This is a genomic window from Prevotella sp. (assembly GCF_036570325.1).
GTDB lineage: Bacteria > Bacteroidota > Bacteroidia > Bacteroidales > Bacteroidaceae > Prevotella.
Genome location: NZ_DATCYK010000014.1, coordinates 1 through 57,671, shown reverse-complemented (window position 1 = coordinate 57,671; position 57,671 = coordinate 1). Strand labels below are relative to the sequence as shown.

The 57,671-nt window shown below is 46.2% G+C and carries 42 protein-coding genes, 1 tRNA gene and 1 pseudogene (1 of these 44 running past the window's edge); 17 read left to right on the top strand and 27 right to left on the bottom strand.

Annotation, left to right across the window (positions count from 1 at the left end; translation table 11 throughout):
• The 3 genes in view from VIR50_RS01135 to VIR50_RS01125 are tightly spaced (at most 52 nt apart) and all read left to right on the top strand, a layout consistent with a single transcriptional unit that may run on beyond the window.
• On the top strand, nt 1-832 hold the 3' portion of the coding sequence (locus VIR50_RS01135; protein ID WP_331933310.1) for a site-specific integrase. The gene continues 398 nt to the left of window position 1, outside the view; 832 of the gene's 1,230 nt are visible here — the last part of the coding sequence; its start codon lies beyond the left edge, outside the window; the stop codon is at nt 830-832.
• Nucleotides 833-884: 52 nt separating this feature from the next.
• A complete protein-coding gene (locus VIR50_RS01130) occupies nt 885-2,180 on the top strand; it encodes a site-specific integrase (RefSeq protein WP_331933309.1) in 1,296 nt (431 codons plus the stop codon).
• Nucleotides 2,177-2,593, top strand: a complete 417-nt coding sequence (locus VIR50_RS01125; RefSeq protein ID WP_331933308.1) for a hypothetical protein — start codon at nt 2,177-2,179, stop codon at nt 2,591-2,593. Before VIR50_RS01130 ends, VIR50_RS01125 begins: the two co-directional genes overlap by 4 nt.
• Nucleotides 2,594-2,773: 180 nt before the next feature.
• On the opposite strand, the gene VIR50_RS01120 is transcribed toward VIR50_RS01125, so the two are convergent.
• The 6 genes from VIR50_RS01120 to VIR50_RS01095 all read right to left on the bottom strand — a co-directional run bounded on the left by VIR50_RS01120 (nt 2,774) and on the right by VIR50_RS01095 (nt 11,474).
• Nucleotides 2,774-4,087 carry a DUF1302 family protein gene (locus VIR50_RS01120; protein ID WP_331933307.1) on the bottom strand — a complete coding sequence of 438 codons (1,314 nt, stop codon included), beginning with the start codon at nt 4,085-4,087 and terminating at the stop codon, nt 2,774-2,776.
• Between the two features lies 1 nt (nt 4,088).
• Nucleotides 4,089-4,868, bottom strand: coding sequence for an outer membrane lipoprotein-sorting protein (locus tag VIR50_RS01115; protein WP_331933306.1), 780 nt, complete (start codon nt 4,866-4,868; stop codon nt 4,089-4,091).
• Between the two features lie 95 nt (nt 4,869-4,963).
• Nucleotides 4,964-7,315 carry an efflux RND transporter permease subunit gene (locus VIR50_RS01110; protein ID WP_331933305.1) on the bottom strand — a complete coding sequence of 784 codons (2,352 nt, stop codon included), beginning with the start codon at nt 7,313-7,315 and terminating at the stop codon, nt 4,964-4,966.
• Complete coding sequence (locus VIR50_RS01105; protein ID WP_331933304.1) at nt 7,312-9,057, bottom strand: ABC transporter ATP-binding protein; 1,746 nt, start codon at nt 9,055-9,057, stop codon at nt 7,312-7,314. Before VIR50_RS01105 ends, VIR50_RS01110 begins: the two co-directional genes overlap by 4 nt.
• 22 nt (nt 9,058-9,079) lie before the next feature.
• Nucleotides 9,080-10,834, bottom strand: coding sequence for an ABC transporter ATP-binding protein (locus tag VIR50_RS01100; protein ID WP_331933303.1), 1,755 nt, complete (start codon nt 10,832-10,834; stop codon nt 9,080-9,082).
• A 25-nt stretch (nt 10,835-10,859) separates the two neighbouring features.
• Nucleotides 10,860-11,474 carry a TetR/AcrR family transcriptional regulator gene (locus tag VIR50_RS01095; protein WP_331933302.1) on the bottom strand — a complete coding sequence of 205 codons (615 nt, stop codon included), beginning with the start codon at nt 11,472-11,474 and terminating at the stop codon, nt 10,860-10,862.
• 576 nt (nt 11,475-12,050) lie between these two features.
• Between VIR50_RS01095 and VIR50_RS01090 the strand changes: the two genes are divergently transcribed.
• Nucleotides 12,051-14,705, top strand: a complete 2,655-nt coding sequence (locus VIR50_RS01090) for a P-loop NTPase fold protein (protein ID WP_331933301.1) — start codon at nt 12,051-12,053, stop codon at nt 14,703-14,705.
• Between the two features lie 173 nt (nt 14,706-14,878).
• Here VIR50_RS01090 and VIR50_RS01085 read toward each other — a convergent pair whose 3' ends face one another.
• The 3 genes from VIR50_RS01085 to VIR50_RS01075 form a co-directional block, all read right to left on the bottom strand.
• The gene (locus tag VIR50_RS01085; protein WP_331933300.1) at nt 14,879-15,247 is read right to left on the bottom strand and encodes an ASCH domain-containing protein; all 369 of its coding nucleotides are present in this window, start codon (nt 15,245-15,247) and stop codon (nt 14,879-14,881) included.
• Nucleotides 15,225-16,277: an N-acetyltransferase gene (locus VIR50_RS01080; protein WP_331933299.1), complete on the bottom strand. Its 1,053-nt coding sequence runs from the start codon at nt 16,275-16,277 to the stop codon at nt 15,225-15,227. Before VIR50_RS01080 ends, VIR50_RS01085 begins: the two co-directional genes overlap by 23 nt.
• Nucleotides 16,278-16,406: 129 nt before the next feature.
• Nucleotides 16,407-16,694 (bottom strand): helix-turn-helix domain-containing protein, encoded by a 288-nt coding sequence (locus VIR50_RS01075; RefSeq protein WP_331933298.1) that lies wholly within the window; start codon nt 16,692-16,694, stop codon nt 16,407-16,409.
• A gap of 435 nt (nt 16,695-17,129) precedes the next feature.
• Here VIR50_RS01075 and VIR50_RS01070 point away from each other — a divergent pair.
• The 6 genes and pseudogenes from VIR50_RS01070 to VIR50_RS01045 all read left to right on the top strand — a co-directional run bounded on the left by VIR50_RS01070 (nt 17,130) and on the right by VIR50_RS01045 (nt 23,230).
• Nucleotides 17,130-18,417, top strand: a pseudogene (locus tag VIR50_RS01070) (VapE domain-containing protein).
• Nucleotides 18,418-18,620: 203 nt separating this feature from the next.
• Complete coding sequence (locus VIR50_RS01065) at nt 18,621-19,619, top strand: toprim domain-containing protein (RefSeq protein ID WP_331933297.1); 999 nt, start codon at nt 18,621-18,623, stop codon at nt 19,617-19,619.
• A gap of 4 nt (nt 19,620-19,623) precedes the next feature.
• Nucleotides 19,624-20,058: a DUF3408 domain-containing protein gene (locus VIR50_RS01060; protein ID WP_331933296.1), complete on the top strand. Its 435-nt coding sequence runs from the start codon at nt 19,624-19,626 to the stop codon at nt 20,056-20,058.
• A 362-nt stretch (nt 20,059-20,420) separates the two neighbouring features.
• Nucleotides 20,421-20,852, top strand: coding sequence for a plasmid mobilization protein (locus VIR50_RS01055; RefSeq protein WP_331933295.1), 432 nt, complete (start codon nt 20,421-20,423; stop codon nt 20,850-20,852).
• Complete coding sequence (locus VIR50_RS01050; protein ID WP_331933294.1) at nt 20,836-21,897, top strand: relaxase/mobilization nuclease domain-containing protein; 1,062 nt, start codon at nt 20,836-20,838, stop codon at nt 21,895-21,897. The genes VIR50_RS01055 and VIR50_RS01050 overlap by 17 nt, the downstream gene beginning before the upstream one ends.
• Nucleotides 21,898-22,564: 667 nt before the next feature.
• Complete coding sequence (locus VIR50_RS01045) at nt 22,565-23,230, top strand: hypothetical protein (protein WP_331933293.1); 666 nt, start codon at nt 22,565-22,567, stop codon at nt 23,228-23,230.
• A 281-nt stretch (nt 23,231-23,511) separates the two neighbouring features.
• Here VIR50_RS01045 and VIR50_RS01040 read toward each other — a convergent pair whose 3' ends face one another.
• The 6 genes from VIR50_RS01040 to VIR50_RS01015 form a co-directional block, all read right to left on the bottom strand.
• A complete protein-coding gene (locus VIR50_RS01040) occupies nt 23,512-24,114 on the bottom strand; it encodes a LolA-like putative outer membrane lipoprotein chaperone (RefSeq protein WP_331933292.1) in 603 nt (200 codons plus the stop codon).
• Nucleotides 24,115-24,213: 99 nt separating this feature from the next.
• On the bottom strand, nt 24,214-25,599 hold the full coding sequence (gene rmuC, locus VIR50_RS01035; RefSeq protein ID WP_331933291.1) for a DNA recombination protein RmuC: 1,386 nt from the start codon (nt 25,597-25,599) through the stop codon (nt 24,214-24,216).
• A 41-nt stretch (nt 25,600-25,640) separates the two neighbouring features.
• The gene (locus VIR50_RS01030; RefSeq protein WP_331933290.1) at nt 25,641-27,053 is read right to left on the bottom strand and encodes a threonine/serine exporter family protein; all 1,413 of its coding nucleotides are present in this window, start codon (nt 27,051-27,053) and stop codon (nt 25,641-25,643) included.
• Nucleotides 27,054-28,742 (bottom strand): putative transporter, encoded by a 1,689-nt coding sequence (locus tag VIR50_RS01025; RefSeq protein ID WP_331933289.1) that lies wholly within the window; start codon nt 28,740-28,742, stop codon nt 27,054-27,056.
• Between the two features lie 178 nt (nt 28,743-28,920).
• Nucleotides 28,921-30,591, bottom strand: a complete 1,671-nt coding sequence (locus tag VIR50_RS01020; RefSeq protein ID WP_331933288.1) for a formate--tetrahydrofolate ligase — start codon at nt 30,589-30,591, stop codon at nt 28,921-28,923.
• A 434-nt stretch (nt 30,592-31,025) separates the two neighbouring features.
• A complete protein-coding gene (locus tag VIR50_RS01015) occupies nt 31,026-32,246 on the bottom strand; it encodes an SGNH/GDSL hydrolase family protein (RefSeq protein WP_331933287.1) in 1,221 nt (406 codons plus the stop codon).
• Nucleotides 32,247-33,827: 1,581 nt separating this feature from the next.
• Between VIR50_RS01015 and VIR50_RS01010 the strand changes: the two genes are divergently transcribed.
• Nucleotides 33,828-34,550 carry an SDR family NAD(P)-dependent oxidoreductase gene (locus VIR50_RS01010; protein WP_331933286.1) on the top strand — a complete coding sequence of 241 codons (723 nt, stop codon included), beginning with the start codon at nt 33,828-33,830 and terminating at the stop codon, nt 34,548-34,550.
• A gap of 20 nt (nt 34,551-34,570) precedes the next feature.
• Here the strand turns inward: VIR50_RS01010 and VIR50_RS01005 are convergent, their stop codons facing one another.
• The 7 genes from VIR50_RS01005 to VIR50_RS00975 all read right to left on the bottom strand — a co-directional run bounded on the left by VIR50_RS01005 (nt 34,571) and on the right by VIR50_RS00975 (nt 46,585).
• Complete coding sequence (locus VIR50_RS01005; RefSeq protein WP_331933285.1) at nt 34,571-35,632, bottom strand: glycoside hydrolase family 16 protein; 1,062 nt, start codon at nt 35,630-35,632, stop codon at nt 34,571-34,573.
• Nucleotides 35,633-35,648: 16 nt separating this feature from the next.
• The gene (locus VIR50_RS01000) at nt 35,649-37,007 is read right to left on the bottom strand and encodes a glycoside hydrolase family 18 protein (RefSeq protein ID WP_331933284.1); all 1,359 of its coding nucleotides are present in this window, start codon (nt 37,005-37,007) and stop codon (nt 35,649-35,651) included.
• Between the two features lie 32 nt (nt 37,008-37,039).
• Nucleotides 37,040-38,629: a SusD/RagB family nutrient-binding outer membrane lipoprotein gene (locus VIR50_RS00995; RefSeq protein ID WP_331933283.1), complete on the bottom strand. Its 1,590-nt coding sequence runs from the start codon at nt 38,627-38,629 to the stop codon at nt 37,040-37,042.
• Between the two features lie 17 nt (nt 38,630-38,646).
• Nucleotides 38,647-41,871, bottom strand: coding sequence for a SusC/RagA family TonB-linked outer membrane protein (locus VIR50_RS00990; RefSeq protein ID WP_331933282.1), 3,225 nt, complete (start codon nt 41,869-41,871; stop codon nt 38,647-38,649).
• Between the two features lie 67 nt (nt 41,872-41,938).
• Complete coding sequence (locus VIR50_RS00985) at nt 41,939-43,099, bottom strand: AraC family transcriptional regulator (RefSeq protein WP_331933281.1); 1,161 nt, start codon at nt 43,097-43,099, stop codon at nt 41,939-41,941.
• Between the two features lie 31 nt (nt 43,100-43,130).
• Nucleotides 43,131-45,665, bottom strand: coding sequence for a glycoside hydrolase family 2 protein (locus tag VIR50_RS00980; protein ID WP_331933280.1), 2,535 nt, complete (start codon nt 45,663-45,665; stop codon nt 43,131-43,133).
• A 77-nt stretch (nt 45,666-45,742) separates the two neighbouring features.
• On the bottom strand, nt 45,743-46,585 hold the full coding sequence (locus VIR50_RS00975) for an ROK family protein (RefSeq protein ID WP_331933279.1): 843 nt from the start codon (nt 46,583-46,585) through the stop codon (nt 45,743-45,745).
• Between the two features lie 498 nt (nt 46,586-47,083).
• On the opposite strand from VIR50_RS00975, the gene VIR50_RS00970 reads away from it, so the two are divergent.
• Nucleotides 47,084-47,911 carry a GIY-YIG nuclease family protein gene (locus VIR50_RS00970; RefSeq protein WP_331933278.1) on the top strand — a complete coding sequence of 276 codons (828 nt, stop codon included), beginning with the start codon at nt 47,084-47,086 and terminating at the stop codon, nt 47,909-47,911.
• Nucleotides 47,912-48,005: 94 nt separating this feature from the next.
• Nucleotides 48,006-48,599: a hypothetical protein gene (locus VIR50_RS00965; RefSeq protein WP_331933277.1), complete on the top strand. Its 594-nt coding sequence runs from the start codon at nt 48,006-48,008 to the stop codon at nt 48,597-48,599.
• A gap of 105 nt (nt 48,600-48,704) precedes the next feature.
• On the opposite strand, the gene VIR50_RS00960 is transcribed toward VIR50_RS00965, so the two are convergent.
• Nucleotides 48,705-49,211: a hypothetical protein gene (locus VIR50_RS00960; protein WP_331933276.1), complete on the bottom strand. Its 507-nt coding sequence runs from the start codon at nt 49,209-49,211 to the stop codon at nt 48,705-48,707.
• A 646-nt stretch (nt 49,212-49,857) separates the two neighbouring features.
• Between VIR50_RS00960 and VIR50_RS00955 the strand changes: the two genes are divergently transcribed.
• On the top strand, nt 49,858-52,194 hold the full coding sequence (locus VIR50_RS00955; RefSeq protein ID WP_331933275.1) for a TonB-dependent receptor: 2,337 nt from the start codon (nt 49,858-49,860) through the stop codon (nt 52,192-52,194).
• 319 nt (nt 52,195-52,513) lie between these two features.
• Here VIR50_RS00955 and VIR50_RS00950 read toward each other — a convergent pair whose 3' ends face one another.
• The 3 genes from VIR50_RS00950 to ribD all read right to left on the bottom strand — a co-directional run bounded on the left by VIR50_RS00950 (nt 52,514) and on the right by ribD (nt 54,728).
• Nucleotides 52,514-52,945, bottom strand: a complete 432-nt coding sequence (locus VIR50_RS00950) for a contact-dependent growth inhibition system immunity protein (protein ID WP_331933274.1) — start codon at nt 52,943-52,945, stop codon at nt 52,514-52,516.
• Nucleotides 52,946-53,009: 64 nt separating this feature from the next.
• A complete protein-coding gene (locus VIR50_RS00945) occupies nt 53,010-53,699 on the bottom strand; it encodes a hypothetical protein (RefSeq protein ID WP_331933273.1) in 690 nt (229 codons plus the stop codon).
• A 30-nt stretch (nt 53,700-53,729) separates the two neighbouring features.
• Complete coding sequence (ribD, locus tag VIR50_RS00940) at nt 53,730-54,728, bottom strand: bifunctional diaminohydroxyphosphoribosylaminopyrimidine deaminase/5-amino-6-(5-phosphoribosylamino)uracil reductase RibD (protein ID WP_331933272.1); 999 nt, start codon at nt 54,726-54,728, stop codon at nt 53,730-53,732.
• Between the two features lie 384 nt (nt 54,729-55,112).
• Here ribD and greA point away from each other — a divergent pair, with 384 nt between their 5' ends.
• Nucleotides 55,113-55,580, top strand: coding sequence for a transcription elongation factor GreA (greA, locus tag VIR50_RS00935; protein ID WP_331933271.1), 468 nt, complete (start codon nt 55,113-55,115; stop codon nt 55,578-55,580).
• Nucleotides 55,581-55,590: 10 nt separating this feature from the next.
• Nucleotides 55,591-55,992: an HIT family protein gene (locus VIR50_RS00930; RefSeq protein WP_331933270.1), complete on the top strand. Its 402-nt coding sequence runs from the start codon at nt 55,591-55,593 to the stop codon at nt 55,990-55,992.
• Nucleotides 55,993-56,259: 267 nt separating this feature from the next.
• Here VIR50_RS00930 and VIR50_RS00925 read toward each other — a convergent pair whose 3' ends face one another.
• On the bottom strand, nt 56,260-57,354 hold the full coding sequence (locus VIR50_RS00925) for a mannose-1-phosphate guanylyltransferase (RefSeq protein WP_331933269.1): 1,095 nt from the start codon (nt 57,352-57,354) through the stop codon (nt 56,260-56,262).
• Between the two features lie 233 nt (nt 57,355-57,587).
• On the opposite strand from VIR50_RS00925, the gene VIR50_RS00920 reads away from it, so the two are divergent.
• A tRNA-Leu gene (locus VIR50_RS00920) sits at nt 57,588-57,669 on the top strand.
• The last annotated feature ends 2 nt before the right edge of the window (nt 57,670-57,671 follow it).

The window sequence follows — 57,671 nt, the reverse complement described above, 5'->3', positions numbered from 1 at the left end:
AATGGCAGGCTATCACTCCACGAGAATCCGCTTGATGGAGTTCATTCAAAAGAAATATAAGGTTTCAGACTTGGCATTCTCGCAACTGACAGAGAACTTCATCCATGAGTTTCGGCAGTATTTCTTAGGTGAGTGTGGATTTCAGGAAAGCTCTTTCTATAATGTCGCCACCCATTTGAAGACGGTATGCAGACAGGCATACCGTGAGGGATTGGCAGACACGCTCCTTTTTGACAAGGCTAAAATATCAAAGGGCGACAGGAAAGCACCGAAAGCACTTGACAGGGAAGCGCTGGAGAGCTTGAAGTCTCTCCGCTTTGATGATTTGGATGAGGAGATGGAAACGGCAAGAGACATATTTCTCTTTGCCTGTTATGTCGGTGCAGCCTATTGTGACTTGATGGAACTGAGCAAATCCCACCTTGTGCGTGATGATGAAGACAAAATATGGCTGAAGTTCAACCGCCACAAGACAGGTGTGTTATGCCGTATCAAGTTGCTGCCCGAAGCCATCAGGCTGATAGAGAGGTTTCACAGCGATGAAAGGGAAACACTGCTTCCTTTCATCGGGTATAAGACCTATCAGACCTGCCTGAAAGCCCTGCGGCTTCGTGCAGGCATATCGTTTCCCTTTACCACGCATACCGCAAGGCACACTTTTGCCACGCTTATCACGCTCGAACTGGGTGTGCCCATTGAGACGGTAAGCAAGATGCTGGGACATTCCAATGTAAGCATGACCGAACGTTATGCAAAGGTAACACCTCAGAAACTCTTTGAGGAATTCGACCGTTTCCTCTCTTTTACCGAAGATATGCAGTTGGTTATCTAATCCCTATCAGATTATTTTATTTCTTATCCATTTATTCAAAAGCATCAAGACAATGAGAAGTACATTCAAGATACTGTTCTATATTAACAGACAGAAAACAAAGGCTGACGGAAAGACAGGCATTCTCTGCCGTATTACCATAGACGGAAAGAGCACCGCCATTACCACGGGCGAAGAATGTAAGCCCTCCGAGTGGAACGCTAAGCAGGGCTTGACGACTGACAGGAAAACCAATCAAAGACTTCATGAATTCAGGGAACTTGTGGAAAAAATCTATCGGGACATACTGACGAGGGACGGAGTTGTAAGCGTAGAACTTGTCAAGAACCGCTTGCAGGGCATTGCCATCCATCCGACAACGCTTCTTGCCATGAGCAGGGCGGAACTGCAAGTGGTCAAGGAGAGTGTGGGCAAGTCAAGGGCGGAGGGAACTTATCTGAACCTGTCCCATTCTGACAGAAATCTCCGTGAGTTTGTGGAAGATAAAGGAGTGCTGGATATCCCCATTTCCACCATCACGGAGGACTTGTTTGAGGAATACCGTTTCTTTCTCAAAAAACGTGGATTGAAGGGAACTACCATCAACAACTATCTCTGCTGGTTGAGCCGACTGATGTTCCGTGCGGTCAGTAAGAGGATTATCCGATACAATCCCTTTGAGAACGCCAAGTACGAGAAGGAGGAAAAGAAGATACGCTTCCTGCAAAAGAGCGAGGTTGCCAGACTTGCGGCAATGAAGATGAACGACAGGGAAGCAGAACAGGCAAGGCTGATGTTCGTTTTTTCCTGCTTTACTGGACTGGCAATTGCCGATATGGAACACTTGCTATATAAGCATATCCAAACGGCAGCAGACGGGAGGAAGTATATCCGTAAGGAACGCCAAAAGACAAAGGTGGAATTCATTGTGCCGCTGCATCCGATAGCGGAGGCCATTATCTACCATTGTCGGGAAGAACAGGAGGAAAACGGAGAACAGCAGACGGTGAAAGAAAAAGACGGCAGCCTTGTCTTCCTCCGTGAGTGCAGCAGGAGTGTGATAGACGCCAAACTTAGCATAGTAGGCAAGGCTTGCGGCATTAAGGAACGGTTGTCGTTCCACATGGCCCGCCATACCTTCGGAACGATGAGCCTTAGTGCAGGAATACCCATTGAGAGCATAGCCAAGGTGATGGGGCATGCCTCCATATCAAGCACGCAGATTTACGCACAGGTGACGGACAAGAAAATTTCGGAGGATATGGATAGGCTTATTGCCAAGCAATTGGCAAAGGTAAAGGGGACTGAGGAGAGAGAGGCTTGTGAACTTTCGGATATTGTAACCTGTAAAATGGAGGGAACGGCATGAAGACAAACAACAATCCAAAAATAAGAACAAACACTGCCAATCATCGTAGTTATTTTGATTGGGGCAGCAAAATACAAGTCATTCGTAAAGGAAACGGAGAGATAGCCATGACGGAAAGTGAACTTGTGAGGTTCTTCGGGGTAACATGGAGGAAACTCAACCATAGGCTGCAAACAATAATAAAATCCTCCAACCTGCATCCCGATAAGAGGGATGCAGGTGAAGAGCCTGTTTTTATCAGCGGACAGTTGAAAGGCTATGCGCCACTCTACCCACTTCCAACGATTATCGCCCTGTCTTTTCTATTGGACTGCACGGAAGCGCATTTGTTCAGGCAGTGCGTCTGCCGTGAGTTGCAAAGACCGACAGCAACCATAACGCCTATATTTCTGTTTGGTAATACGGATAACTGATTATTTGTATTTATTTCCTTTCTCTTTCACCGATATTACCCTACTACATAACTACAATAAGGGGTAATGTAGTGAAAGAGAAAGGGTTGGCGTGTAGTCAGAGGAAGACGTAAACATTACTACCCTCTGACTACATGCTATTTTGCTATCTCAACTTATTGTTGCTCCGTCCGATTGGGGTTAAAAACTATATTTCATTTTTATCCACGCCTCCGAATTCTTCGCATACATCTGGAACTTGCCCTTGTCGGCATGGAAATAGTCGTAGCCAGCGGTAAGTTCTATCTGGTCATTGAGGGCATAAGAAGTGGAGAAGCGATTGAAGACACCGCCGTTTGTCACGTCGATGTAAGCAAAGGTGGAAAGTTTCAAGGTATTGTGCAGCAAGTCTTTCGAGATTCTTGCCGTGGCAAGTCCGGCATTGCGGTAGACGGAGAGGCCGTCGAGGCTGCCCGAGGTGTGTTGATGGCAATACTGCACGCTGACGTTCCAGTCGCCACCCGGATACCAGTCTGCACCTGCAAGGGCGTTGAGGACGTTTCGGCGTGCTGCCGTCTGTCCTACGCCTGCTCCTTGCGCCTCGCCGATATAATCGGCCACTTCGGCACGGAAGACGAACTGACCGACGGGCAGGGAGCAGTCGGCACCCAGCATGGTCATACGGCGGTACTCACCATTGATGCGAAGCGACTGCCTGTCGGCTGACAATGTGGGGCAAAGGGCAGGCATTTTATTCCACGTGCGCAAGGCACTCAGGGAGAAGTCCACGCCGCTGAGATTGACGGTGAGCCGCCCACCGAACTCCATGTTCCTGATTCGCTTTTCGGGCATTCCGCTTTCCAAGTCGATGGTGTAGGGAAGCGCAGCCGACGGCAACCGCACCGCCCACGGATTACGCTCGTCGGTCGGCAGCACGAAGAAATCGACCACCGGATTGCACACGGCTTCAAGGGTAACCGCCCCCATCGTGTACCTTGCACGCAGGGCATTGACCGGCATGCGGATGTCGTCGTAGTCTTGTGCGAGAAACTCGGTATAATCGAACGGCGACACGCAGTCGGTAACGCGCAGCGCATCTGCCACACCCCAAACTATAATCTGCCGCCCCATGCGCAGGTCGAGGTTTCCCTTGGCATAGGAGAGGTAGGCCTCGCGCAGTTCCAGCCGCGTGCGGTCTTTCAGCACGCCGTTGTAGGTGGCGTTCAGCGACACGAAGAGCGAGGCTGCCCCCTTTTCGAGTTTCACCTCTCCTCGTGCACGGGTTCTTGATGCCATCAAATCGGCCTTTCCCTCCACCCTCACGGCGTGGTAGGTATCGAGAAAACCCTTTACCTGCACTTGCAGGGTGTTGTCGTCGGCTTCTTCCGGCGGCACGGTCTCCGGACTTGTGCCTATCGAGGATTCTACGACGACGGTGTCAGTCTCAACCTGAGCCGATGCCTGTGCCGAGAACATCGGCACAAGCAGCAGCATGAATAGTCTAAACGGTTTCATATCAGAGTCCTTTCTCCAGTTTGGAAACGGTGAAGAGGTTTGGCGACACTTTCACATTGAACCGCTGGTTGCCCATACGAATGACGGTCTTGTGCCCCGTCTGCACATTCTCCATCTGCATGAGGTGCATAGTCCAGAACCCTTGCACCTTTTCTATATTGGAGATGGTGAGCCGGCGATGCAGCTTGTTCAGCTTGTCGTAGTATTCGCCCTTGACAGCCATCAGGCAGTCCTGCCGGATCCACGTGACGCGGCGCGCATAAATCTCGTCTTTGTCGTTGGGTACCGACTGCACCACCCAGCATTTGTGCCCGCCCAATGTTTCCTCGCGCAGCAATTTGTGCTGTTCCTCGTCCACGCTGCGCGTGCTCATGTCGTTGTAGGTAAAGTCGCTGCCCATGAAGTAGTCGGTTTTCGACGACTTTCCGCTGATGCGCCTTGTCTTTTTCATCGCTGGGAGGTAGAGCCACTTGTCGTCCGTCTTCGCGGAGTTGTCGTAGTCCCACGTGAGGAAGCCCGTGCCCTTCACGTCGCCAGGGTAGGTGAAGAACATGATTTTCTTCGTGTCCTTTCCCACGTCCATTGCCCACGACTCCAGCTTCCGCACACGCTTGTGCCCGCTTTTCTGAATGAGCGTCATTTCAATGGTGGCATAGCGTGTGTCGCCGTCGGAGCGGTTCTTTACTTTCTGCATGATGTCTCTGCCCGACAGCCCTGCTGCCTGTGCGCTGCAAACCGCCAGCATGGCGATGAGCAATAATGTAAAATGTCTTGTTTTCATTTCGTTTTGTTATTATTTATCGTTATTGTATTTCGGTTATTATTACCCCTTAGGAAGCCCTTTCATCGTTCCTTAGGAATCGCTTCAGCCGTTCCTTAGGAGGTCTTTTTGTCGTTCCCGAACACACGCAGATACCTGAACAGGATGGGCGTGAGGAAGAGGTCGGCCAGCAATGCCGACACCATGCCTGCCACGGCAAGGATGCCCCAGTTGCGCATCTGCGTGGCATCGGAGAAGATAAAGCCGGCGAAAGTAGCCGAAATAATAAGTGTTGACATGACGATGGCGAGCCCTTCGGTGCGGAACGTCCACTTGATGGCTTCCGGGTAATTGCCGCATCGGTCGTATGCCACATGGCTGTGGTTGATAAAATGGATGGTGTCGTCGACGGCAATACCCAGCACCATCGGGATGAGCGAGGCGGTCATCATGTCGAGCGGATAGTCGAGCCAGCCCATCATGCCGCCCACGATGATGGCAGGGGCGATATTGGGTATCATGCCCACGAGTCCCACCTTCCAGTTGCCGAAGATAAGCACGAGGATAACGCCGATGACCAGCACCGAGAGCAGCATCGACCACATCTGCCCACGCTCCACATACTGCTGCATGACGGTGAACTGGGGAATGTTGCCCACCACCGAGATGTGCGCGCCGGGGAAGAGACGTCGGGCTTCTTCTTGCAGCAGATTCATCTCCTTTTCGGCCTCGTTGGAATTGTAGTCCTTCATTTCTATTTGCAGGCGCAGTCGTTTGTAGTCGTAGTCCATCCAGTATTCCGACTCCGTGCCTCCGGCGTTCTCGTAGAGCAACAGCAGTTGCGCCACCATGTCGGCATCGTCGGGGATGCGGTAGAATTGCCGCTTGTTGCCGTTGAGCGTGCAGTTCATGTCCTTCACGATGTCGGTAACGGAGTTGTGGCGTTTCGTCAGTTTATAGTCACTTGCCGTCTCCGCCAGCCGGTCGAGTTTCTTCAGGTTCTCCGGCTTCTTGGCATCGTTGTCATGTGGCAGGGTAATCATGAGGTCGTAGGCATACATCGAGCCGAGTTCGGTCTCGCACAGGTCGAGGAACTTCTTGACGTAGGGTATCTTCCGCCCCATCGTCTTCTCGATGTCGAACGCCGGCTCGATGAAGAAGAGTCCGATGCCGCAGAAGATAGTCAGAGCGATCGATGACACAACAAACGACCGGTGGTTGCGCATCACGAAACCGCCCAACCGTTCAAACCGATTGCCGATGAATCCCTCAAAACTCCTCGACATGTCGGCGGCGGGCTTGCGGTCCTTGCCGAACGACAGCAGGATAGGCGTGAGCAGCAGGCAGGTGAGCAGAACGGCCAGCAGACAGAGCGAGGTGTTGATGCCGATGGCCTGCATCGGGACTATCTTCATCGAGAGGAATGTCATCATGGCTGCCACGGTGGTAAGCCCCGACAGCAGCACGCCCCAGCCGGTCTCGCCCACGGCCTCCTTGATGGACTCCCTGCGCTTGCCCGTTTCCACAAACCGTGTCTTGAAGAAGTTATATAAGTGGATGTTGTAGGCGATGGAGCAGGCAAAGGTGAGTATCACGCCTATCATCGCCGTAGTCATGTCAATGTAAATGCCAGTCCAGCCGATAATGCCGAAACTGATGAGCAGTCCGGAGACGGAAGTGAGCAGCGGTGCGACAACGCCACGCAGTGAGCGGGTCACGACGAACATTACCACGATGGAGATGATGAAGGCAAAGAGGAACAGCCGTCCCATCTCGCCCTGCAGATAGGTAAATTTCTCGTAACTCAGATAGGGCATTCCTGCGGCGTTGGGCGACAGCTCGGCATACTTCACCTTACCGATGATATGCCCCGCCTCCTTGCCCGTGAGCATGTCGGGGGCAATGTTGCTCGTCTTCTTCCATACGCTGTCCTCGGGGAACGGGCGCAGTTTTACCATAATCCACGTCATCGTACCGTCTGTCGATACCATCTTCTTTGCCAGATAGGGCTTGCTGTACGCCTTGCGCCTGATTTCTTTCAGTGCGGCATTGTCCGACGGTATTTCGTCCGGTACAATCTGCTCGATGGTCATGCCTTCCTCCGTGCCTGCGGCAAACTCGATGTCGGTGAGCGATGTTACTTTGTCGGCATACGACAGACTGTCTTTCAGTTCGTCGCTCAACTCACGGATGAGTGTCAGACTGCGCTGGGAAAAGATGTCCTTGTTCTTCACCAGCACCGCCACATAGTAGTCGTTGCCGAAGATGGACTTGAACTCATTGGTCTTAATCAGCATCGGGTCGTCGCTCACGAAATAGTCGTCGAACGAGGTTCTCATCACGATGCGCCTCGCTCCCACGAACGAGAAGGCGACGACGACTGCGAACAGCACACCCACCACAAGGCGGTGGCAGAGTATCCATTCTGCCAGCTGCCTGAACTTACTGTTAATTCTTACGATTTTCATTGTGCTATATCTGTTTTGTTGTCATTTTCCTGTTGTAAGGCCACCATTCTTGCAAACTCACCATTCATTGCCATCAATTCATCGGGTGTTCCCTGCTCGCTTACCGTTCCGCCGTTGAGCACCACGATGTGGTCGGCATTGCGGACCGTGCGCATGCGGTGGGCAATGATGATGACGGTCTTTCCCTGTACCAGTTCGGAGATACCTGCCTGTATCCTCGTTTCATTCTCGGCATCAAGGCTGGCGGTGGCTTCGTCCAATAGAATAATGGGAGCATCTTTCAGAAGGGCGCGGGCAATGGAGATGCGCTGCCGTTCGCCACCCGAAAGGGTCTCACCGTTCTCGCCGATAACGGTGTCGTAGCCCTGCGGCATGCGACTGATAAAATCGTCGCACTGTGCCAACCGTGCCGCATGGCGCACTTCCTCGTCGGTGGCATCACGCCTACCGATGCGGATATTGTCGGCAATGGAGGCATTGAAAAGCAGTACGTCTTGAAAAACGATGGCGTAGTTTTTCAGCAGCGTTTCAGGCTCTATCGTGGAAACATCTCTTCCGCCTATGAGTATCTGTCCACTATCAATGTCCCAAAAACGCGCGGCGAGTTTGGCCGTTGTGCTTTTTCCTCCGCCCGATGGCCCCACAAGGGCGGTAACCTCTCCCTGACGGGCGGTGAAGGAAACATTGCTCAGTACCTGCTTTTCGGTTTCGTAGGCGAAACTCACGTTGCGGAACTCTATGTCGTAGTTGTTTATCTCCAACTCTCTGCTTCCTTCCTGTGCCGGCATCGCGTCGATTTCCTTTACACGATTGATGCGCACATCGAGAAAGGCAAGTATGGCAAGGTTGTTGCACACCTCCTGAATCGGGTTGTACACCATTGCCGAGGCTATGAGAAAAGCCAGATAGATGAACATCGACACGTCGCCCCGTTGCAACAGCCACGCCCCCACGAGAATGACTGACGGCATGCCTAACTTCAACAGCACGGCGGAGAGGTTGACGAACGTGCCGGCAACCAACTCGTGGCTGACCAGTTCCTTTTCGTAACCTTTCAGTCGCCGGTCAAAACTGTGGCAGTATGCCTCTTCACCATTGTACGACTTGATTTCCTGCACGCATTCCAGTCCTTCCTGTACCTGTTCGGTTACGCCACGCTTCACGTCATAGACCTGTTGGAAAGCCCTGCCGAGTTTACGGCGCGACAGCAACAGAGTGGCTATGCCCAACGGCACTACCCAGAAGAGTGCGGCGGCCAGCCGCCAGTCGTAACAGAACATTCCGACGGCAATAATGATGACACTCGTCATGGCGGCAAAAAGTTGCGGTACGGCATGCGAGAATATCTGTTCCAGCATGGTGCAGTCTTCCATTATGGTGGATGTGAGGTCAGACAGGTTGCGCTCGCCGAAGAACGCAAGTGGCAGGCGGCGCAGTTTCTCCGCCACGCCGATGCGCCGCTGTGCGCTTTCGGTGTAGATGGTGGTGTAAGTGCTGTCGTACTGCCACCGGGCCACGAGGAACATAATCACCGCCAGTCCCGCCGCCAAGAGCAGGTAAAACCACAGCGTGTGTTGTCGTGTCTGCGTTTCCGTTCCGATGCAGTCCATAAGGAACAGAAACAAGTAAGTGGGCGGCAACATCAATGCAAGATTGAGCAATGTGGAATAGGCTATTCCTCGCCGCAGGTCTTTTGCTCCTTTTTCCGACAGGGCGAAACGGTTTTGAAAATATCTTATCATTGTCGTATGGCTTTTTGAATGGTTATAACTTCCATGCTACGGATTTCTGGTATTCGTTCCACATTTTATAATACAGTGCCTTACGGGCGATGAGTTCCCCGTGCGTCCCCTGTTCGGCAATCCCGCCGTTCTGTATTACCACGATGCTGTCGGCATCCTGCACGGTGGTCAGCCGGTGGGCTATCATCAACACCGTCTTGCCGCGAGTGAGATGCGCAAGGGCCCGGCGGATAAGATGCTCATTTTCGGGGTCTGCAAAGGCAGTCGCCTCATCGAGTACCACAATGGGGGCATCCTTAAGAATGGCGCGCGCAAGAACTATGCGCTGCTGCTCGCCGCCCGACAGGTAAGTTCCCTCTGCACCAATCACGGTCTCCAATCCTTGCGGCAGCCGTTCGATGATTTCACGGCTCTGAGACAAGTCTATGGCGCGGTTTACCTGTTCAAGCGTGGCTTCGGGACTGCCATAACGGATATTCTCCAAAATGGAGGTTTTGAACAGTCGGGTGTTCTGGAAGACGAACGACACGCTGTGCATCAGTTCCTCCTTGTCCATCTGTCGCACGTCTATGCCTCCGATGCATACACTGCCCTCACGCACATCCCAAAATCGGGGAATAAGTCTTGCTATGGTGGTCTTTCCGCTGCCCGATGCTCCCACAAGAGCCACGGTCTTGCCTTCGGGGATCATAAGGTCAATATGGCTCACGGCGTCTTTCTCCGCTCCCCCATATCGAAACGACACATCATGGAAGCAGATATTAAAAGCCATGACTTTCCGTGGCGTTTCACAGTCGGGAAGCGGTAATGCGCAAGTGAGGTTCTCCAACCGTTCCACCGCCTCGTTCGCCAGAAAGAGGTTCTGGCTGAGGTACATCGTCTTCATCACATTGACGGAGATAATCGGGGCTATCAGCACATAGAGTATCATGTCGGAAACGATGACCGCCAACTCTCCGCCATGCCCTATCAGGATAATGCCTGTCGGCACGAGAAAAAAGGCAAAGGCATTGATGGCGACGGTGTAGGCAGACATCGGGGAACGCCACTGGAGCGTGTATCTGATGACAAGGTCACGATAATTGATGATACTGTCGTAAAAACGCTTGAACGAGAAGAGCGTTTGCTGAAATACTTTCACAACAGGAATGCCGCGCACGTATTCCACCGCCTCCGCGCTCATCTTCTCCTGCGCATCGAGATACATCCGTTGGAATTGGTTGTTTCGTGGGTTCATCATATAGCCCATGATGCCAAAGGCACAGATAAACGGTATCACTGAGGCAATGCCCAGCTGCCAGTCTACCGCAAACAGAAGGATGATGACACCGAGCGGAGCGACTATGCTTCCCGCCACGTCGGGCAGGATGTGTGCCACGAAAGTGTGTGTCTGCCCAGAGTCCTCATCTATGATTTTGCGCATCCGCCCCGTATTCCGGGTATCGAAGAACCCCAACGGCACACGCATGAGCCTTTCCATCGCACTGCGCCGCATGTTGGTCTCCACACGGAAAGCGGCAAGGTGCGACAGCATGAGGGCGACGAAGTAGAGCAGCACGTTCACTATGGATACTATGAATGCCGCAAGGGCATAGTCCCACAGAGGCGTGCCGGCAAGGTCGCCTTCGGCCGTGAGTAGCGTGCGCACCACAAGCCACAAAAGAATAAAGGGAACGAGCGACAGCAGTCCATTGAGTGCCGACAGCCCGACGGAACAGGGCAGCAGCCATCTGCGCCCTCCCATGTAAGTTCCTAAACGTTTGAGTGTCTTTATCATATATTTGGTCTATCTTGAGAGTCTGTTATGGTTTCATCAGTTCTTTCCATCCGGCCATGCCGAAGGACACGTATTGCTTGAGCGCCAGCTTGATTTCCTCGTCGCTATAATCCTCATGCTCCACGAGTTCGCAGAAGAGAGTCATCCAAGCAGAGCAGGTAAGATGGACCAGAAACGGGGAGATGTTGATGTTGAGATGCGGATAGCGTTCTTTCATCAGGCGCATGTATTCGATGCCCACCTGCATCTGGTGGTCGATGATTTTGTTTTTATATCCCTCCAGCGAAGTGCCCTCGGCATTGAAAAGGAGCAGCCGCAGTTCGGGACGGAAATCCTTGATGAGCGCAAGCATGGAAAAGATGTAGTCTATCTGCTGCTGTCGCATATCGAACACCTCTATGGATAAATTCTCCTCGTCGTTGTGCGAAAGGATATATCGGTCGATTGCCGAGAGCAGCGGACGCATCACCGCGCAAAACAAGGCATCCTTGCTGTCAAAATAATGGTACAGGTTGCCCACCGTCACACCGGCCTTGCGCGCCACGTTACGGATGCACGTGTGCCGAACACCGTTCTTGATGAACTCCCGGTGCGCCACCTCCAATATACGTTGTCTAACATCTGTCTTTAATTTCTGCATAGTCGGATTTGAATAGTGAACATTGTTTTGAATTGTTCATAAAAAAAACGCACCGTTCTTTATCTGAACGGTGCGCTTGATTTGATGGATTTTCATATCCATGCCGTATGTGTGTATTATTTCTTATCATAAGATTCATTTTAATCGGTGCAAAGATAATAAGATATGTGTATTGGCGCAATACCCAAAAATCGGTATTTTACAATGGACATAAATTATAAATAGTATCCTCCCATAAAAAGTAATCTCTAATTAAGCTATTATATCGTAGTGTGCAACTCTGAAAGTGGATACTATACTATCAGAGACCTCTGCAAAACTCCATTTTGCCAGAAACACAATATCTGACTATTAACAAGTTATATCTCTCCTCCCCCAGCCAGGAGACTTTTGCAAAGATCTCATCTAAATAGCTCTTGGCAGTGATAACTTTCAACAAATACAATCATATTTTGAGATTAAAAATAAATAATCTCTTCAAAAATTATTGTATCTTTGTCCTATTTTTATAGCAAGTCATTTTCTCAGAAAAAACAATAATCGTTAAGTAATAACATTTATGTTTAGAATTTAACAATGAATGATGAATTAAAGAAAAGTATAAAGGCAGCCATATTATCTGAATACAAACTCATAATTTGTATTTTTGCCCTCCTAATTGTATTTTGGGATTTTATCAACACACTAATATCTGAACGTATAGTAAATATAACGGAAACAGTGCCAGACGACAATGTATTCGTTGCTCTTATCTTTTTGTTATATCCTGCGCTTATCGCATTTATAAGATTTGATTTTCTGAAAAATGAAACTAAAAAAATCTCCCAAAGACATTTATGGGAACTCTCCTTGCTTGTAATTTATCTGGTATTTGAATTGTCTGGAAATTTTGACTTTTATTCCTTTTGGGGGATTAGTTATTTCACATATTTATTTATTGGACTGCTTATTACAGAATTAGGATTATATTGCATTTATAGAAAAAAGTATAAACTCTTGGCAGACCTCCATGAGAAAACACATCCTTTTTTCATAGATGCTCCCACCACAGATGATAGTTATGATAGGAAAAAATTTCTTAAAACGCTATTGGATAAAATCCTTTCAACATTCGATAACAGATATGCAGTAGAATATCCTAATGCTTTCACAATATTGCTTAGTGAATCTTTTGGAATAGGGAAGACTTCTTTCTTGTTCCAAGTAAAAAAAGCCATTAGGGAGGAAGAATACAAGCATAAAATAATTTATGTGGAATTCAGACCATGGCTTTGCGAAAAGCCAGAAACGATTATTACGGAATTTTTTTCAGTTCTGCATCAGGAACTTGACAAACATTTTCTCCTGCCAAAAGGAATGTTCTCTTCCTATCTATCCTTGCTTGTAGAAAATGCTCCAAACACGTATTATTCTTTCATGCTAAAATCATTACATAAGAAAAGATCCTTATCAGAAGAGCATGACAGAATAATGAAGTTCCTCAAACAGGTAGATAGACCTATCCTTATCTCCATTGACGATGTAGATAGACTACACGATGAAGAGGTAAAGGTGGTGCTAAATCTTATAAGAGACACGGCTGACTTCCCTAACCTTTTCTATATAGTTGCTGCTGATAAAAAGAATCTGTGCCTGTCAATGGAACGTTTGGGTATAAAAGCCCCAGAGAGATTTCTAAAAAAGTTTATCAATTTTGAATGTCTTTTCCCTGCAAACGATGCTGTATTAAAACAGTTATTCCGAGAAAAATTAGACAGCGTTTTAAGGGAATACAGTTGTACAGGCTCTAAAGACCTTATAATAAACAGTATCCTTGAAATTGATAATATAATAGATGCTTTTGAAACTCCAAGAGATATTGTGAGATTCCTCAATATCTTTACATTTGCTATGGATTGTATAGAAAGAAATGAGATAATGAATGAAATTAACGTTGCAGATCTATTTGCCATATCACTTATACAATATTTGGAAATAGAGTTATATAAAATACTTAGAGATGATGATGGTTTGCTTTTATCATACGATAACTCGACAAAATCGTTAAGTATATCGTCATCATACAAATCTGTATTTGAGCATCCCATATTTGCGCACATAAATGAAAATACAAATGGAGAAGAACACCATATTGTCATATCAGATATAGATGATGTTATTGCAGATATATCAGCTAAAAAGCAGACAGCATATCGGTATGTTGTAGATTTTTTGTTTGACCAGCAAAGAAAGGATATCAACGGTTATTCAATGCGTTATGTGGATTCTTATTTTAGGTATTTTGCTTTTAGTAAGAAACAAACTCAAATATCAGGAGCCAAAGTTCGTACTATATTCTCTCCCGCACATGAAGAATTACATAAAATAGAGATTAAAGACATCATACTGCATGATCAAGAAAGTTCTTTTATACATAATATAAATAAATGGTATCATACATTTGATGATTCTAAAATAGAAATCCTTAAAAAACTTTCCCTGTTTGTTTCCTTGCTCTATGAACTAAAACCTGAAGTTGTCAATACTGAACAAAATCAGGTAAAAGCCCAAATTATAGAATACTTTATGGAAGCTTATGATATTCACAGGCTTCTGGCACATATATATTTTAATGAACTAAAATCTTATCCTTCTGCTATTGTTAGTCAAGATGAAACTACAAAAATATACGAACAAGACAGAAATGACTTCGATGAATATATTAAAACTCACAAATATGAAATAAATTTTATATCTCTGGTTCTTAACAAAATCAGCATCAATAAAGAGTACTCTTTGCTCGGCGAGGATAATATAGAAAAATGGTCAAGATTGATTATAGACCATTACATGGTAGAATTGAAAAAGTATGATAAAGAACATACTTTCTCCAGAAATAATCTTTATACTATCAGCCATGTGGCTGTATTAGACACAGATTATTGGATTGAGTGCTTTAAGGATTATATTAAGGGATGTCCATATTTTATGGATTGGATTGCAAGAGTCGCATCCTATGAGAATAATATTTTTGATTGGAATGAGTTGTTAAGACAACTACTGAATTTCCCACATTGGCAAAATTGTGATATTTGGAAACAAATCATTACTAACAGCAATTATAAAGAGAATCCTGTTTTAACGGATTTAATGGAAATATTAAATGAAGACTTAAAATCACTGAATAAATCTACGCATCCATATCTTGAATTTGTTGAAAACTATTGGAAGAATAATGATATGTATAAATAAGAGGAGAGTGATACAGAATTCATTTTCTCTATTGTTATTTACGATAGGAGAAAGACAATCTACTTTTGTACCAAGAAGTTATCTTCTGTCTGGTAGTTTACAACAATATATAATGATAAGTATCCTCTTTTATCAAGAGGATACTTGCCACTATAATGCATTTAAAAACCTGATTAAATGTAAATAAAAGATTGAGGGGCAAAATTTATATTATAATCGCTCAATCGTTTTTTTCTTTTATATCTTTTAACCTGACCTATCTTGATGGCATAGGCAACAGGTCTGTTTGCAAAATATTCACGATAGAAATCTTCACTGATTCCCGAAGCTTCATGCGTTTGTTCCCATATCCTGTCTATGTTATCATTAAGGATAGAGTCTATCTCAAATTCACCAATCACATATTGCAAAGGTGAAGAGGCATAAACAACAACTTTATCAACATTTTTATTTTTGAAAATACTTTTCCTAAATTCGTACTTCTTTGTTCCGTTGAATATTTTTTCGGCAAACTCTGGTTTAATCGACAATAACACTTTCATCTATTTCTCCTTTCTCTAATATCTTATCAAACTGCTCATCGGACAATTGGAAGAATCCCCAATATTTAGGGGTGATTTTTAATTCGTCAATCAGATATCCATTTGTTACTCGTTTTGTCAGTGCAATATTATATGTCATTTTCAACACGATGCAGTCTTTACTTTTATACCATTGCGCCAGTTCTTGTGTGTCAAAAATGCTGTAATAATTGGTGTACGCTACGAAATCTTCCACAGTTGCAAAATCTTTGTTCTTCCTAACTTCCTCTATTTGGCATATAGATGTGATTACACTGCGATAACGAGCTGGTCCTTTGTCATCCTTAGTTCTGTAAATCGCTACTAAATCACCAGGTTGCAATATCGCAGTATCAGGCATGAAACAAAGATAAATCTTGTGAATACTGTTCGTATGGGATACATCCTTTATCAATTCATACTTGCGATTTTCTTCATTCTGGAGAATAGAATCAGGAAAGAGTTGTGTGTGGTACTTTGGATATATTGACAACAAAAACTTGCGCTTCCCCTTGATAGTTAATAGGGGATAGTCCCTTATTTGGTCACCAATCAATGATTTCATATTCTTCACCAAAACAAGTTCCTCTCCTTTTTTACCCTCCTCATTGAAACCGTATCTCTGCAGGATTTTTATAAGTCCATGATGTTTGGCGAATATAGTCACATAAATCTCATCTGCTTTCATATAGAGTGCAGCATCCATTATCTTCTTGACGAATCGCTCTCCAAGTTTTGTGTTATGAGCATCTATCTTGAAAGTTCCAACTTTTAGACGGTTGCATGCAGGACGATTTGGAACAACATCTTTCAATTCTTGTCCACTTTCATTCTTTAAATACAGGAAAGCCTGTAAATTATTGTTCACATACTGAACATAGGCCCTACTCCCATCTTTTGATTTCTTATTAAACCAAGCCTCAAATTCAGGATAGTCCTCCTTGAGACTTTTGAAGAAAGAATCATTTAAGTCAATGTCATCAAACTTTTTTAACATAATAGCTTCGTTCATAATGTGAAATTTATTATCAGTACAAAGATACTCAAAAAATTCAGTTATCAATCTTTTTAAAGTAATAATTCTTATTCGCATATGATAATTCATGATTTAAATACTCTGCTAAAAAAGTATAGTATCTTTTTAACGCAAGTTGTTATTCTTATAATAATTCATCATTAATATCTTTTCCAAGTCCGAAGCCTTATAGAGTATCTTCCCTGCGAACTGTGTGTAGGGAATAATCCCCCTGTCGCGATAGTCCTGTAAGGTGCGCTTGCTGATGTTGAGCAACCTACATACGTCACCGTTGTGCAGCCAATCGGTGTGCTTGCCCTGTTCCCCGAATGCCTTGTGGCAGGTCTGAGCAAGATTGAGTATCTCGTCCCTCAGTCTTGCCCAATTTGAGTCCGTAATGATAAAATAGCCCATAGTTCTATTATTGTTTTTTTTGTAATTCCTATTTTTGTTTTGCGCCTTATCGCACATTTCTGCCTGCAAAAGTAGGATGCGTTTCCCATACTTCAAAGCACAAGGGAACAGCAGGGAAATGTAGGGAAAAATAAGGAAAGGTAAGGGTAAATTTCCACCTTCTTCCTTTACTTCTTTACTCCGTTCTGTTATATCTGCTTTAGGTCAATGCAGTACTATGCAGATTGGAGCAAATAAGCATATACTTTCCTTGTATCATTTTCATATTTGTCCTCTTATTCTTGGCTTAAATTCTTATTTTTTGACAGTTCTCTGTTAGAAATCCGTGATAAATTCACAGCCAATGAGCGCAACATTATGCAAGCACTCCCTGAATGCTTGGAACTTACCCATTCTCTTGATAACTTCGTTCTTGGAAACAATACCAAGCATACAATGAAAACAAGCGCAGACAAAGGCAAATCGGAGGGCAAAAATAATATTCCCAAACCGAGAAGGACTTCCTCCAAGAACTCGGAGATAGAAGCCTATCTCTCCATTCGCTATGAGTTCAGATACAACACGGTATTGAGACGAACCGAATACCGCAGCATGAATGGCTTCGATTTCGTAAAGGTGGGACGCTATGAAATCAACACGCTCCGCAGAGAGATAGACAACGACATCGGGATAATAACCTCGTCGGATAATCTATACTCTATCATCGAGAGCAGTTTTTCTCCACGTATCAATCCCATACAGGAGTATTTCAAGGCATTGCCATTGGTGGATATAGGCTGCGATGAAGGTAATAGTAATATCTCCTCTCTTTCACTGAAAGCCATTCCCGAACTGGCAAGTTGCGTTGTAGTGCACAACTCAGACAAGTGGCTGCCATATCTTACAAAGTGGCTCGTGGCAGTAGTTGCCAACGCCATGGACGACCGTGAGTGCCGTAACCACACCTGCCTCGTGCTGACAGGCGAGCAGGGAAAGTTCAAGACAACATTCTTGGATTTATTATGCCCTCCTACCCTGCATGGTTACAGCTATACGGGTAAGATATATCCGCAGGAGAAGGACACGCTCACCTATATTGGACAAAACCTCATCGTGAACATCGACGACCAGCTCAAGGCCCTCAACAAAAGGGACGAGAACGAACTGAAGATCCTCATCACCTGCCCGATGGTCAAGTACCGCATGCCCCTACGACAAGTATGTCGAGGAACATCCCCACTTGGCAAGTTTCGTGGCATCTGTGAACGGCAATGACTTCCTTACAGACCCCACAGGAAGCAGACGGTTCCTACCCTTTGAGGTTTTATCTATTGACATTGAGAGGGCAAAGGTTATTTCTATGGACAGTGTCTATGTGGAAGCCAAAGCCTTGTTGAACGCAGGTTTCCGCTATTGGTTTGACGATGAAGAGATAGCGGAGCTTTACAGGGAGAGCGAGGACTTTCAAGTGCAGACCGCAGAGATGGAACTACTGCTTCGCTGCTTCGAGAAGCCAACGGGCGATAATCCCCATTGCTCCTATATGACCACTACCGAGATAATTACCTATTTAGGCTACTATACGCATCACCCATTGTCCTTGAAGCACATGGGCGAAGCCCTTAGAAGGGCTGGCTTTGAGAAAGAGAGCAGGAGGCGTGACGGTGGCAGTCCCGTCTATGTGTATAAGATCAGGAAGATACTGCCCTGTCCTTTGCTTGACAGTTGTAGTAGCCAAATGTAGTAGACGTATGTCGTAAGTTAGTAGTATGAACAATTACTACAAAGTTATATTGAAAATCAATCACTTATCTCAAAATAGTTTGTAGTAAGAAGAAAGATAAAAAAGTTTGGAGGGAAAACTTAGGAAAAGGAAAAATTATTTGAATGTAATCAAATGTAATTCAGACAATGCATTATAATTCAAACACTTAGAAAATCATGACAATGAAAGAAGAAGATTTATCAGCAATCAAGCGATACCCCATCGTGGAGTATCTTGAAAGGAAGAGCATCAGCCCTGTGCGCAGAACTCCTTCCTATGCTATGTACCGTTCACCGCTGAGAGCGGAAACGCATCCGAGTTTCAAGGTGGACACTGAGAAGAACCTTTGGATAGACTATGCCGAGGGCAGGGGCGGAAGCATTATCGACCTCTGTATGCGTTTGGAGGGCTGCACGTTGTCGGAAGCCATCCGCTACTTAGGGCGAAGCACTTTCGATGATGAAGCGTACAGCCTTTCAAGGAACGAACCCCGTATCGGATTCTATCAGACCGCTACAAGGCAAGCAAACGGGGCAAGGAAACTGATAGAAGTATCAGACACTTTGCCGTCACATTTGCAGGAGTACCTTAGGGAAGGACGGTGCATTGATTTGGAAAAGGCTATGCCGTTTCTCAAATATATCAGCTATGAGGTAAGAGGGCAACACTACCAAACCATCGGCTTTGCCAACCTGTCGGGAGGGTACGAACTTCGGGACAACGGTTCGTTCAAGGGAACGATAGCCCCGAAAGACATTACTCCCATATTCACGGATAAGATAACGGACAAAATGCAACCTATCTGTGTGTTCGAGGGCTTCATGGACTTCCTTTCCTTCCTTTCAATGAAAGAAGAAGTAACAAGTGCTTGCGTTGTGCTAAACTCCGTGAGCAATACCGCCAAAGCAATTCGGTATATGAATACGCATGGAATATTTTCCATTCGTACCTTTCTTGATAATGACGATGCAGGGCGGAGAGCAGTACAGGAGTTTGCAAGGGCAGGTTTCCAAATAGAGGATATGTTCCGATATTACAAGGATTTCAAGGACCTCAACGAGTTTCATGTCAGCCGTGTCCGTGAGCAGAAGAAACAGAACTGGCAGGTACAGACACAGATGTCGGTTACAGAACAAAATCAAAACAAGAAATCAAAACAAGTCAGACATAAAATGAGATAAGGATATGGAAAAGAATACAAAGATAACGGACAAAGACTTTTCATGGTATTTGGGTGTGGAAGACGAAACAGAGAACGAATCTACTCCACAGGAGGAGACTGCGGTTCCTAAAACAGAAAGACCAACAATCAAACAGAACACAGAGAATACCATGCACTCCGAACCTGCACGGAACACAGGGAATGCAACCGTTCAAAGGCGTATCAGTGCCAAAATGAGAAAAGAAACGCTCGGAGCCTACAAGCAAGCCTATCTTGTGCCAACCAAACTGAGCGACCGAAAGGCGGTCTATCTGAGCAGGGAAACACAGGAGCGTGCGGACTTCATCGTGCGTAGGTTGGGCGACAGGGGCAGCAACCTGTCCAGCTTCGTGGAGAACATCGTGCGCCTCCATCTGGAGGAATACAGTGAGGAAATAGAGAAATGGAGGAAGCTTTGAACCCAGAGGAAAAAGGTCGAAGGGTATTCCTGAAAAGGGACAACCTTTCCACTCAAACCCCTCGACCCCTTTCAGAGAACAGAGCAACGGACATTTGCTGAATAAAGAGAACGATGAGAGTTTCACGAACGCAGGCAGGCACGGAATGCACGGCATTCATTTTTAGGCTACAAAACGCCTTGTGCGTAAACGTTTCGTTAGCTGACATTGCAAGACGTCAGTTTGTACCCACAAACTGCTCTTGCTCCCCTCGTTCGATTATCGGGGAGATTAGACCGTAATCACTCTGTTCTCATCGGTCAAGGTTCAGGAATTAAGCAACAACAAATTATCTACAATGATTAACTTTCAAGGAAACGTATATGAACAGATACAAGGGAAAATCTGCCCGATGGCAGCAACAGGATAAGGAAGGGCAGCAGATGAACAAGACGGAGTTCATCAAGGTAAGATGCACCTTAAAGGAAAAGCAACGCATCAAGTCAAAGGCGGAAAGCGCAGGGCGGAAGTTCTCAGATTACTGCCGTGAGATGCTCCTAAATGGAGAGGTAACAGCCGTCTCCAAGATGACCGACAATGAGAGAGAAGCCATTGCCATACTCCAGCATACAGGAAGATTCTACGGGCAGGTTTCCAATCTCATCAAGGTCAAGGATGAAAGGTGGGTATATATAACAAAGAACCTTTCCCTATGTGCAAAGGAAGCATTTAAGCGATTTTACGACCCCCATTTTCGTGTGGACGATGAGATATATAAGGTCTTAAATCTAACAAGAGATGATAGGAAAATGTAAGGCAATAGCCCACGGAAGCACCGCCTTGGACTATATATTCAGAGAAGGGAAACTCGGACAACATCTTGTTTCCAATCATCTCTACGGAACTACACCGAAGGAGATTTGTGGGGAAATGAAGATGGTCAGCGATTACAATACAAGGTGCAGAAACAAGTTCCTGCGCATTGAAATTGGCATTGCACCGAAAGACGAGAAAAGGCTGAGCCTCGAATCAGTCCGCAACCTCGCATCGAACTTTGCCAGACAGATGGGACTTGAAAATCATCAGTGGGTGGCAGTAACGCACAAGGACACTGACAATATGCACATCCACATCATTGCCAACCGCATCAGCCTATATGGAGAGGTCTATGATACCACCTTTGTGAGTAACAGGGCGGCAAGGGTAGCAGAGGAACTCAGTCGCAAGTATGGCATGACCATCGCAAAGGAAGTGAAGACGGAGAGAATGCATCAGAAGGAGAAAGCCAACCCGACAAGGGAGCAAACCAAGAAAGAAATTCAACAAATCTGTTATGCCTTGCTTGAAAAATACAAAGGTACAGGCATCACGGGACATTCTATGTTTCTCTACGAACTCCACAAGAACGGTATCTCCATAGAGCGCATGAAGAACAAGCAAGGTAATGTCTATGGCTTGAAGTTCTCATACGCAGGACAATCATTCAAGGCATCCGAAATTGGCAGGGAGTTCGGCTATCGTTCCCTGCAGAAGAACTTTGAAGCAACCAACCAAGAAGAATCAAAGATGCCACACCAAACAATACAAAAGCCGACAGAAAAGAAAGAACAACCCGATACAGGTTACCAGCTTGTCCCTCCAAGCCGTTCTTCTATCTCACGAGACAATGACACCTCACAAGTGCAGAATCCCATTGGTGCAGTGACAGACACCATCGTTAGCGCAGCCGATGAAGTAATGGAAGGATTGGGAGATTTGATTACACCAACCACACATGGAGATGACTATGCCGAAACAGCATGGCAGCGCAAGCTCAGAAACCAAGCGAGCAGAAAGAAGAAGCGAGGACGAGGGTTATAGCCCTATTCCAACGACAAACAACATTAGATAATGCAGAAAGAAGAATATCTCATTAAAAACGCTTGTTATTCGGTAACAAAGTATTATCTTTGCAAACGGAATAACAAGCGTTCTTTGTTAGGCAGAAAATGGCAAAGCCAAGTAGTTCGCTCGTTTCCAAATCGTTACCTATTTAGTCGTGCCAACGAGGTAACTTCTTTATTTTCAACAAGTTGCATTTTAAGAATTATCTTGGCACGCCAAAGCAGCTTTTTTACCGTGTCAAAGTTGCCCTTTGACACGACAAAAGTTGTGCTTTGAGAAAAGCGCAAACACGCACCGGCGACCCATAAAGACAATTGACTGGGGACGAAAGATTAAATTTTAAAACGAGAAATACAGCTAAGACTTGGATAAGTCGTAGAAAATAACTATTTTTGTGACATGCTCTTACGAGAGCATAACTTTTATTTGCTCAATTCCTCAGTCGAATCTGCAAAATCGAGAATGAAGAGAGCGATACGAATACACGTTGAGGCATGCGCCATAAAGCGCAGGCTTCGTCATAGTGTATTTGGGGCATTGCAGAGCCCGACTGAGGTATGATGATAGTCTGCGCTCCTTTTTATATATAGGAAATAAGGCAGATTAATAGCTGAATGTTTATCAAACTAAAAATAAAATAACTATGAAACGATTTTTATCTGTATTGTTCATGCTCATTACTACATACTCACTCTTCGCCCAAGAGAGAATTGTGACTACGTTTTTAGGCATTCCCGTAGATGGAACAAAGTCTGATATGATCCAGAAACTCCAAGCTAAAGGGTTTAAATATTACAAGACTATTGATGTATTTGAAGGAGAATTTAATGGCGAGAAAGTCCACCTAAGCGTTCTTACTCACAATAATAAGGTGTATAGAATTGCACTTATTGATGCTATTAAAAGAGATGAAACTGATATAAAGATAAGATTTAACAAATTATGTCGCCAATTTGGACAAAATCCAAAATATCTTTCAATATCGGAAGAAGATATTACCATCCCCGAATCGGAAGACATCTCTTACGAAATATCTGCAAATAACAAAAGGTATCAGGCCTCATTTATACAAACAGAAGAAACCGCAAAACTTCAAAAGGAAGCTATGCTACAAGTTAAAAAGAAATACTCTGAAGAAGCTTTTAGCAAGATGACAGAAAAAGAACAAATCATTTTACTTGCAAAAGAAGCCTTGAATTTAATAGGTAAAAGACAAGTATGGTTTATGATTGGCGGAAGATATGGAGAGTATTGCATCGGTCTTTACTACGATAACCTATATAATCAAGCCAACGGAGAGGATCTCTAACTTAGCAAAAAGCCGTTGACCATAGAATAAAAATAAAGAAAGAAACTCTCTATAAATAATTTTCCCTTACGTAATTTTAGTTGTTACGTAAGGGAAAAATAGTTTTTATACAAACCCGTACCATAAAAGTTGAGGATATATAAAACACCGAACCGATGGTGAATCAACCTATATAATCAATTTTAAGAGCTGTTTTCTATAGCCATTCATGGCTTGCTTATCAGTCCAAATACAATAAGAGAAAAGATTGTTTTGTATCTTTATATATTTAAAAACAGCCTTTAATCCGGCCGCTTATCCACAAACTCGTAGCCCGCGAACTGCTGGCGGGGGAAATTAAAGATAGCGTCAGAAATGCCACCGCTTTGGAAATGGCTGATTTTTACGGTGGTCCAGAAGAATGCCACTTTGATTTTAAGGCTCATGGGAGCGTAAGTGCGGCTGTCGATGAAGGCCTTTACATGCTTGATATAGCCCGAAACGCCCTCTTTGGCGTCAAGTGTTATCTCATAATAGTGCTTATGCGGCTTGACACGATAGCGGTAGTTATCGGCATGAAAGGCAAACTTGCTGGCATACTTGTCCTTCTTTGGCGAATTGGGGTTATGGATTTCGACGGTCCGCTTCTTGGTATCGACACGGTAAAAATCACGCCCATCGCTCCACGAAGCGTAACGGCTCTCCACAAACTTCTGTTTCTTGCCCTTGTACCAAATCGTTCCGGCGGTCTTGTAAAGCCCCACGATATTGACGCTATACCGCAAGCTACAGCCTTGGGGACCGAAAACCATGGAATAAGTCTTATCGAAAATGCGGCGCGCCTGCGCCTCGTTGGCCGACATGGCTGCGCCGGCCGAAAGGCTGACCGATAGCAATGTCGTCATAAAAACAAGTCTGAAAAATCTCATCTCTTACCTTTTAATTTTACAAAAACAATGCTCACCCATGCGCAACACGGGTGAGCCACAAAATAGTTTGGGAGCTTAGTCCTGCTGATCCAGTTCCTTTCGTTCCTGTGAAAGGCGCACCTTGCGCTTCGGGTTCTCCTCGCCCCCGAAATTGATGAGCTGCCGTGCCGCCGTGACAATGCTTTGTCCGGAGGGTTGAGTGGTACGTTTCACGTCGTCAAAGGCGTCTTGGGTCTTCCTCAATTGCTCATCCACCTTCAGGAATCGTTCGTAAAACAGTTGCACACGGTCGATGATCGTGTTGGCCGCTTTCATGATTTCCTGCTGGTTTTCCACCTGCCTTACTTGCTTCCAGCTCATTTCCAACACCCTCAACATCATGTAAAGGTTTTGGCTTCCGGCTATGATGACGCCCTTGTCGTAGGCCTCTTTCCAAAGCCCCGGCTCATGGCTGAGCGCCAATTGCAAGGCCCCTTCGCTGAAAACATACATCATGACGAAGTCAAGGCGGTGATGTCCGTCGCGAATATACTTGCTGTAATTCTTCTTCGACAGCTCGTTCATGTGGTTGCGCACCGATAACAAATGGCGACGCAAGGCTTCCTCACGGTCCGACTCGTTATCAGCGTTGTGGTAATCCTCAAAAGCTTTGAAAGACATTTTCGAATCAATGACCACGTCTCGGTTATCGGGGAAATGCAGAATCACGTCGGGTATGAGCCGATGGCCGCCCTCCTCGTAAATCGTTTGCCCATGCTCGTCCTTCATCGTGACTTGTTCTTCAAACTGCAAGCCCTCTTCCAGCCCCATATTCTCCAGCACTTGCTTGAGCCGAAGCTCACCAAAGTTGCCTTGAGTCTTGTTTTCGCTGGTGAGAGCGTTGGCCAACTTGTCGGCTCTTTCGCCCACCTCACGGGCTTGTTTCAGGTTTTCCTTGATGCTTTGGTCAAGCCTTGTCATCGATTCATTCTGCTGTCGGTCGCTCTTTTCCACCGCTTCACGCATCTGCTTGATGTTCTCATGCAGCGGATTCAGTATGGCCGAGAGCTGTAACTTGTTGTTCTCCGAAAGTTCGTCGGCTCGCTCTTTCAGTATCTTTTCCGACGCGGAATTCATCTGTTCACGTATCAAACGGAGCTGTTGTTCGAGTTGTTCGCGCTGTGCGGTGCGCAATTCGTCCAATTGGTGCTCATGACCGGTCTTCAATTCCTGCTTTTGTGCGTCGAAATCAGCACGCAGTTGGGCTATCACTTGCTCATAATGAACCTTCTGTTCCTGCAATTGGCGCGCGTCACGGCTCTGTTGTTCCTCGGCCTGACGGGCCATGTCGGTCACTTTTGCCTGCAAAACATCACGCTGAGAGAGCAAAGTCGACATGATCGACTGCGACTTGCTCTGACACACTAAATAGCCTATGGCCAATCCGACCAACAGACATACGAGTGAAATCAATACTTCCATAATGACACAAAGTTAAGGAATGCCTTTCAAAGAAAAGGCGTTTAGTTTTCTACAACCTCCTGCAAATCAACGAAATCGCCGTGCAATCGACGGCGCTGGATGAGCAAGTCGGAAAGTTTTTTCTTGCGTTTCAAGAATAACATGCGGCGGAAGAAGATGTTGGGAATGGCCACACCGACGGCTATGCACAGCGTTACCAACGAGGCCATGATACCATTGTGCATCGCCACAGTCACCTCTCCTACAATTCCACGCATATCTATGAAGGCGAAAAGGCTGCGATACATCAGCACGCCGGGTATCATAGGAATGACGCTGGGGATAGAAAGACAGTGGTGAGGAGTGTGGAACCAGTGCATAGCTTGCGTGGCGATGACGCTCACCAATGTGGAACCAACCAACGAACCGGCTACTAAACCCATGTCGAGGCCCACATTTCCATTGCTCGGACCTAAGTTCACGAAGTTTCGGGTGCACACTGCGATGACACCGCCAATGGCTACCACGGGCAGCAAACGGCGCGGTATGTTGAAGATTGTGCTGAAACCAACGGCTGATATGGCAGCGGCTAAGGCGAATTCCCAGTATTCGTGGTGGGGAGTCATGCTGAGATTGGTCACGAAATTGTTGATTCCACACACATTAATGGCCATAGCGATACCGAAAGCCATGGCTGCTACCATGAGCAAAGTGTTGATAAAGCGGACCAATCCCACTTGTACATACCCTCCAAGCATATCACTTACAAAGTTGATGATGGGCACGCCCGGCACGATAAACAGCGCACAAGCCAGCAAAGGGTGCCATGGCGTGGAGGAAACCATGAACGATGGCAACATGGAAACCAACGTCGCATCGGTTGAAAAGAATGAGGATAGCCACGCCAAGATGGTGGATATAAAGGCTGCCACGGCTATATTGATATAATGATTGCTTCCTCTATGATTGAGGAAGGTACGCAAGCGCATACCAAGGATGGCCGCTATAGACGCATAAAAGAACGCAGTCCAGTCGCAACCGAACTGAACACAGAAGCCACCGCAGGCAAATCCGGCCGCCGTTGCTACCTGCCAATCGGTATAACTGCGCTTTTTGCGCTTTATCTGGTTCAACTCTTGCTCATACTGATCAAGCGAATAATCGTCTATAATAGCCTTCCACGACAGTTTACTGATGGCCGAAATGGCGTCCATATTGATACCGTGCTTCTCACATCGTTGGAATTTCACGTAGGAATGGTGCTCATCGCTGAGGTTCACCATCAGCATTGTATAGTTCACAAAGATATGAAGATGTTGCTCGGGAAGGCCCAAGAAAGCCGCCGTACGCTGCATGTTACGCAGGATACGGGCCGTATCGGCCGAGCTCTCAACGAGCAATCGGCCGGTTTTCAACAACAAATCAAGTTTACGACGCAGCTCAAGATCGGCGGGAGTTTGCAGTTCTGTTGACATTTATCCTAAGACTAAGATTAATATTTGAATAGTAACAATACGCAGGAACATGGCAAACGGATAAACCGTAGAGTAACCCACGGCAGGCGAATCGCTCTGTGTGAGGTCATTGGCATAGTTCAATGCGGGTGGATTCGTGTTGGCTCCGGCCAGTACACCTATCAATGTGAAGTAGTTAAGGTGCATGAAATAACGACCAATCAACGCACCAATGAGCAATGGGAGAATTGTTATCAACACGCCATAGCCCAACCATACCAAGCCCTGCTGGCTGATAACGGTAGAGAAGAACTCATGTCCCGAGCCCAAACCCACGCAGGCAAGGAAGATACAAATACCGATTTCACGAATCATAAGGTTAGCACTGATGGTCGTATAGGTCACCAAGTTGTGCTTAGGACCAAGCCAACCGACGAGCAAAGCCACGATAAGAGGGCCTCCCGTCAGGCCAAGTTTGAGCGATTCAGGTATTCCCGGAATGATGATAGGTAAGTTAGCGACCAAGCAACCCAAAGCTATACCAAGGAAAATAGGTATCAAATTGGGATTGTTAAGACGACGGAGAGAGTTTCCCATCATCTTTTCGACATGACTGATGGCCAGTTCCGTACCAACCACCGTTACCCTATCACCCATTTGCAGATGGAGATTGGAGGTAGCTACGAGGTCCACTCCCGACCGATTCACACGTGTTATATTGGCCCCGAAGTTAGAACGTATCTTCAATTGTGCCAATGTCTTGCCATTAATCTCGGGCTTGGTGACCAAGATACGACGAGAAATCAACTCATTGTTATATTCACTCCAATCCACCTTCGTCGGCACACCAAGCAATGCCGTGATAGCCTCAACATCATTAGGACGGGCTATCACCAACAGCTTATCGCCCTTTTGCAAGACCGTTTCGCCATTGACCAATTCATTATACTCGCCCGTTGCGACATGCAAAATGCGCGAAACGGTGAAGTCACGCTTCAAAAGTTGATGGATATGTTCCACGGTTTGGTTCTCAATCATCTCATTTTCAATCTCTACCGTGAAAGGTCTGACGGTCAACTCCTCCAAGTGTCCCAAGCCCGTAGCGGCCTGCTTCTCCTCCGCTTTCATATTAATACGCATGAGATAACGCAGGGCCATGAACGTCAGAATGACGCCTATGACGCCCATCGGGTAAGTTACGGCGTAGCCCATGGCTATGTCCGGCGAGTCGATATGGTTCAAATCGCTGTTAGCTTGCTGCGCCGCACCAAGTCCGGGCGTATTGGTCACGGCACCGGAAAGGATTCCCGCCATCGTCGTAATGGGAATTCCGGTCACGAAATGCAACACCACGGCCATGCCGACACTTATCATGATAACGGTAAATACCAACATATTGAGTGACAACCCACCCCTGCGGAAAGAAGCAAAGAAGCTGGGTCCCACCTGAAGACCTATGGAATAAACGAACAAAATAAGACCAAACTCTTTCAAGAAATGGAGCAAATGCTCATCCAAATTAAAGCTGAAATGACCAAACACCAAGCCGATGAACAATACCCATGTCAGTCCTAACGAGATATTAAACAACTTTATCTTGCCCAAAGCAAGTCCTAAAGAAATGACCAACGCCAAGATCATTACGGAGTGAGCTACTCCACCGCCCCATAAATCGGGGAATCCTTCAAACAAATTACGAATTAATTCCATTATAATACTTTTAAGAACGCTGTGCTATAATGAGCTATGTTATATAATATAGGTACGCGTACATTGTTATAGCTCTACCCTTGCAGCATATAAAATATAATCTGCTGCAAAGGTAGAAACTTTTTTTAACTAAATCAGTCGATTTAAAATAAATTATCGACCACGCCAAGTTTTCCGCCTAATCGAGGCCCTCGATCAGCCCGTCGACTATATCTATACGCTCAGCCTGCGGATGTTTGGGTAGTCCGGGCATACGCATGATCTCGCCGGCCACGGCCACTATCATGCCCGCACCGGTGTTAAGAACGAAGTCGCGCACCGTAAACTCAAACCCACGGGGCACCCCGCAACGCTTCGCATCATCGCTGAAAGAATACTGAGTCTTCGCAACGCACACGGGAAAGTGGGCATATCCCAACTTCTCTATTTGCTTCATCTGGCGGATGGCGGCCGGTTTGAATACTACTTTGCCGGCACCATAGACATGCTTGGCCAACTTCGTAACCTTCTCTTCTATGGTGTCATCGAGCGCATAGACGTATTCGATATGGCCCGAAGGCTTCTCAGCGATGGTGTCGACAGCCAGTTGGGCCAGTTCCTCACACCCTTCACCGCCCCGAAGGAAGGCCGCGTTCGAGGCAAAGCCCACGCCCATGGCCCTGCAATGGTCACGCAGGAGTTCCACTTCGTGCTCCGTATCGGTATCAAACTCGTTGAGTGTCACGATAACCGTTTGTCCCATGGCCTGCAGGTTCTGTATATGACGGTCCAAATTGGCCAATCCTCCTATCAGCTCACGCTCACTATGGGCCGCATCGGCGCCCACACACATGCCACCGTGCATCTTCAATCCAAGCGTGGTACATACCAAAACGGTCAACCGGGGCTGAAGTCCGGCCTCACGACACTTGATGTCCAAAAATTTCTCAGCGCCCAAGTCGGCACCGAAACCGGCCTCCGTCACCACGTAATCGCCCAAACTCAAGGCCATCTTCGTGGCCAAAACGCTGTTACATCCATGCGCAATGTTGGCAAAGGGGCCACCATGAATAAAGGCAGGCGTGCCCTCTATGGTCTGCACAAGGTTGGGTTGGAGGGCCTCACGCAGCAAAACGGTGATGGCACCGGCCACCCCCATGTCCTTCACCGTGAAGGGTTTATCATCAATCGTGATACCTAAGAGAATGTTCTCAATGCGCCGTCGCAGGTCAGCCTCATCCTTCGCGAGGCATAGGATGGCCATAATCTCGCTGGCAGGGGTTATATCGAATCCGCTCTCGGCGGCCATGCCATTGGTCTTGGCGCCCAGTCCGGTAACGATTTCACGCAGGTTTCGGTCGTTGACATCGAGCACCCGCTTCTTCCAAAACACCTCTTTCAGGGCGAATCCCTCGTCCAAATGCTGGTACAAGTAGTTGTCGAGCAAAGCCGTTATCATGTTGTGGGCCGCCGTGATGGCATGGAAATCACCCGTGAAGTGGAGGTTTATTTTCTCCATCGGCAACACTTGGGAATAGCCACCGCCACAAGCGCCACCCTTCATGCCGAAACATGGGCCCAAACTTGGCTCACGCAAGGCCAGCACCGACTTCTTTCCCAAACGGTTGAGCGCCATCGATAAGCCTATGCAAACGGTGGTCTTGCCTATGCCAGCCTTAGTGGGTGACATGGCGGTAACAAGGATTAAGTTGCTGTGTTTTATCTTATCGGGGTTGATAAGCGTAGTGGGGACTTTGGCGATGTACTTGCCATAACGTTCCAAATCATTGCCCCCAACACCTAAGTCGGCTGCAACATCTTCGATGGGGCGCATGTTGCACGAACGAGCGATTTCTATATCAGTCTTCATTTCGTAATAGAATATAGATTATAATAACGCATACAAAGATACTATTTTTATGTGATAATTCGTTAGTTACTGCGTATATACCTACAAAATATGAACGTGCCACACGCAGATTCATCTTTTTTAGGTATTGTGATTATCAACGACAAGCCTTAACTTTGCATGCAGAATAGGAATGGAACTTTGACAGCCATTTTTTTTGAATAGATCAATCAATTTGAATAAAGATTGGGGCAAACTGTGAAGTTTGCCCCTTTTGTTTTTATCTTCTCTATCCTCCACCTATTTATATATGGTAACTTGAAATATTATAGGCTTGTTTATATTTCTCGACAAGCGGCTGGCGGCACCATCATATAGGGCCCTTGCGCTTATGGTATAAGATATTGCGGCGTATCGTAGTCATCTATCGACTTCACGACATGGGCCGCCCCATGCTATTTCTCGCCACGAGCCAAAAGCTCGGCCGCGTAATACCCCATCACCCTATAGCCCTCGGCATTGGGATGAAGCCAATCGCTCTGGTACTCCTTGCGCAGCCGGTGATGGTTCAGAGGGTCTTGCAAAAGCTCCGCAAAGTCGAGAATACCATCCACGTTCTTACGCTGTCGGCGTATCCAATCATTGACTGTCTCACGTGCCGCCTCATGAAAATACGTGTAATAGCCGGCACCCTCAAAGGGCGTTATGGTGCCCAAATACACTTTCAGCTTGCGAGCCTTGGCCTTCTTTATCATCTGCTCATAGGCGGCAATGAGCCCATTGGCCACTTGTTCGCTATTGCCGTTGGCCGCGCCGATGTCGTTCACACCCTCAAAAATGATGACATGGGTCAGTCCATGCTGCCCGAGGATGTCCCGATCGAAGCGCTGTCGGCCCAAAGTTCCGAACCCTCCGGCCACCGTCACTCGATTATTGCCGATTCCAAGATTAAGGACGCCCAAGTGATTGACCTGATGTTTCAGTTGCAAAGCCTCACTCATCATGTCGGGCCATCGGTTGTGCGCGTTGTCATTTGAATTCTTCCCGTCGGTAATGGAATTGCCCAGAATGGCCACCGCCCCACCTTTCATCGTATAAACGTCGATTCCCTCGATGTTAAACCAATGGTTATCACGGAACGCCCGACCGAAATCGGTCTGCGGAGTGGTTACTCCCGATAGGATATAAGAGGTGGTACGCGACCCCATGTGTACCGTGGGCACGGCCGGAGCCTTGGCATAATTAATGGTGATGGCCACACGGTCGAGCCGATGAAGCTCAAATTGCAGGGCGTCGCTCACCACGCTTTTGCCCACCGGAATCACCGTTTGATATTTATTTCCAAACCGCAAGTAACGGGCCGTATGGGCGTGAATCTCGAACGAATCTTTCAAAACAGCCACGTAAACCGACCTTATCTCGACAGGCGTCTTGCCGTAAAGATTGCTCAAACGCAGCCGAATGACGTCGCCACCTATCGAAACCTTCACCACCTGACGCACCGATCGATTGGTCATGTTGTTGTTATAAGGCATGTAGGCCCTTACTACGGGCTGCTGCGCCGTGGCCCATGTGCCTACCCATCGGCCCAACGTAACCGTTTCTTTAACCTGCGCCGGCAGCTGCAAGGCCGCCATCAGTCCCACGATCGTCAACCATAGTTTTATCCTTTTCATCTTTCTTACGCTTTATTTCGCCCTGCAAAGGTAAAAAGATTGTTGACAAGAAGAGGATAATCAGGAAGAATTATCAGAGCAAATTCTTTCCAATTCTTCAAACATTGGAAAGAATTGGAAAGAATATTTTTAGTTTTTCATCCTTTAAGCCGTTATTTTTAAAGCAGCGCAAACGAAGTTTTAGAAAGGAAAACAATAAGAGCGAGAGCCATGGTTGGCGCAACATGTTCATGAAAGCATAGACACTCTTTTATGAAAAAATCGACCGGCCGCAGCCAAGGCGATAAGAAATAAACTTACCATGTATAAATACTCGCCATGCAAAAACGAACAAACCATAAGCCAAGGGGTAAGAAATGGGCCTCTGTTTTGTAAAGAATATTCATGAAAAAACGGGCCTTCTCAAGCGCTGCGTTTAGAAAACGAAAGGTGGCTTGCGGGCTTTCGGCAAGCACATGACCGGCCTATGAAGAACAAATATCAGCGCTTCTACGGGGTTAAAGGACTACTCTCACAATACAAAAAGGCCACGATCGGAAAACCGAAAGGCCACGATTGCCCCTTCATAAGGCAGCCACCGACAGTTCATAAAGCAACTATGGCCCCACCAAATGCCCCTAATGAGCCATTCAAAGCAACCTTTTGAGCACATAACAGCTTCATGCTCACTACATCGAGAATCATAAACCACTGATTAACAAATAGATACAAAAACGCTTTAAAATACGATATTCACGACCAAAAGTTTTTCATTTTCAAATATCGCACGCAGTAATGACCTTTTGTAAAGATTATTCCGAAAAAACATAAAGTCTGTAGTGAATGTTTACAAGCACATTCTCCAAAAGCGACGGAGCCCCTTCCTACGCTTCCACAGCCGCCCAAACGCATTAATACCGGCAAACTTCTTGACCGCATTACGCACAAAAAAGTCCGGCTACCTTTCGGCAACCGGACCTTGAGTGGTTTATCATCTGTTAGTTTGTTATTAACAACTTTGATCTAAGTAAACCATAAATCGGTTTCAATAACATGGATTTGAGTTAAATCCTCCTTCTTTTCTCTTACCCAATCTTCAATGATTTGGGGTAATAAACTTTTCTTTTCCTTCATGATAACGTCCTCCCTAAAATTATCTCTTACATCTGATTATTGACACAGATGGTGCAAATGAGAGCAATAAGAGCTCGCTCTTAAATTGCCGAATGCCATCCAACTTCTACAAAGTTGGTGCCAATGAGTGCAATAAGAACTTGTTCTTAAATTGCCGAATGCAACCCATCTTTTACAAAGATAGCACAAATTCTATTATAAAACAATACCTAAAATAAGGTAAATCTTTGATTTTAACATAATTATCTCTAAAATGCAATAATATTGTATTAATATAACGACATTTAATTTTAGTTCGTAAGAGAATGTGGATTTTATGCAATTCTTTTCACACGACAGTTTGGTTAGACCAAGAGATAGCAGTACCTTTGTAGAAGTTGGGCTGCATTCGGCAATTTGAGAGTAAACTTTCATTGCACTCATTTGCACCAACTTTGTAAAAGATAGGCTACATTTACACATTAAGACATGAAAAAAGGAATTATCATAGGAGCCAGTAGCGGCATTGGTCATGAGGTGGCCAAGCTGCTGATTAACGAGGGATGGACGCTGACGGTGGCCGCCCGACGAACCGAACCGTTAGAAACGCTGAAGGCGATGGCCCCCGAACGGGTGACCACCGCCCATGTTGACGTGACCGATAGCAAGGCCGACAAGGCATTGGAACAACTATTTCGCTCAATGGGCCAAGTGGACCTATACTTCCACTCCGCTGGAATAGGCAAACAAAATCGCGACCTCCACCCCGACATAGAACTGCGAACCATGGATACAAACGCCGTGGGCTTCACCCGGATGATAGGCACCGCCTTCCGACTTTTCGCGCTTCAAGGCCATGGCCACATAGCTTGCATTTCCTCGGTAGCCGGAACCAAAGGCCTTGGACCCGCACCAGCCTACAGCGCTTCCAAGGCTTTGCAGAACACATACCTGCAAGCGCTGGAGCAATTGGCCCACAGTCGGCGGCTCGACATTCGCTTTACCGACATCCGTCCCGGCTTCGTCAACACGCCCCTATTGGCCGGTACCGCCACCTACCCCATGCTGTTGCGCCCCGAGTCGGTCGCCCGCACCATCGTAAAGGCTATTAAGCACCGCCGCCACGTGGTGACCATAGACCGCCGATGGCAAGTAATCGTTGCCTTATGGCGCCTGATTCCCAACGCCGTGTGGCGACGATTGAGGTTGTGAGATAGGTCTATGGCCATCTATTATTGAAACACTCGTACCCAATCGACGACCATTTCACATGGGAAAATGCTATCATCTATGCCTTTCATGCCGGCCCAATCGCCTCCCACAGCCACATTCAGGATGAGATAAAGCGGACTGGCGAACGGCCAATGGCTCTTGTCGGAAAAATCCTTCGGCCGATAAGAAAGATATACTTTGTCGGGATTGTCGATGTAAAAGTCGATATGGTCCTCGTACCAACGCATGCCATAGACATGATAAGCGGTCTCAACGTCACTTAAAGTAACCGAAGCCGAGGTCTTATCTTCCGAATTCAGGCTGTGCGTAGTGTGCACCGTGGTGTAGATAATGTTCTTATCCATGCCGACATATTCCATGATGTCGAGCTCCGAATAAAAAGGATCGGCATTGCGGCCAAACATCCATATAGCCGGCCAAATACCCCGTCCGCCCGGCAGCTTGGCTTTTACCTCCACACGACCGTGGTTGATTTCTTTCTTATTACGGGTGGTCAGGCGGGCCGACGTGTAGTCACCTACCTGCTGGCTGTTACCCCTGCGGAGGGCGGCGATGTGCAAATAGCCATCTTTCAGATAAGCGTTCTCGGGCTTATCCGTGTAGTCTTGTAACTCGTGATTACCCCATTGGCCCGTTCCTTTATCGTAATTCCACAGCGTGGCGTCAATTACTTGGCCGTTGAACTCTTCGTTCCACAGCAGGCGTTCGCCCTTGGCATGATAGTAAGAATCCTTCGGGGTGGTTATCTTTTGGGCGTTTGACAACCGCTTCTTACCCTTTGTTTCCACTAATTTCACCTCATACGTACCCTTTTTTTCCAAGTAAAAGGTAACGGTACGCCCGGTGAGTTTCCTTCCATTATCTAAAGTCCACTCATAATACGTGGCCTCGTCAGCGGCCCTACACGTGAGAAAGTTGGCTTCATCCAACGTTGTCGTGAACGGAGTGGCCGCCCCTGAAACGCCCTCGGTCGACTTTCCTTCGCCAAGGCCGGGGCCCTCTGCCCCGCCACATGAGGCGGTGACAAAGAGCATGGCTATCAATAATCTATCTTTTAGCATAAGATTTATTCTTTTATTATTCGTTCATTTCATGATGTATGGCCCTCAATAGGGAGGTTGCCGCGTTGGAAGTGTCGTAATTGATGGTCCAAAGGAACATACCCGCCACGGCGTTCTGGCGTACCAGCGCAGCCTTTCCGGCCACGCTGTTATCAGCTCCGGTAAGTCCGGTATAGAAAAGTCCGGAGTTGACATTCAGCATTGACTTCGCTCCGGCGCCCGAATCCATCGCCAATATCTCAGACCAAGTAGGATAAGAGAGCATGCCATCGAGCGTGCCCCACGTGGGAGAAACGCCTGCCGGAATATCATATTTAACGCCATAAGCCGCTATGCCCACCACCATCTTGGACGAAGGAATGCCCGCGGCGGTAGAGAAACGAGTGACGTGGTCGGCTATCTGCCAGTCGGGAGCGCTCGGCACAGGTGACAAGTCGGTAGCTCCGTAGAGATTGAAGTTAACCCAATCCAAGCGTTTAGCGTTGCCCAAGAAGTAGAATTCATAGTCATTCCAAGCCATAGGAACTGACGCTGTCAGGAAGAAATGGTTGAAAGGAGCCACCCGTTCGGCCGGGAAAGCGTCGGCAAGGTCGTTGAAGAAAGCCGTCAGACCATCATGGTCGGCCAGCGCTCCCGCGTCATTGTTCAAATTGTTCATCGTGATATTGACGCCGTCAAGCTGGTATTTTTCGACAAACTCCTTTAGATTCTTAATGAGAATGGCCCGCAAGGCAGGGTCGGTCGCCACCGTGTTGAAAGAAGACTCATTGTAAGTGCCCGCCCCATTGGGATAAGCCGTGGGGCCCGCCACGTCGATAAAGACGTAGACTCCGTTGTTATGGGCCAAGGTGACGATGGTTTTCAACGCGTTGAGTTCTTTGGCGTCGGGCAACGTGAGCTCACCCGTCGTCTTATCGACCGTCAGCTGGGAATATTGCAAATGGGTGATACAATCCCACTGAATCTGATCGGCAGTGATACCACCGGTAATGACTCCCGTCACAATATGCTTATACTCCTTAGCCTTAAAGTCCTTGATGACGGTGACCAAGGCCGTGCGGAAATTGGTCTTTCCATTGCGTTCAGCCTCAAAGCGTAGGGTAAAATCCTTATTACCGACCACATAGAAGAGCGTGTCGGCAGTACTGATGACATTGCCATCGGCCATCCATCGACAGTCAGTGTCGCTCAATGGCGATACCTCGGCGTTCATCCGGATGGTATCTCCCTCATGATAAGTCAGTGTTCCGGCCCATTCCATATAGATATAGGGCATTTCATCGCTGTCAAAAGCAGGATCGCTCACGTTTTCTCCGCCACAAGCGAGAAGCAGTAAAGCCATCACTGACATGAATATATAATTAAACTTTCTCATTGTTACATCGTTTAAAAAGTTAGACTTCATGACTACTTATCCCACCATACGCCTATGGTCCAATCATAACCGGGCACTCGGGAAATGGCTTCCGCATAGTTGTCACCATTCTTCACTTGCTCTTCCACGGGATAAAGCAAACGGCGTGGCGTCTTGCCATTGGACTGGTTGCGGGCAGAATCATAATTATTGAACACGATATTGGGTATATTGGTACGACGCCAGTTGGCGAACGACTCGAAAGGATTGAACACATTCAACACCCATAGCTGCATATTGATTTGCTCCAACTCCTTACCCGATTGCAGGGTATTGGCCTCAACGAACTTCTGAACATCAGCGTCTGTAGCCGCGGGAGCGCCATAAAGGGTCATTTGTTCCACGGCGGCATGGAGCGCTTTAGTGAAATGTTCGGAAGCGTTTCCACCGATTCCCCAACGCACAGCGCACTCTGCTTGCAACAACTCGACCTCGGCATAGCTCATGTTGATATACGGACAACTATATGCTTGTAACCATTTGGCCGGCTGAAGATATTGATACTTGGGCTCTATTTGCGTATCGACACCCGCCACTTTCACCGTAACGGCGAGGTCGGGTTGGTTAATATCCTCATAGTTTTCCCAATCGAAACGATCCGTAGGACGAGCCATGCGCTCGTAAGTTCCGAACTCTTTGTAAAGCGCATCGGTGACATCTGTCTCGTTATCGGCCAAATAGCAACGCCCCATCTGCGTGATGCGCGGGTCACGCGTCTGCTCCATATAGGTAATTAACCGACGGGAGAAGCGGAAGTTACGGGGCTCTGCCTGAAAACGATTGCTCAAAGCATTGCCACGACCGGGGCCTTCAGAGGGATTGGCCACGTTCTCATATTTGATGAGACATATATCATCATTGCTCTGCATGACGCCATTGGCTATTGCTTTTCGGGCTTCTTCCTTGGCTCGTTCGGGGTCAACCTTCACCAAACGGAGGGCCAAACGCAGGCGCAAGGAATTACAATAACGCTTCCACTTCTTAATATCGCCATTGAAATAATGGTCATAGGTTATCGCGTCGCCGCCCTCATTCAATGCACCATTGGCTATATCAAGTTGTTTGAAGAAGTCATCATAAATGTCTTTTTGCAAGTCGTACTTGGGCTTATAGGTATTGCTGTAGTAGCCTTTGCCCGCATCAAAGTAAGGAATATCGCCATACATGTCGGTCAATTGGTTATAAACATATACATTCATAATGCGACCTATAGCATTGATATTGGCCTGAGCAGGGTTTTCGGCAGTACGTTCCACGATGTCGGACAAGTCCTTGGAAAGCCGACTATAGCGCCGGAGCCACAGCTCTGCCATATAAGCGTCGTTCTTAATGGCCAGACATCCATATTCGGTAGTGCCCCAGTCACCACACCACTGCTGCACCCAGCCACCGGGATACATGAAATGACGGTGCCATTCCTGATAATCATTGGTCAACGAGAGTTGAAGATTAGGGAGCAGCAAGTTAGGATCCATATTGGTAGACTTCGTAGGGTCTTCATTCAGGTTTCCAAAGTCATCACAAGAAGACAATCCGAATAATAGGATGACTAATAAGGAAAATATATTGATTAGACGTTTCATTGCTCTGTAGTTTTTAGTTAGAACTTCAATTTTACATTAAAACCGAAATAGCGTCTCGACGGTAACGAACCGTATTCAAAGCCTTGTCCGTTGCCATTGTTATAGCTTGACTCAGGGTCGATGTTCTTCACTGACGAATGGATGGTCCAAAGATTACGGCCATAAATAGAGAGACTTACATCTTTCAAGAAGCTGCCTTTCAGCCAAGCTCTGTTCAAAGTGTAACTCAAAGTAAGCTCACGGAGCTTTACAAACGACGCATCGTAGATAAACGGCTCGGGCGTATTGGCGTCAAGGAAATAACCCCAATAATCCTGTGGGTCGACATACGTGGCATTAGGTACATACTCCGGAGCCTCATCGGTGCCAGCGTTCACGACACCTTTACCTACATAACCACCGGTCGGCGTCCAATCGTTCTGAGGTTTATTTGCTTGTTTGCGCTGCTCTTCAGACTGATACCACTCCTTTCTTCCGTCCAACGTCTCCTTTGAATTGCCGTTAGCGTGCGACATCATACTGCTCATGGAGTAGACATCGGCGCCCCATTTCACATCAAAAAGGGCATGAAGACTGATTCCTTTCCATGTGACGGTGGTTCCGATTCCTGCCGTCCAATCATAAATACCATTGCCCAGCACCTCTAACTTGTCGCCAACAAGCGGTAAACCGTTCTTTCCATAGATGACCTGACCATCGTCTGTACGCATCAGTTTCTTACCTAAGATAGAACCATAGGCCTGCCCTTCCACGGCCTCTATCATCGCCCCGGCCCATCGGGCTTCGGCAAGCGGATAATTCTTTAGCTCGGGATGCAACTTTACTACCTTATTAATATTGCGTGAATAATTGACATTCATGTCCCAAGAAAAATCTCTCGCTTGCAAAATCGTCCCATCAATACCCAGTTCAATGCCCTGATTGCGTATCTCACCACTATTAATTGTAGCCTGCTCAAAGCCAGAAGTATTGGATATGGGCAGATTAATAATCTGATTCTTTGTCGTCTGATTATAATAGGTAAGCTGCAAACCGGCACGATTATCAAAGAATCTCAGGTCGGTACCAAACTCATAAGAGTAAGTACGTGTAGGCTTTAAGTTCTTGTTAGGAATCGTGACTGAGGTAATATCTCCTATGGGTTTACCTTGGAATTTATAATTAAGCAATCCGTAATTCAAGCTAAGCATGTACGGATCTGTGTCTCCACCGACTTCCGCCCACGACGCACGCACTTTACCAAAGGACAGATACTTGTTCTTTGGAATCAAGCTCGTGAAAATAAAACTACCCGATATGGATGGGTACATGTATGAGTTATTTCCTTTCGCTAAGGTCGATGACCAGTCATTACGCAGCGTTGCGTCGAGATAAAGCATGTCATGATAAGCCAAATTTACGGCGCCATAGACTGAGCGAACACGCTTGCGGGGATGGAAATAATCCAACGATTGGTCTACATAATTGGTAATACTTTGCAGTCCGGGTATCACTTGGTTGGTTGAAGTATTGACAAATCCCTCTTGCGTATAGAACATCATGTTACCTCCAATGAACGCTCCTACATTTAAAACATCCCAAAATGTACGGTTATATCGCAGGATAGCTTCGATGTTACTCTCGGTTACATCAATGCTGTTCTCGGTCATTCCACCCTGTCTTGCCGTAGGAGTTGACACGGCAGAGAAGTCTGTCATGCGGAATTTATAGGTGTCCGTACCGGCCCGTAATTGAAGATTAAGGTCGCGTATCAACTCATAATTCAATTGCAGATAGCCCATAAAACGCCGTTTATTGGAGAGATTGCTCATTTCATTGATACTCCAATAGGGATTGATACGGTAAATGTTTCCTCCATTCCAATCAACATAATTGCCTTTAACGTCCTTGTATTTCTCGCCAAGCCATTGCTGATCAATGTTGGGGGCCAAGCCAATAAGGCTCAGTCCTACATTGTTGGGCGAATCAGAGAGCGCCGGACGATTCCTCACTTTCTCTAACATGTAGCTTACTCTTCCCTCTACTTTCAGCTTAGCGCTGATATTTCCACCTGCCTTTACGGAGAAAGAAGTGCGTTCCATGTGTGAAGAGGGAACTATATCCTTGTTCTGCATGTTGGAAACAGAGAATCGAGCATTGGCCCGTTCATTACCCAACGTGAGCGAGACTGCATTGGTAAAGGTTGTACCAGTACGGAAGAAGCTCGATATATTGTCCTTTACATTGGTATAAGGCTTCTGTTCGCCGTTGAAAATATACGTCTGTAAATGATTATCCAGCTTCGCTCCCCAAGCTGTTTGGGTAACTCCCTGCCCTTCCGTATAGGTGTCCGGCAGCTCTCCATTGCGCCCGGAACCATAGATTCGTTGGTAATCATCAAACTTGGAAAGCTGGGATACGAAATCAAGACTTCCCGAATATTCTATGCCAAGTCCACGTTTTGAAGCCGATTTGGTGGTCACCAAAATGACACCATGGGAGGCTCTGGAACCATACAACGCCGCAGCCGACGCTCCTTTAAGCACAGAAAGCGACTCTATATCATCAGGATTAATACCTGAAATGCCATCGCCCATATCATAACCGCCCCACTGGGATGCACTTCCCATTTGGGAGTTATCAATAGGAACTCCGTCAATGACATAAAGAGGCTGGTTATTTCCCGATAATTCTCCATTACCTCGAATGACTACACGTGTAGAACCTGAAGGTCCGGCAGTGGTAGAGGATATATCCACACCGGGCACTTTACCCGACAAGGCGTCAATAGGATTGATAGGCTTAGCCGCGTTTACCTCGTCACCACTTACCTCCGTGACGGCATAGCCAAGAGCTTTTGCCTCACGCTTTATACCCAACGCGGTCACAACTACCTCTTTGAGTACACGTGTATTCTCGCTCAATACTATGTTGAGATTGCGTCCGTTGGTCACTTTTAGCTTCTGAGGAACGAAGCCCAAATAAGAGATTTCAAGCGAAGTGTTGGCCGGAACGGTGATACTAAACTGTCCATTAAGATCTGTAATGACACCTTGCGTACCACCAACCACCTTAACACTCGCACCGATAATCGGCTCGCCATGGACGTCAGTCACATGTCCTTTGGCCTCGATCAACTTACCCCGAGGCGCAGTTGTCGTTTCCTTTCGAGAAGAACTGTCACCTCCAACATTCTGCGCCACTATCTGACAAGGTGTAACCATTGTCGAAAGCAGTAATAAAATAGTCAGTTGCTTTTTCATTTAGGTTTTGTTTAAATTGGTTATATTGTTTAAGAAACTTATCTATTTTGAACCGATGAGCATACGCTCACAACCTTAATATGTGTTGTTCACGGTACTTTGCCGGTGAAGTTCCCATGATCAGCTTGAATTGCCGTGACAGATTTTTAGGGTCATTGACACCCACTTCCATGCCCAAGTCTGCGATAGTATCCGATCGGGTCGTAAGAAATTGCGCCAACTTGTGCATTCTGTGTTCCATAATATAGCGATGAATGGACTGTCCCGTCTCACGTCTGAAGTTGATTTCCAGCAGTCTTCTTGAAAGAGGAACCAGCTTCAGGAGACTCTCTACATCCAAAGGTTCGGAAATATGCTGATGAATATACATCAAGACTTTCAGGATATTGGCGTCGTCCGTCGCAAAAATATCAGTAGACTGACGGTCAATGATACCCGTACTCTTCACCAACTCATCATGTCCTTTGAAATCATGATCACGCAACATGCCCACAATCATCTTGGCAGTTCTGAACCCCGCGCTGTAAACATCTAAGTTGATACTTGAAAGTTGCGGGTAAGAAAGGCCACAAGTTATATCATCATTATCCACTCCCAATACCGCTATATCCTCCGGCACATGGATTTGTAACAATTGGCAAACCTCCAACACCTTGTTGGCACGTGTATCATCACAAGCAAAGAGGGCTGTTCTTTTCGGCAAAGAGCGAATCCATCCCCCAAGCTGATCGGAGTCATAATACCACAAGTTCTCCAAAGGCTGCTTCCTGAACTCGAAAACTTCCTGCCCATAACCGTAATGACTGAGACGCCGACAGAAACCTTCATAACGTTTCTCCGACCAAAATACCCGTTCATAACCATAAAAGGCAAAATGCCGGAAGCCCTTACCCACGAAATAATCGGCCGCCAGTTCACCCTGTCGCACATAGTCTCCGGTTATATTGGGAATGTCATCAAAAGGACTCTTATAGTCTTGTGCCAACGCCACTATGCCATGACGCTTGAATATACCCACATCATCGGTCGGCTCAAACTGGCCTATGACCGCATCAGAATGGGTCTCAAGGGCAAGACGCACGATGGTATCCAATCCCTCGGTACGCTTGAAACTATGTGGCACACGGCACACCGAAAAACTTTTACCTCGCATATAGGACATGATACCCTTCAGCAAACGATAAGGATACATTTCCGTAAAATCAGCTACATATATAAGTTTCAGCATAATGTCTTTGTATGTTTTACTTTCTCAAATCTTACAATCGAACACGAACTTCCCTCATATTCCACCCCTCAACAGCCAGCGTAGTCCCCTTACCCATGCGCTGTGCATCGGGAATATGGCAAGTTATCACTCGCTTATCCCCGGGAGGTATGGAAAAGAAATTATCACTGTAAAAAGCCGGAACCACCACTTTATCCTTCCCATCTTTCATCACCAACCGGGTAAAGAACGCAACTGTTTGAGACGAATTGGAAAGGGTTATCTCCAAAACAGCGCCCTTACCATCTTTCTTCTTCGCCACTTTCACCGCACATTTGGCCAAAGGCAATTTCTCTAAAGAAGTGAAATCCGCATATTGATCGATAGGAGTCGTTATCCAATCAGACTTATCCCACGCATAGCCATCCCATTTTGGAGCAAGCACATACTCATTCTCAGCCACCTTTTGGCCATCCGTATCATAAAGGGAGAGGAATAGGAAACGACAACCTTGCTCAGAAGGAATATTGAAAACGTCCTTAACGGCAAAAGCAGCCGCCATCACCGCTTCTTGTGAATCGGCTATCTGATTGCCCCACATATCATAAAGCCGCATTTTGACCACAAGCTCCTTTCCCGCCAAAGTCTCGTTCACGAGCTTTACACGATTACAACCATAATCATAAATCAGCTGTAACGGCGAACAACCTTTGCGCACAGAATAGTAAGCGGAGGTAGGAACCATGTAATGATCGTACAACTGCCAGTACACACCGGGCCGAGCACTATTGAGCATCCACTGAATAATACCCGTAGAATGAGGAATATTCACCCTGAAAGACTCAAACATCGCCCGTGTACTTTCATAATTGGCCAGCTCTCCTTTCCTAACAAAATCCTCAAAACCCGTAATCTTTCCATAGCGGGCAGCTAACACTTCTTGCAACAAAGTTAGGTTTCCCATGGAAGTGTCGGAGGCCGTACAATGGTAATTCCATACCGAATCAACGGGCCACACCTTACCACCCAGCAAACGAACCAACGACTCTTTTTGGGGTAATTGAGCCCCAATACCCGTCTCGGTATTGAAACCGACATGACCACCGGGGGCTTTTGAATCATACCAATAGCCGGGACCCACGTAATTATAGGGGCCAACCATCTTCATTCCGGCAGAACCCGAAACCGTACTTTCCAACTTCTTGGCCGACGTAATCAAAGGACGGGTGGGGTCGATGTTCCACAACAACTCCCTATATTCCTGCTCCAATTCGGGCCGAGGCAATTTATCGCTCCCCACAAACCAACAAATAATACTGGGATGATTGCGAAGCCACAACACCTGATCATGGAAATACCGAGCCATCAACTTGCGTTCAGCCGGCGTAAGGGCACTCCCGTACAAGTCATCGCAGTGCTTACCGATATATACTTCCCACTCCCATTGGCATGACCAGCCCGGCAACAAAAGGATTCCATGCCTATCACAAAGCTCAAAAATGTCCTGCGTGGTGCCCCAAATGTTTTCCATCCGAATCGCGTTAAGGTTCATGTCGCAAACATATTCCACCTGAGTTTTATTCGATTCGTAGGTATCACGCATGAAGATGTCGTCCGTCCAACCGCCACCACGTATCAAAACTTTTCGGCCATTGAGGGTAAAGCCCCTATAACCATCGGCCGTATAATAATCTCCTATCTCACGAATACCGAAAGTAACGCTGCGCCAATCAGACACGACACCATCAACATTCGCCGTTAAGTCCATCGTATATAACTCCGCTTTCCCCATGTTTCGGCACCACCACAAACGGGGATTCTCCACTCTCAGTTCAGGAATGGCAGCCGCGTCCAAGCTGACCGACCGCGATTCATGAGGCGCAAGATGGAATGAGGCTTGAAAAGTTCGGCCCTCATAGCGGCCCGCTAACTTTACCGTTCTCGGCCGTTGACTCATATTTTTCAAATGAGCGGTTACGGTAAGGGAGGCCTCTTTCAAGGTAACCTTATTGACATGGCTGGCCACAAACACATTGTCTAACAACACATCGCCACAAGTATGTATCGTCACCGGCCGAAAGATGCCCATACTTTCATCGGCAGGACGCGGGTTCCAGTCCACATATCCGGCATTGGGTTCGGCCTTCCTTGCCCTGAAGACCTCAATTTCCAACCGATTTACCTCCTTAACGACATCGGTTATATTAATCTGAAACCGGCGATAAGCTCCAAACAGACTGTCTTTATCGGCAACTTTCCGCCCATTGAGCCACACGTTGGCCCTATAGCTAATACCATCCAAACAAAGCCAAACATGGCCTTGCAAATCTTTATCCTCCAACTTGAATTCCGTACGATACCACCACGGAACGTCAAAACGAGTACGATTGACTGCCTTATACCTCATTCCTTCCAATATACCGGCGTACTCACCATTGGCCATCAGACAGCCCATAACCGTAGAAGGAACCGTTGCCGGATATTTACCTTGTAATATCCAACCATCGGTAAGAACGATGTCACGTGCAAGGGCACATGGCACGGCCATCAGCAAAGCCCACAATGTAAGCAAAATATGTTTCTTCATGTCAGGTAATCATTTAAAATTGGTATTATACTTATTATCTTATGACGCTCTCATCACGATGTCATCCCGACTTCGGGTCAGCCCTTCCGCTCATCCACACACAAAGAAGCCGCGCCCAGTAACGCCGCGTCAGGCAATTGGGAACAGCCGATGACCAACCGCCTGATGACCGTGGGATAAGGGAAATCGGCCAGTTCCCGCCGCATAGAGGGCGCAAAAAGATCAAACGCTTTCGCTATACTTCCGCCAAAAAACACGGCTTCCGGATCATAAGTAAGCGTGATGGCCTTAACCAAACAACCTATGTTACGACCAAATCGGCCCCATACCTCCATGGTAGGCGTGTCGCCTTGTCTTGCCAAAGCCTCCAAATCCTTCCCGCTCTTTCCGGCTGCGTGCTGAAAGAAAGAGCCGCTGCATTTCTCCTCAAAGTTATCCGTGTCAAAAGGAAGGTTGCCTATTTCCCCGGCACAAGTGTTACGACCGTTATACAACTTACCATTAATAATAATGCCGGCGCCTACTCCCGTACCCAAAGTAACGCCAAGGAAGTTCCTATAAGCCTTGCCCTCACCCCAATGAGACACACCTAAAGCAAAGCAATTCGCGTCATTGTTCAAATATATAGGAACATGAAAACGGCTCGACAGATACGGGGCCAGCTCCACTCTGTCCCACGACCGTATGTTGGCCACGTCGTACACGACGCCCGCTTCTCTATCGACCACCGAGGGAACCCCGACCCCTACGCCTTCCACTTCCTTGGTAAAGACTTGTGAAATCAAACCGGCTAACGCCTCCATCACCTCCTCCTTGGATGAGCGGGCGGGACAAAGCATGGAAACTTTCTTCACAATACCATGCTCATTGACCAAAGCCGCACGTATATTAGTGCCTCCCATGTCTACTCCTATATACATAAGATGCGTGTTTTTAGGTTCGACTTATCGTTAGTACACACGTTTTTCATTTCTTCCATAGCGTATTGTTTTAAGTCTGTTGTAGTTTTTCGTGGGTAAAATTAGTGCTTTTCTTTTATCGTAAAAACTAATTTTACGCACTTTTATCGTCTTTTTCCGTAAAAGATACTGTTTCATATCTACCCGCCAAATGCTTTTTCACACGACAATGAACATGAGCACTCACCCGCAAACATGCCACGGCTGATTTTATCGCCGCCTGACTTTTCGCTTACTCACGGGGCTGACCGAGGCCTCATCCCGCCCCCTCGCACCGGCAGGACAAAGCCAAAACCAACGATACGAAAAGGCATTTTTAGGCCAAATAGGGCCTTTTACACTTCAAAACACACCGAGTTTGCAGAAAAAAGGGTAACTTTACGACGCAAACAACAGCCAATAACTTTGCGTTGCAAGCATATAACCTATTCATAAATTATCTGAATATTATATTTTAGTATGGGCAAGACGGTAACGACCTATTTAATCGATGGGGATCCGAAAGGAACGCAGTATGTTTTCATAAGCAACAAAATATGCCAGATGTACGTGATTCCTCGCTCCAACCTTTCTATCCTTAATGAGCGCCATGAGCTACAAACGCCCGCACTCTACATACTGCTTGGCGAGGACGAAACGACCAAACCCAAGGCATACATAGGCGAAACGGAGAACTTCAGGGAGCGTGTCAGAGACCACGACAGCAACAAAACGTTTTGGCAGAAAGCCTTGCTCTTTATATCGAAGGACGCCGCCATGACCAAAGCCGACGTGCAATACTTGGAACATAGGGCCATAGCGGAGGCCAAAGCGGCCAACTCCTTCGTGCTGAACGAGAACAAGCAAACACCCAAAGCGCCCAATCTGCCCGAATACAGAAAGGACGATATGGACGAGTTTTTCGAGGATGTGAAGTTTCTCTGCTCATTCGTTGGGTATAACATCTTTGACATCATCAAGCCTAAAGAGGAGCACCTATTCTTTACCAAGGGGCGGGGTTGCGACGCCAAAGGATTTTATGACAGCAAAGGATTTACGCTACTAAAAGGCAGCACAGTCGTGGCGACATCGGTACCCTCCTTTTCTTGGAAAGAAAAACGTGAGAGAATGCTAAAGGAATACACCCATCTTACGAACGAAAAGCTAAGGCTTAACACCGACATAACATTCAGCAGCCCCAGCACGGCGGCCGATTTCTGCATAGGAAGCAGCAACAACGGCTGGATAACTTGGAAAGACAAGGACGGCAACACCTTGGATTCCATATACCGAAAGCCGCTGGAATAACACCTGCCATCGTAGCTTCTCCCACGCCATGACACCTTACTCATAAAATAAAAGACTATCAATCATAAAATAAATGATAATCGCTGAACCGAAAATGAAGAAGATATTTACTTTACTGACGATAGCTTGCGCGAGTTTATTTTTGCTTCCTTCTTGCGCAAAAAACCTTGAGCAGGAAGCCAAACAGCAATTGATAAAGACGCTCCAAGAGCGCTACGGAAAGCAAATAGAGCTAAAAAAAGTGGAAAAAATACATGCGTCGGACTCGCTATGTTGGCTGTATGTGGTCACCGAGAGAGCCTACCAAGACGCCATTGACAGCTCAGACTACCGACCATGGCTCGGCCCCAAGGAAAGCCTGAGGGTGACAGCAACCTACGACTACGTATATATAAACATGGTACGAAAGGGCAAACGGATAAGAAAAGAGGCGTTGGCAAGCAACGGGATCTACGAAAAGACAAGCCCACGAGTCAAACTCAATCCCGAATCGGAAAGCCACTTGGAACGCGACGGCTACGATGCCTTGTTCTTATCACGGGGTTCTTTGACAGACATAAGGTGGAGGTACAGAGAGTTTATCGACAAACAATATCACCTTGATTGGCGTGCGGACGACTATGATGACAGGTTTCGCTTTATCGTAGCCCAATTAATCATCAGGAGTTGCGGCCGAACGCTACCATGATTACGCAGCTTCCTTATCAAACCACGGGCTTTCAGCCGCCAAACACACCGCATCTACAACCATGTTTTTTACTTTATCATGAGGTAAAATCCGCAAAACGCCAGCTCAACATAGCGCATCAAAATATGGCTTTATTTGCCCCCAATCCTCCGAAGTCGTAATTTTAAACTCTCTGACAGCACCCTCCACGGGCGAAAGTCCTTGCCCTTGCGAAGGAATATGCCTTGATAACGATACTTTGGCGATACTTGTAAGCGTATCGAACGCAATATTTAGACTCACCGCATGGGTATAAAACGCGGTGTACGACCGAGCTTTGTGCTTCTTCAGAAACCGCTCCTTGTCGTATTGAAAGCCGGCATACGAGCCGGCCTTTGAACGTTGTAACGCCGTCAGGACGCAGGAAACGAACGATTCAGTGGTCATGCTCACGGGGCTAATTTCGGCATGATCATCCTCCATATACACCCCTATTTCGGTTTGGTGCAAAGCTACGAAGTGATACTCGCCCTTTACTTTGTAAATATCGGCGTATTTCTTATGGGGCGCATAAGTCGTTCTCAACCATCGGCGATAGGCCAAATGGTCTTTTATTTTCCTTAACCAATCCATAAAACGATAACGTTTCGGCCATGAATTTATTTTACAAACAGCCTTCAAAAACCGACCTTATTCTCCACCGAAAGGCTTTTTATCGGGAAAAACGGCAGGAAACCATCCGTTATACGACCCACTGATAATCAATCGTTTACCACGACCCATACGTTTATAATGACCTTTCCGGCTCGTCAAAGTGCCACTCCCACCCCATCAAAGCATAGCTCTCACCTCATCAAAGCACTGCTTTGACATCACCAAAGCGTGGTTCTCACCTTGCCACGGTGCCCTTTCGGCTCAAGAATATGCCCCACCAACCATACGAAAGGCCTGCTTTTAAGACAACAAACGCAGTGGGCAACCCTCTCCCCACCCCTCCGTGAGGATTCAAAAGCCCCTTTCCGCACTTCTCGCCACGCTAAATGAAGATTTTTAACGCAATGTTTTTCGTGAGTAAATATTGACAATTCGAGGGATAATTCTCTACCGGTTTCTTCCCCCGCATGGCACGATATGGAAGGAGATTGGCACGTATTGAACTATCAACAACAAATGTTAATATATTCCAAAAACAACACTATATCAAAAAATAAATGTTTTTAATGTCACAAAAGCCTACCTACCAACGTATATTTGTTACATATCACCAAGACATACTCACATGAAAAAAGTTATTTTACTTCAGTTTATGTTATTACTATCAATCCATTTGCATGCGTATGTGATAAAAGGAACTGTGACAGACGAGCAAGGTAGCCCTATAAGAAAAGCCGTGGTTATAGGTCGTAATAGTATGCGCAAAGTGATCATCGGGCTTGAAACAGACCCATCAGGCAAGTTCTCATCTGCTCATATCAACGAATCGACACTGGCTATCGAAATATCTAAAGAGAATTATGCTACAGTCTATATCAACATATCGGGTACTTCCGGTGAATTTATTGACTTGGGTAACATAACACTTAAGGCTAAGGAAATAAATTTAAATGAAGTAGTTGTGACAGCCCAAAGCGTCATCCAAAAGCCCGATAGATACATCATTATTCCAACAAGAAAGGAATTAGAGCTGGCAACCAATGGTTTAGCGCTATTGAATGGCCTACAATATAAAATGCCGGGGCTGCAGGTGAACGAGTCTTTGCAAACTGTAATGGTGGAGAATGCCACCCCCGTGTTCAAGATTAATGGAAAACCGAGCGATATAAATCACTTTTTAGCCTTAGATCCTCAACGTATCTTGCGAATAGAATACCATGACAATCCCGATGTAAGATATGAAAATCGTAGGATAATCAATGTCGTTTTAACTCCGAGAGGTGATGGCGGATTGGTCATAGCCGATGTACTTACCTCCACGAACACGAAGTTTCTTAATGGCAATATCGGCATAGGATATTACCAAAATAAATCAGAATGGGATTTGACTTACAACACTAATTGGAGAAACTACGATAAAAGAGAGATAAATTCTGCCAGTGATTTCATCGGACGCAAGGCTCCCATAACAAGAGAAAGACACGGAATACCCGGTGACTTCCGTTATTGGAGCAATATCATATCTATGAGCTACAGCTACCTGCCCAACCCTAATACGGTGTTCGCGGCCAAGATTGGCGTGGGACTTGAGAATCAGAAGGTGGATGAGAACTCATGGAACATGCAGCGATACATGGACCGTCAATTTCAATATGACAATCTTACACACAAGGATTTGCAGTTCAGCTCACCTAACATAGATTTGTTTTTCAGGAAGCAAATTAATAAATCACAATATATAGAAGCCAATATTTATGGTCGATATTCAGCAAGTGATTATACCCGCCAATACATTAATATATATCAAAACCCATTGAGCAATGACTCCGTACAGTCATTAACAAATGACAAATCATGGCGCATAGGCGCGGATGTTATGTATTCCAAAACCTTTAAAAGCCTTGTTGTCAATATGGGGATTCAAGATTTCTATAACCAAACCGACAACATACAGACTGAAAACACCGTTTTATCCAAGGGTAATATCAACCAAAACAGATTATCATTGTATGGCAAACTTCAGGGAAAAATCAAACGATTGAGCTATGGTTTCAGCGCCATCGGCATTTATAACCACGCCAACAACGATTCGTATAAGACAGACGCAATAAGTCTAAAATCGAATTTCACAGTTAATTATCCACTTTCAAAGCGCCTAACACTGAACTATCTGCTCATGTTTGAACCATCGCTGCCCTCGGTATCACAGCAGTCTGCCTTGGTACAACGAGTGGATGACATAACTTTAAGACAAGGAAATCCCAACTTAAAACCATCTACTTATATAAGGAACAGAGCCTATATACAATATACAAATAAACGTTTTTCGGGTTCTTTATGGGCTTCTTACAGTAGGACCGACAGACCCATTTATTATGCTTATAGCTATATCAGCAATGCGTCAAGCCCATACTACGACATGTTTATAAGCAGTCCCGTCAACGGATGCCACAATCAACAGCTTAATATAGAGCTCAACTTGGCCACACAAGACTTGTTTGGCTTTGTCACTGTTTGGGGAAACGTAGGATGGAGTAACTTTCATATCACCACCACAAACCAAAGTTATGTCAAAAATAGGCTATACGCTTCCTTAAACGGGGCGTTATCGTTTGATAATTGGCTCATAACCGCCCGATACCAAATAAAACCTGACTATCATTTATTAGGCAATTCATATCGTACAGACGACCGATGGAACACTATCAAGGTGCAATATAAATATAAAAATTGGAACTTTTCACTCACAGGAGTTAACATGTTGACAAAGCGAGGCAGCACTTATGAGAACATCATTATATCCGACATTCACCCTGAAAAGTACAGCCAATATATCCGGGACAATGCCAATCAAATATTGTTAGGCGTAAATTACCACTTAAATTTTGGTAAAAAACAACACAAAACAAAACGTTCTTTACACAATGACGGTATTGACCGGAATATTGACATTAGCTATTAAACATGAAGTTACAAGAAAATTTAAGGCCAAAGGTCCCTTTCCACACTTCTCGCCACGCTAAATGAAGATTTTTAACGCGATGTTTTTCGTGATTAAATATTGACAATTCGAGGGATGATTCCCTATCGTTTTCCTCCTCCGTATGGCACGATATGGAAGGAGATTGGCACGTATCAGATTGTTTGAGTAAGGATAGCAGGGCTTTTATGCGGTACGATATAAAAGAAAATAAACCTTTATTAAACGGCTGAACGTTGAAAAACATATCAACAAACCTTTCCGCTACTTCATGAAAAGGCTAACGCCGACCGACAGTCCGTTACGCTTTAGCGCTGTCACCCCACTTGGTTAAAAACGCATCATAAGCCCTCACCAACTCACGAGGACCATCGAAAGCGTCCATAACGCTTTGGTTCCGTAGTAATATATCAATGAATCGGCTTAATTCTTTCGCATGGTTTTCCCAATAACTTTCTTTTATATTCAATACCGAACTCAGCAAATCACCTTCGTAAAAGTCGCCGTCGGCCAATATATTCTTGGCCAAAACTTCCATGGCCATGGGAATAAAAACTTCCGGCAGCATGCCTTGACCTATGATAAAACGCAAGTCTTCAACCGTAAATTTACCGATTTGCGTACCATAAAGCCTATACATACTGCGCAAAACATAAGAATCGGCCTTGGTAGGAACCTCCCCTTGCCATGGCTCATTGAGCAATTGGGAAAGCGTTTTGTGATTATTTTCCATCTTGTTTTATTAGCTATGAAACATCAAATTACAAGAAAATCAAAAGCCAAAGGCATAACTTGGCTTAAAGGATCATAAGCCCGAAATCTTCGCCATGGCTACTTAGATACTGCGAGAAAGTATCATATAGATGTCGATTTTCCAAGAAATCTTGCCACATTATATAATAATGCCGTGCTTCTTTTACAAAAGTATTCAGGAAATCGGTATCTTTACCCAGTTTAAGGCTCACTTCCTTAAATTCGTCCAAGCGCTTCAAGGCGCTTGGTATGGCGTCTTTATCGAGTAAAACACAATACGGCAACTCATGTAACGTGAAGTTTATCGCATGCTCCATGTGCCAAAACTTTACTTCAAAAGCAGGAAGATAATCGCTTTCCCGCTCTATCAAAAGCTCTAATAAATCATGTTCATCACCAAAAGTCTCCCAACAAAAGTCCGTGAAGTTATAATATAGTGCCTTATAGGGTGCCGAAGCTATCAGCAAATATTTCAAAGCTACGGTCCCACCGCTCGCAATATCATGCTTCAAGACGGGCGCTATCTGCCTCATAAAGGATAGTGACATGTCTACCGAATCACCATACTTAATGATAAAATCCACCAAATCGTCAATATAAATTTCCTCATTATATACATGGACACCATACATATTGAGCGCTTCTTTCCGCTGTTTCTTTTGCAATTTGGTAAGATATTGTCCTTTAGGAAACTCGGAATAAAGCCGAAGATAATCTGCGAATAGTTTCTTCATAACCAACGGATGAGAAATGGCTTGATGGCATTAAACGCCCTTACCGTAGCAGGCTATGCAACGGTTATCAACGTATTGCCGACTTTCGAGGCGGGCGTTGGAGGGAAGTTTTGGAGCAGGAATGCCTTGGGAAAGGGTAATGGGAGCCGTCTCTACGCGTATCTCGTCCCATAGACCAAGGTCGATAAACTGTTGTAAAACGTTGGTTCCACCTTCTACTATGAGGCTTTGCTTCTTATTGTCGGCCAGATGTTGGATAACGGCTTCTATGCTGTCGAACCGCAGAAAGTCGGCGGGTATGCCATCGGCGTGGTGACTCAAGACGATACGCTCGGGCGTAGGACCTGACCATTGTCGCACGTTGAGCCGCGGATGGTCGGTTTCGAGCGTGGAACGGCCTATAAGTATGGCGTCGGTTTCGGCTCGCAACTTATGCACCAGCATTTGAGTGAATGACGAGGAGAGCGCCATGGGGCCGCCGGAGGTGGCGATGAAGCCGTCGGAACTTTGTGCCCACTTCAATAATATATAAGGTCGGGCGTGGGTATTGCTGATGATGAAGCGGCGATTAATGGCCAAACACGCTTCTTGGAGCACGCCCACGATGACCTCAACGCCGGCTTGACGCAGCTTCTCAATGCCACGACCTTGGACCCGGGAGAAAGGATCGACGCAACCGCAGACGCAGCGGCGCACGCCTTTCTTTATAATAAGGTCGGCGCAAGGGGGCGTTTTGCCATAGTGGGAACAAGGCTCAAGGCTGACGTAGATGGTGGCTTCGGCAAGCAACGGCTCGTCTTCGGGCCTTACAGAGGCAAAGGCGTTGACCTCGGCATGGCCCTCGCCACAGCGTACATGGTAGCCCTCGCCGATGATACGGCCATCCCGTGCCACGATAACAGCGCCCACCATGGGATTGGGTTTGGCATTGCGCAGGCCGTTGCGGGCCAGTTGCAGGCAGCGCCGCATGTAGGTTTCGTGCAGTTGGAGTTGGGTTTGGGCATGGCCCTCATAAATATCTATTGGCATGGTTTTGAACTTACAAAATAATAAAGGGTTCGCAAACGAGTGATAAATATACTACAATTGAGTGATAAACATACCACAATTGCGCAAAAATATCACGCGAACGAGTGAAAAAACATGGGCTGAGCGCTTGTAAACATGCCACGATCGCAAATAAAACCATGGCTATTTCAATAATTAACTTACGATTTTAAGAATTACTCATAATTAGCCATGGGAACATAAATAATTATTAAAAACTTGGTTTGTTCAAATATAATACCTACCTTTGCAAAAGCATTAAAAACAAAGATGATAAGGATATGGAATTCCGACAACTCGTAAGCTGTCGGAATTCTTTATTTTATTATCCACAAGGAAAACATTAAGAAACTTAAACAAAGAATTATGGCTTACATGTCACAAGAAGGTTACGACAAACTCGTAGCCCAACTCAAACAGCTCGAATCTGTAGAGCGCCCCAAGGCATCAGCCGCTATCGCTGAGGCTCGAGACAAGGGAGACTTAAGTGAAAACTCTGAATACGACGCAGCAAAGGAGGCTCAGGCCCATCTTGAAGATAAAATCAATCAAATTAAAATGGCCATTGCCGAAGCTAAAATCGTGGATATGTCAAGGCTCAGCACTGACGCCGTACAGATTATGTCGACGGTGCAGATGACCAATATGGCCACTAAAGCCAAAATGACTTATACCATCGTGAGCGAGAGCGAGGCCAACCTGAAGGAAGGCAAGATTGCGATTACTACGCCTATCGCCCAAGGATTGCTCAATAAGAAGGTGGGCGACGAGGCCGAAATAAAGATTCCCCGTGGTACGATTAAGTTGCGTATCGACAAGATAACCATAGAATAAGGTCAATATTATGAGTACGATATTCAGTAAAATTGCCGCTGGTGAGATTCCCAGTTACAAATGCGCGGAGAGCGAAAAGTTCTATGCTTTCTTGGATATTAACCCCGTTACAAAGGGACATACGCTGGTGATTCCCCGCAAGGAGGTTGATTATATCTTCGATATGGACGACGCCGATTTGGCCGAGTTTGAGGTATTCGCCAAGAAAGTGGCCCGGGCTGTGAAGCAGGTGTTGCCTTGCAAAAAAGTGGCTCAGGTAGTATTGGGACTGGAAGTGCCCCATGCTCATATTCATTTGCTTCCAATGAACAGCGAAGCTGATGTCGACTTCAAGCGCCATGTGGAGGTAAGCAGCGAGGAACAGCAGGACATTGCCGCTAAAATATTTGCTGCCTTTCAGGCCTTAGATTAACCTTTGAATAGCCAAATAGGCCTTTTGAAAGACAAAACAGATTGATTGGAAAGAAATTTTTGCTTAATCGTGAAGACAAAACAGATTGATTGAAAAGAAAAACAGACTGTCTTTTTAGAAAATAAAAACATAACAAACGGAGATACATCTTTTAGATTGTATCTCCGTTTGCTGTATAAGGTGGATTATGGCGATGAGCTTGCTACTTTTGAAAAGTATAACAACGCTACGGTAGCGTGCCCGCTATAAAAGTGGGACAGTAGGCTTTTAGATAAAATCCTCGCCCCGTTTCATCTGTACCTCGTTGACGTATTTCCTGACAAGCGACGAGGAATCTTCCTTTTTACAGATAAGGAGCACGTTGTCCTCTTCGGCGATGATGTAGCCATCAAGCCCATTGATAACCCCTAATTTGCCTTCAGGCAGCTTGACAATATTATTTCGTGCGTTGTCAATAATCACATCGGAATTAATGATAACATTATCTTCGTCACTGCGCTGCATGGCTTCAAACAGACTGTGCCATGTGCCCAAGTCTGCCCAACCGAAGTCGCATTTCATGACACATGTACGCTCGGGCTTTTCCAACAGTCCATAATCGAGAGAAATGTTGGGGTAAGAAGGGAAATGCTCTTGGATAAACGCGTTCTCTTCCGCCATGGAAACACGGTCATGACTTTGGTCCAGCGCACGCAATACAGGCGGAAGCACATCATTCAGACAAGTGCTCATACTGCGAATATTGCCAAGAAAAAGCCCCGTGTTCCATAAGAACTCGTCACTTTCCATAAACATTCGGGCAAATTCCCGTTCGGGTTTCTCGGTAAAAGACTGCACCTTATAGACATCGTTCGATGGTGTATGGTCGCCCGTTTGTATGTAGCCGTAGCCCGGTTCGGGCCGTGTTGGTTTGACACCTAACGCCAAGATACAATCATCTTCGCTCACGAACTTCAAACCTTCCATGATATTCTGCTTGAAGGCAGGCTCATTGAAAATAGCCTGATCCGATGGACTGACGATGATATTGGCCTTTGGATTGAGCAAGGAAATTCGATGAAGGGCCCATGCCACGCTGGGAGCCGTGCTGCGGTAGATAGGTTCGGCCATGATATGGTCGGCCGCCACTTCCGGCAATTGCTCCTTTACCAAGGCTTCGTACGCGGCGTTGGTATTGATAAAGATGTTTTCTTGTGGCAGAATTTTACGGAAACGGTCGAATGTTTGCTGTAATTGTGTCCTTCCGGTTCCGAAAAAATCTATGAATTGTTTGGGACGTGATTCTCTACTACATGGCCAAAGCCTGCGCCCTTTGCCACCTGCAAGGATGACGCAGTAATTGTTTTCGAGGATGAATTCCATATATTGGGCCTTAGATTTTATGATAACGCTACTCGCCGCATGTATTTTCAATTTGCTTCATCATGCGCTTTTCGCTTATATTTGCTACTAATTTATGTAATAATCCTGATACACCAAAGTGATTAGTAAAAATTATAGGAAGTTTGAATGAATTGGATAAAAAAAGAGAAAAAAGATTTGTTAATTCAGAAAAAAGCCTTACCTTTGCACCCGTCTTCAAAGAAAGACGCCATGCCCAGATGGCGGAATCGGTAGACGCGCTGGTCTCAAACACCAGTGGAGCAATCCATCCCGGTTCGATCCCGGGTCTGGGTACT

Coding starts and splice junctions, on each gene's coding strand:
- VIR50_RS01130 (WP_331933309.1), top strand. CDS start 885: ATGAGAAGTACATTCAAGATACTGTTCTATATTAACAGACAGAAAACA.
- VIR50_RS01125 (WP_331933308.1), top strand. CDS start 2,177: ATGAAGACAAACAACAATCCAAAAATAAGAACAAACACTGCCAATCAT.
- VIR50_RS01120 (WP_331933307.1), bottom strand. CDS start 4,087: ATGAAACCGTTTAGACTATTCATGCTGCTGCTTGTGCCGATGTTCTCG.
- VIR50_RS01115 (WP_331933306.1), bottom strand. CDS start 4,868: ATGAAAACAAGACATTTTACATTATTGCTCATCGCCATGCTGGCGGTT.
- VIR50_RS01110 (WP_331933305.1), bottom strand. CDS start 7,315: ATGAAAATCGTAAGAATTAACAGTAAGTTCAGGCAGCTGGCAGAATGG.
- VIR50_RS01105 (WP_331933304.1), bottom strand. CDS start 9,057: ATGATAAGATATTTTCAAAACCGTTTCGCCCTGTCGGAAAAAGGAGCA.
- VIR50_RS01100 (WP_331933303.1), bottom strand. CDS start 10,834: ATGATAAAGACACTCAAACGTTTAGGAACTTACATGGGAGGGCGCAGA.
- VIR50_RS01095 (WP_331933302.1), bottom strand. CDS start 11,474: ATGCAGAAATTAAAGACAGATGTTAGACAACGTATATTGGAGGTGGCG.
- VIR50_RS01090 (WP_331933301.1), top strand. CDS start 12,051: ATGAATGATGAATTAAAGAAAAGTATAAAGGCAGCCATATTATCTGAA.
- VIR50_RS01085 (WP_331933300.1), bottom strand. CDS start 15,247: ATGAAAGTGTTATTGTCGATTAAACCAGAGTTTGCCGAAAAAATATTC.
- VIR50_RS01080 (WP_331933299.1), bottom strand. CDS start 16,277: ATGAACGAAGCTATTATGTTAAAAAAGTTTGATGACATTGACTTAAAT.
- VIR50_RS01075 (WP_331933298.1), bottom strand. CDS start 16,694: ATGGGCTATTTTATCATTACGGACTCAAATTGGGCAAGACTGAGGGAC.
- VIR50_RS01065 (WP_331933297.1), top strand. CDS start 18,621: ATGAAAGAAGAAGATTTATCAGCAATCAAGCGATACCCCATCGTGGAG.
- VIR50_RS01060 (WP_331933296.1), top strand. CDS start 19,624: ATGGAAAAGAATACAAAGATAACGGACAAAGACTTTTCATGGTATTTG.
- VIR50_RS01055 (WP_331933295.1), top strand. CDS start 20,421: ATGAACAGATACAAGGGAAAATCTGCCCGATGGCAGCAACAGGATAAG.
- VIR50_RS01050 (WP_331933294.1), top strand. CDS start 20,836: ATGATAGGAAAATGTAAGGCAATAGCCCACGGAAGCACCGCCTTGGAC.
- VIR50_RS01045 (WP_331933293.1), top strand. CDS start 22,565: ATGAAACGATTTTTATCTGTATTGTTCATGCTCATTACTACATACTCA.
- VIR50_RS01040 (WP_331933292.1), bottom strand. CDS start 24,114: ATGACGACATTGCTATCGGTCAGCCTTTCGGCCGGCGCAGCCATGTCG.
- rmuC (WP_331933291.1), bottom strand. CDS start 25,599: ATGGAAGTATTGATTTCACTCGTATGTCTGTTGGTCGGATTGGCCATA.
- VIR50_RS01030 (WP_331933290.1), bottom strand. CDS start 27,053: ATGTCAACAGAACTGCAAACTCCCGCCGATCTTGAGCTGCGTCGTAAA.
- VIR50_RS01025 (WP_331933289.1), bottom strand. CDS start 28,742: ATGGAATTAATTCGTAATTTGTTTGAAGGATTCCCCGATTTATGGGGC.
- VIR50_RS01020 (WP_331933288.1), bottom strand. CDS start 30,591: ATGAAGACTGATATAGAAATCGCTCGTTCGTGCAACATGCGCCCCATC.
- VIR50_RS01015 (WP_331933287.1), bottom strand. CDS start 32,246: ATGAAAAGGATAAAACTATGGTTGACGATCGTGGGACTGATGGCGGCC.
- VIR50_RS01010 (WP_331933286.1), top strand. CDS start 33,828: ATGAAAAAAGGAATTATCATAGGAGCCAGTAGCGGCATTGGTCATGAG.
- VIR50_RS01005 (WP_331933285.1), bottom strand. CDS start 35,632: ATGCTAAAAGATAGATTATTGATAGCCATGCTCTTTGTCACCGCCTCA.
- VIR50_RS01000 (WP_331933284.1), bottom strand. CDS start 37,007: ATGAGAAAGTTTAATTATATATTCATGTCAGTGATGGCTTTACTGCTT.
- VIR50_RS00995 (WP_331933283.1), bottom strand. CDS start 38,629: ATGAAACGTCTAATCAATATATTTTCCTTATTAGTCATCCTATTATTC.
- VIR50_RS00990 (WP_331933282.1), bottom strand. CDS start 41,871: ATGAAAAAGCAACTGACTATTTTATTACTGCTTTCGACAATGGTTACA.
- VIR50_RS00985 (WP_331933281.1), bottom strand. CDS start 43,099: ATGCTGAAACTTATATATGTAGCTGATTTTACGGAAATGTATCCTTAT.
- VIR50_RS00980 (WP_331933280.1), bottom strand. CDS start 45,665: ATGAAGAAACATATTTTGCTTACATTGTGGGCTTTGCTGATGGCCGTG.
- VIR50_RS00975 (WP_331933279.1), bottom strand. CDS start 46,585: ATGTATATAGGAGTAGACATGGGAGGCACTAATATACGTGCGGCTTTG.
- VIR50_RS00970 (WP_331933278.1), top strand. CDS start 47,084: ATGGGCAAGACGGTAACGACCTATTTAATCGATGGGGATCCGAAAGGA.
- VIR50_RS00965 (WP_331933277.1), top strand. CDS start 48,006: ATGAAGAAGATATTTACTTTACTGACGATAGCTTGCGCGAGTTTATTT.
- VIR50_RS00960 (WP_331933276.1), bottom strand. CDS start 49,211: ATGGATTGGTTAAGGAAAATAAAAGACCATTTGGCCTATCGCCGATGG.
- VIR50_RS00955 (WP_331933275.1), top strand. CDS start 49,858: ATGAAAAAAGTTATTTTACTTCAGTTTATGTTATTACTATCAATCCAT.
- VIR50_RS00950 (WP_331933274.1), bottom strand. CDS start 52,945: ATGGAAAATAATCACAAAACGCTTTCCCAATTGCTCAATGAGCCATGG.
- VIR50_RS00945 (WP_331933273.1), bottom strand. CDS start 53,699: ATGAAGAAACTATTCGCAGATTATCTTCGGCTTTATTCCGAGTTTCCT.
- ribD (WP_331933272.1), bottom strand. CDS start 54,728: ATGCCAATAGATATTTATGAGGGCCATGCCCAAACCCAACTCCAACTG.
- greA (WP_331933271.1), top strand. CDS start 55,113: ATGGCTTACATGTCACAAGAAGGTTACGACAAACTCGTAGCCCAACTC.
- VIR50_RS00930 (WP_331933270.1), top strand. CDS start 55,591: ATGAGTACGATATTCAGTAAAATTGCCGCTGGTGAGATTCCCAGTTAC.
- VIR50_RS00925 (WP_331933269.1), bottom strand. CDS start 57,354: ATGGAATTCATCCTCGAAAACAATTACTGCGTCATCCTTGCAGGTGGC.